General features: G+C 38.2%; 61 protein-coding genes and 1 tRNA gene (2 of these 62 cut by a window edge). 18 read left to right on the plus strand and 44 right to left on the minus strand.

Annotation, left to right across the window (positions count from 1 at the left end; translation table 11 throughout):
* Positions 1-466 carry the final stretch of a malate dehydrogenase (quinone) gene (gene mqo, locus PMI_RS09515; RefSeq protein ID WP_012368161.1) on the plus strand. Its footprint begins 1,031 nt before the window's first position, so 466 of the gene's 1,497 nt are visible here — the last part of the coding sequence; its start codon lies beyond the left edge, outside the window; the stop codon is at positions 464-466.
* Between the two features lie 111 nt (positions 467-577).
* Here the strand turns inward: mqo and PMI_RS09520 are convergent, their stop codons facing one another.
* From PMI_RS09520 to PMI_RS09530, 3 genes are all read right to left on the minus strand, one after another.
* Entirely contained in the window at positions 578-1,501 is a 924-nt protein-coding gene (locus tag PMI_RS09520) for an AEC family transporter (protein ID WP_004243956.1), read from the minus strand.
* 419 nt (positions 1,502-1,920) lie between these two features.
* Positions 1,921-2,499, minus strand: a complete 579-nt coding sequence (locus PMI_RS09525; protein ID WP_012368162.1) for a histidine phosphatase family protein — start codon at positions 2,497-2,499, stop codon at positions 1,921-1,923.
* A gap of 28 nt (positions 2,500-2,527) precedes the next feature.
* Positions 2,528-3,106 carry an NAD(P)H-dependent oxidoreductase gene (locus PMI_RS09530; RefSeq protein ID WP_012368163.1) on the minus strand — a complete coding sequence of 193 codons (579 nt, stop codon included), beginning with the start codon at positions 3,104-3,106 and terminating at the stop codon, positions 2,528-2,530.
* A gap of 1,977 nt (positions 3,107-5,083) precedes the next feature.
* Here PMI_RS09530 and PMI_RS09535 point away from each other — a divergent pair.
* The 4 genes from PMI_RS09535 to PMI_RS09550 all read left to right on the plus strand — a co-directional run bounded on the left by PMI_RS09535 (position 5,084) and on the right by PMI_RS09550 (position 9,604).
* The gene (locus PMI_RS09535) at positions 5,084-6,610 is read left to right on the plus strand and encodes an L-lactate permease (RefSeq protein ID WP_004243961.1); all 1,527 of its coding nucleotides are present in this window, start codon (positions 5,084-5,086) and stop codon (positions 6,608-6,610) included.
* Positions 6,611-6,746: 136 nt separating this feature from the next.
* The gene (locus PMI_RS09540; RefSeq protein ID WP_004250412.1) at positions 6,747-7,466 is read left to right on the plus strand and encodes a (Fe-S)-binding protein; all 720 of its coding nucleotides are present in this window, start codon (positions 6,747-6,749) and stop codon (positions 7,464-7,466) included.
* Positions 7,467-7,476: 10 nt separating this feature from the next.
* On the plus strand, positions 7,477-8,898 hold the full coding sequence (locus tag PMI_RS09545; protein WP_004243964.1) for a LutB/LldF family L-lactate oxidation iron-sulfur protein: 1,422 nt from the start codon (positions 7,477-7,479) through the stop codon (positions 8,896-8,898).
* 1 nt (position 8,899) lies between these two features.
* Positions 8,900-9,604: a LutC/YkgG family protein gene (locus PMI_RS09550; protein ID WP_004250409.1), complete on the plus strand. Its 705-nt coding sequence runs from the start codon at positions 8,900-8,902 to the stop codon at positions 9,602-9,604.
* 106 nt (positions 9,605-9,710) lie between these two features.
* Here PMI_RS09550 and umoC read toward each other — a convergent pair whose 3' ends face one another.
* Positions 9,711-10,124: a flagellar biogenesis regulator UmoC gene (gene umoC, locus PMI_RS09555; RefSeq protein WP_012368164.1), complete on the minus strand. Its 414-nt coding sequence runs from the start codon at positions 10,122-10,124 to the stop codon at positions 9,711-9,713.
* Between the two features lie 456 nt (positions 10,125-10,580).
* Here umoC and PMI_RS09560 point away from each other — a divergent pair, with 456 nt between their 5' ends.
* Together PMI_RS09560 and PMI_RS09565 are read left to right on the plus strand one after the other, a co-directional pair.
* Positions 10,581-10,925, plus strand: coding sequence for a DMT family protein (locus PMI_RS09560; protein WP_004248496.1), 345 nt, complete (start codon positions 10,581-10,583; stop codon positions 10,923-10,925).
* Positions 10,926-11,312: 387 nt separating this feature from the next.
* Positions 11,313-11,696, plus strand: a complete 384-nt coding sequence (locus PMI_RS09565) for a YkgJ family cysteine cluster protein (RefSeq protein WP_004243972.1) — start codon at positions 11,313-11,315, stop codon at positions 11,694-11,696.
* A gap of 467 nt (positions 11,697-12,163) precedes the next feature.
* On the opposite strand, the gene PMI_RS09570 is transcribed toward PMI_RS09565, so the two are convergent.
* The 10 genes from PMI_RS09570 to galE all read right to left on the minus strand — a co-directional run bounded on the left by PMI_RS09570 (position 12,164) and on the right by galE (position 25,347).
* Positions 12,164-12,817, minus strand: a complete 654-nt coding sequence (locus PMI_RS09570; RefSeq protein ID WP_036895441.1) for a DUF1287 domain-containing protein — start codon at positions 12,815-12,817, stop codon at positions 12,164-12,166.
* 124 nt (positions 12,818-12,941) lie between these two features.
* Positions 12,942-14,108, minus strand: coding sequence for an MFS transporter (locus PMI_RS09575; RefSeq protein WP_012368167.1), 1,167 nt, complete (start codon positions 14,106-14,108; stop codon positions 12,942-12,944).
* A gap of 358 nt (positions 14,109-14,466) precedes the next feature.
* On the minus strand, positions 14,467-15,294 hold the full coding sequence (locus PMI_RS09580) for an alpha/beta hydrolase (protein WP_232504887.1): 828 nt from the start codon (positions 15,292-15,294) through the stop codon (positions 14,467-14,469).
* A 110-nt stretch (positions 15,295-15,404) separates the two neighbouring features.
* Complete coding sequence (locus PMI_RS09585) at positions 15,405-17,444, minus strand: IreA family TonB-dependent siderophore receptor (protein WP_004243977.1); 2,040 nt, start codon at positions 17,442-17,444, stop codon at positions 15,405-15,407.
* 237 nt (positions 17,445-17,681) lie between these two features.
* Positions 17,682-19,316, minus strand: a complete 1,635-nt coding sequence (locus tag PMI_RS09590) for a sodium/sugar symporter (protein WP_004243978.1) — start codon at positions 19,314-19,316, stop codon at positions 17,682-17,684.
* 376 nt (positions 19,317-19,692) lie between these two features.
* Positions 19,693-20,703: a substrate-binding domain-containing protein gene (locus PMI_RS09595; RefSeq protein ID WP_004243980.1), complete on the minus strand. Its 1,011-nt coding sequence runs from the start codon at positions 20,701-20,703 to the stop codon at positions 19,693-19,695.
* A gap of 179 nt (positions 20,704-20,882) precedes the next feature.
* Positions 20,883-21,953, minus strand: a complete 1,071-nt coding sequence (galM, locus tag PMI_RS09600; RefSeq protein ID WP_012368169.1) for a galactose-1-epimerase — start codon at positions 21,951-21,953, stop codon at positions 20,883-20,885.
* Positions 21,940-23,112, minus strand: a complete 1,173-nt coding sequence (galK, locus tag PMI_RS09605; RefSeq protein WP_012368170.1) for a galactokinase — start codon at positions 23,110-23,112, stop codon at positions 21,940-21,942. Before galK ends, galM begins: the two co-directional genes overlap by 14 nt.
* A 111-nt stretch (positions 23,113-23,223) precedes the next feature.
* Positions 23,224-24,282, minus strand: a complete 1,059-nt coding sequence (locus PMI_RS09610; protein ID WP_004243985.1) for a UDP-glucose--hexose-1-phosphate uridylyltransferase — start codon at positions 24,280-24,282, stop codon at positions 23,224-23,226.
* A gap of 48 nt (positions 24,283-24,330) precedes the next feature.
* On the minus strand, positions 24,331-25,347 hold the full coding sequence (gene galE, locus PMI_RS09615; protein WP_004248507.1) for a UDP-glucose 4-epimerase GalE: 1,017 nt from the start codon (positions 25,345-25,347) through the stop codon (positions 24,331-24,333).
* A 431-nt stretch (positions 25,348-25,778) separates the two neighbouring features.
* Between galE and ghrB the strand changes: the two genes are divergently transcribed.
* Positions 25,779-26,738 (plus strand): glyoxylate/hydroxypyruvate reductase GhrB, encoded by a 960-nt coding sequence (gene ghrB / locus PMI_RS09620; protein WP_012368171.1) that lies wholly within the window; start codon positions 25,779-25,781, stop codon positions 26,736-26,738.
* 73 nt (positions 26,739-26,811) lie between these two features.
* Here ghrB and PMI_RS09625 read toward each other — a convergent pair whose 3' ends face one another.
* Positions 26,812-27,729 carry a cation diffusion facilitator family transporter gene (locus PMI_RS09625; protein ID WP_004243988.1) on the minus strand — a complete coding sequence of 306 codons (918 nt, stop codon included), beginning with the start codon at positions 27,727-27,729 and terminating at the stop codon, positions 26,812-26,814.
* Positions 27,730-28,269: 540 nt separating this feature from the next.
* Here PMI_RS09625 and PMI_RS09630 point away from each other — a divergent pair.
* Positions 28,270-28,707 (plus strand): universal stress protein, encoded by a 438-nt coding sequence (locus PMI_RS09630; RefSeq protein ID WP_004243989.1) that lies wholly within the window; start codon positions 28,270-28,272, stop codon positions 28,705-28,707.
* A 62-nt stretch (positions 28,708-28,769) separates the two neighbouring features.
* On the opposite strand, the gene eco is transcribed toward PMI_RS09630, so the two are convergent.
* Entirely contained in the window at positions 28,770-29,249 is a 480-nt protein-coding gene (gene eco, locus PMI_RS09635) for a serine protease inhibitor ecotin (protein ID WP_004248511.1), read from the minus strand.
* 264 nt (positions 29,250-29,513) lie between these two features.
* Between eco and PMI_RS09640 the strand changes: the two genes are divergently transcribed.
* Both PMI_RS09640 and PMI_RS09645 read left to right on the plus strand, forming a co-directional pair.
* On the plus strand, positions 29,514-29,729 hold the full coding sequence (locus PMI_RS09640; RefSeq protein WP_004243991.1) for a DUF465 domain-containing protein: 216 nt from the start codon (positions 29,514-29,516) through the stop codon (positions 29,727-29,729).
* A 143-nt stretch (positions 29,730-29,872) separates the two neighbouring features.
* The gene (locus tag PMI_RS09645; protein WP_004248513.1) at positions 29,873-30,112 is read left to right on the plus strand and encodes a YecH family metal-binding protein; all 240 of its coding nucleotides are present in this window, start codon (positions 29,873-29,875) and stop codon (positions 30,110-30,112) included.
* A gap of 112 nt (positions 30,113-30,224) precedes the next feature.
* On the opposite strand, the gene PMI_RS09650 is transcribed toward PMI_RS09645, so the two are convergent.
* The gene (locus PMI_RS09650) at positions 30,225-30,470 is read right to left on the minus strand and encodes a DinI-like family protein (protein ID WP_012368173.1); all 246 of its coding nucleotides are present in this window, start codon (positions 30,468-30,470) and stop codon (positions 30,225-30,227) included.
* A 184-nt stretch (positions 30,471-30,654) separates the two neighbouring features.
* Between PMI_RS09650 and PMI_RS09655 the strand changes: the two genes are divergently transcribed.
* Positions 30,655-31,002, plus strand: coding sequence for a nitrous oxide-stimulated promoter family protein (locus PMI_RS09655; RefSeq protein WP_004248514.1), 348 nt, complete (start codon positions 30,655-30,657; stop codon positions 31,000-31,002).
* Here PMI_RS09655 and PMI_RS09660 read toward each other — a convergent pair.
* Both PMI_RS09660 and PMI_RS09665 read right to left on the minus strand, forming a co-directional pair.
* Positions 30,980-31,540, minus strand: a complete 561-nt coding sequence (locus tag PMI_RS09660) for a GNAT family N-acetyltransferase (RefSeq protein WP_012368174.1) — start codon at positions 31,538-31,540, stop codon at positions 30,980-30,982. The genes PMI_RS09655 and PMI_RS09660 overlap by 23 nt on opposite strands.
* Positions 31,541-31,614: 74 nt before the next feature.
* A complete protein-coding gene (locus PMI_RS09665; protein ID WP_004248516.1) occupies positions 31,615-32,127 on the minus strand; it encodes a bactofilin family protein in 513 nt (170 codons plus the stop codon).
* Positions 32,128-33,388: 1,261 nt separating this feature from the next.
* Here PMI_RS09665 and PMI_RS09670 point away from each other — a divergent pair.
* Together PMI_RS09670 and PMI_RS09675 are read left to right on the plus strand one after the other, a co-directional pair.
* The gene (locus PMI_RS09670; protein WP_004244000.1) at positions 33,389-34,225 is read left to right on the plus strand and encodes a helix-turn-helix domain-containing protein; all 837 of its coding nucleotides are present in this window, start codon (positions 33,389-33,391) and stop codon (positions 34,223-34,225) included.
* 81 nt (positions 34,226-34,306) lie between these two features.
* Positions 34,307-35,152, plus strand: a complete 846-nt coding sequence (locus PMI_RS09675; RefSeq protein ID WP_012368175.1) for a T3SS regulon anti-activator ExsD domain-containing protein — start codon at positions 34,307-34,309, stop codon at positions 35,150-35,152.
* A 57-nt stretch (positions 35,153-35,209) separates the two neighbouring features.
* On the opposite strand, the gene PMI_RS09680 is transcribed toward PMI_RS09675, so the two are convergent.
* Positions 35,210-37,678, minus strand: coding sequence for a sugar transporter (locus tag PMI_RS09680; protein WP_012368176.1), 2,469 nt, complete (start codon positions 37,676-37,678; stop codon positions 35,210-35,212).
* A 5-nt stretch (positions 37,679-37,683) separates the two neighbouring features.
* Positions 37,684-38,136 (minus strand): YuaE family lipoprotein, encoded by a 453-nt coding sequence (locus PMI_RS09685; protein WP_004244003.1) that lies wholly within the window; start codon positions 38,134-38,136, stop codon positions 37,684-37,686.
* Between the two features lie 462 nt (positions 38,137-38,598).
* On the opposite strand from PMI_RS09685, the gene PMI_RS09690 reads away from it, so the two are divergent.
* The 3 genes from PMI_RS09690 (at position 38,599) to PMI_RS09700 (ending at position 40,374) form a co-directional block, all read left to right on the plus strand.
* Positions 38,599-39,147, plus strand: coding sequence for an NADPH-dependent FMN reductase (locus PMI_RS09690; protein WP_004244004.1), 549 nt, complete (start codon positions 38,599-38,601; stop codon positions 39,145-39,147).
* 500 nt (positions 39,148-39,647) lie between these two features.
* Positions 39,648-39,857 carry a hypothetical protein gene (locus PMI_RS09695; protein ID WP_004244005.1) on the plus strand — a complete coding sequence of 70 codons (210 nt, stop codon included), beginning with the start codon at positions 39,648-39,650 and terminating at the stop codon, positions 39,855-39,857.
* Positions 39,858-40,164: 307 nt separating this feature from the next.
* Positions 40,165-40,374 (plus strand): sigma-S stabilization anti-adapter protein IraP, encoded by a 210-nt coding sequence (locus tag PMI_RS09700; protein WP_004244007.1) that lies wholly within the window; start codon positions 40,165-40,167, stop codon positions 40,372-40,374.
* 358 nt (positions 40,375-40,732) lie between these two features.
* On the opposite strand, the gene PMI_RS09705 is transcribed toward PMI_RS09700, so the two are convergent.
* Positions 40,733-40,806: transfer RNA gene (locus PMI_RS09705), tRNA-Gly, on the minus strand.
* Positions 40,807-41,205: 399 nt separating this feature from the next.
* Between PMI_RS09705 and PMI_RS09710 the strand changes: the two genes are divergently transcribed.
* A complete protein-coding gene (locus tag PMI_RS09710) occupies positions 41,206-41,913 on the plus strand; it encodes a hypothetical protein (RefSeq protein WP_012368177.1) in 708 nt (235 codons plus the stop codon).
* A gap of 31 nt (positions 41,914-41,944) precedes the next feature.
* Here PMI_RS09710 and PMI_RS09715 read toward each other — a convergent pair whose 3' ends face one another.
* The 22 genes from PMI_RS09715 to PMI_RS09815 form a co-directional block, all read right to left on the minus strand.
* A complete protein-coding gene (locus PMI_RS09715) occupies positions 41,945-42,163 on the minus strand; it encodes an ogr/Delta-like zinc finger family protein (protein WP_012368178.1) in 219 nt (72 codons plus the stop codon).
* A gap of 52 nt (positions 42,164-42,215) precedes the next feature.
* A complete protein-coding gene (locus PMI_RS09720) occupies positions 42,216-43,313 on the minus strand; it encodes a phage late control D family protein (RefSeq protein ID WP_012368179.1) in 1,098 nt (365 codons plus the stop codon).
* Positions 43,313-43,777, minus strand: coding sequence for a phage tail protein (locus PMI_RS09725; RefSeq protein ID WP_036907694.1), 465 nt, complete (start codon positions 43,775-43,777; stop codon positions 43,313-43,315). The genes PMI_RS09720 and PMI_RS09725 overlap by 1 nt, the downstream gene beginning before the upstream one ends.
* Entirely contained in the window at positions 43,777-46,611 is a 2,835-nt protein-coding gene (locus PMI_RS09730; RefSeq protein WP_012368181.1) for a phage tail tape measure protein, read from the minus strand. The genes PMI_RS09725 and PMI_RS09730 overlap by 1 nt, the downstream gene beginning before the upstream one ends.
* Positions 46,604-46,777 (minus strand): GpE family phage tail protein, encoded by a 174-nt coding sequence (locus tag PMI_RS19820; RefSeq protein ID WP_072070684.1) that lies wholly within the window; start codon positions 46,775-46,777, stop codon positions 46,604-46,606. Before PMI_RS19820 ends, PMI_RS09730 begins: the two co-directional genes overlap by 8 nt.
* Positions 46,738-47,085, minus strand: a complete 348-nt coding sequence (locus tag PMI_RS09735) for a phage tail assembly protein (protein ID WP_012368182.1) — start codon at positions 47,083-47,085, stop codon at positions 46,738-46,740. The genes PMI_RS19820 and PMI_RS09735 overlap by 40 nt, the downstream gene beginning before the upstream one ends.
* 19 nt (positions 47,086-47,104) lie before the next feature.
* Complete coding sequence (locus tag PMI_RS09740; RefSeq protein WP_012368183.1) at positions 47,105-47,620, minus strand: phage major tail tube protein; 516 nt, start codon at positions 47,618-47,620, stop codon at positions 47,105-47,107.
* Positions 47,621-47,623: 3 nt separating this feature from the next.
* Positions 47,624-48,796, minus strand: coding sequence for a phage tail sheath protein (locus PMI_RS09745; protein ID WP_012368184.1), 1,173 nt, complete (start codon positions 48,794-48,796; stop codon positions 47,624-47,626).
* 99 nt (positions 48,797-48,895) lie between these two features.
* The gene (locus PMI_RS09750) at positions 48,896-50,527 is read right to left on the minus strand and encodes a phage tail-collar fiber domain-containing protein (protein WP_012368185.1); all 1,632 of its coding nucleotides are present in this window, start codon (positions 50,525-50,527) and stop codon (positions 48,896-48,898) included.
* Positions 50,517-51,128, minus strand: coding sequence for a phage tail protein I (locus PMI_RS09755; protein ID WP_012368186.1), 612 nt, complete (start codon positions 51,126-51,128; stop codon positions 50,517-50,519). The genes PMI_RS09750 and PMI_RS09755 overlap by 11 nt, the downstream gene beginning before the upstream one ends.
* Positions 51,121-52,029, minus strand: coding sequence for a baseplate assembly protein (locus tag PMI_RS09760; protein ID WP_012368187.1), 909 nt, complete (start codon positions 52,027-52,029; stop codon positions 51,121-51,123). The genes PMI_RS09755 and PMI_RS09760 overlap by 8 nt, the downstream gene beginning before the upstream one ends.
* A gap of 1 nt (position 52,030) precedes the next feature.
* Positions 52,031-52,369, minus strand: coding sequence for a GPW/gp25 family protein (locus PMI_RS09765; protein ID WP_012368188.1), 339 nt, complete (start codon positions 52,367-52,369; stop codon positions 52,031-52,033).
* On the minus strand, positions 52,366-52,992 hold the full coding sequence (locus PMI_RS09770; protein ID WP_012368189.1) for a phage baseplate assembly protein V: 627 nt from the start codon (positions 52,990-52,992) through the stop codon (positions 52,366-52,368). The genes PMI_RS09765 and PMI_RS09770 overlap by 4 nt, the downstream gene beginning before the upstream one ends.
* Positions 52,993-53,057: 65 nt before the next feature.
* On the minus strand, positions 53,058-53,693 hold the full coding sequence (locus PMI_RS09775) for a phage virion morphogenesis protein (protein ID WP_012368190.1): 636 nt from the start codon (positions 53,691-53,693) through the stop codon (positions 53,058-53,060).
* Positions 53,683-54,120 (minus strand): phage tail protein, encoded by a 438-nt coding sequence (locus PMI_RS09780; protein WP_012368191.1) that lies wholly within the window; start codon positions 54,118-54,120, stop codon positions 53,683-53,685. The genes PMI_RS09775 and PMI_RS09780 overlap by 11 nt, the downstream gene beginning before the upstream one ends.
* Positions 54,095-54,598, minus strand: a complete 504-nt coding sequence (locus PMI_RS09785; RefSeq protein ID WP_012368192.1) for a lysis protein — start codon at positions 54,596-54,598, stop codon at positions 54,095-54,097. The genes PMI_RS09780 and PMI_RS09785 overlap by 26 nt, the downstream gene beginning before the upstream one ends.
* Entirely contained in the window at positions 54,595-54,999 is a 405-nt protein-coding gene (locus tag PMI_RS09790; protein WP_012368193.1) for a M15 family metallopeptidase, read from the minus strand. Before PMI_RS09790 ends, PMI_RS09785 begins: the two co-directional genes overlap by 4 nt.
* Positions 54,992-55,306 carry a phage holin family protein gene (locus PMI_RS09795; RefSeq protein WP_012368194.1) on the minus strand — a complete coding sequence of 105 codons (315 nt, stop codon included), beginning with the start codon at positions 55,304-55,306 and terminating at the stop codon, positions 54,992-54,994. The genes PMI_RS09790 and PMI_RS09795 overlap by 8 nt, the downstream gene beginning before the upstream one ends.
* Positions 55,307-55,325: 19 nt before the next feature.
* Complete coding sequence (locus PMI_RS09800; RefSeq protein WP_012368195.1) at positions 55,326-55,532, minus strand: tail protein X; 207 nt, start codon at positions 55,530-55,532, stop codon at positions 55,326-55,328.
* Positions 55,532-55,987, minus strand: a complete 456-nt coding sequence (locus tag PMI_RS09805; protein WP_012368196.1) for a head completion/stabilization protein — start codon at positions 55,985-55,987, stop codon at positions 55,532-55,534. The genes PMI_RS09800 and PMI_RS09805 overlap by 1 nt, the downstream gene beginning before the upstream one ends.
* A gap of 77 nt (positions 55,988-56,064) precedes the next feature.
* Positions 56,065-56,733, minus strand: a complete 669-nt coding sequence (gene gpM / locus PMI_RS09810) for a phage terminase small subunit (protein WP_012368197.1) — start codon at positions 56,731-56,733, stop codon at positions 56,065-56,067.
* Positions 56,733-57,671 carry the 3' portion of a phage major capsid protein, P2 family gene (locus PMI_RS09815; RefSeq protein ID WP_012368198.1) on the minus strand. 207 nt of this gene lie beyond the right edge of the window, so 939 of the gene's 1,146 nt are visible here — the last part of the coding sequence; the start codon falls outside the window, past its right edge; its stop codon occupies positions 56,733-56,735. The genes gpM and PMI_RS09815 overlap by 1 nt, the downstream gene beginning before the upstream one ends.

A 57,671-nucleotide genomic window follows, 5' to 3' on the forward strand; every position in this document is an offset into this window, starting at 1 on the left:
CAATATTGAACCTATGCTAGATGTCGCGAAAGATAACTGGTCATTAACTGAATATTTAATTGGTCAAGTATTACAAACGTCAGCACATCAATTTGAAATGCTTAAACAGTTCTATCCTCAGGCTCAACATGAGGATTGGCAAGAAGCTGTTGCAGGTCAACGAGTGCAGATTATTAAACCCGCAGCTAAACATCATGGCGTATTAGAGTTTGGTACTGAGCTAATTAGTAGCGCAGATAAATCATTTTCAGTGTTATTGGGGGCATCACCTGGCGCTTCTACAGCAGCATTTATTGCCATCAATATCATTAAATCTTGCTTTAAACAGCAACTTGAAAATGAGGGTTGGGAAGATCGTCTTAAAACGATTATTCCAACTTATGGTATTGATCTCAAAATAGATGCCGATGCTTGTCGTAATATTCGTGCATCAACGGCTAAGATATTAAAATTAGAAACACCTTAGTTATATCTTACCGATAAAAATAAAACAGACCGGAAATTAAAGGTCTGTTTTATTTTTTATTTGCATCGTTATTATTAATTACCCTTTTCCAAGTAAATATACTTAGAAAAATTACATCATTTCTACAATAGTGATACCACCAATAATAGAAAGTAATGAACATAGCGTACTTAATAATACAGTGCCCGTTGCCATATCAGCATAGGCCTTATTTGTAATAGCTAAAGCAGGCACCGCTGTTGCAGTAGGCAATACACCAATTAGAAAGACGGCTTTTAATAATTCAGTTTCTAATCCAAGTGCAAATCCCGTTCCTAAAATTAATGCCCCTTGTACAACATTCTTTATTATCACATTAAAAACAATTTCAGTATTAACTTTGAGTTTGAGCCCTGAAATTAATAGTCCTAAGAAAAATAATGCTACACCACCAGATGTTTTCCCTATTTCATTCACTGAGTTTTGTAAAATCTCTGGTAGCTTAACGCCGAAAATAGCTAGCATAGCCCCCAAAATAGGCAGGAAAACTAATGGCTGAGAGATAGCATTAAGCAATGACTGTAAAATGCTTTTTCCTTGTTTGGCACCACTAATGATCATGATAGTAAAAGGTAAAATAATTACCGTGTAGATCAAATTTCCCACCACCATAGCAATCAAACCAGATGAGCCGACTGTTGCCAGTAATACTGGTGGTCCACAATAAGCCATATCAGGAAATGAAACCGATAATGCCTGCATTGCTGAGTTCTTTTTATCATGTTTAAAAAAGAACTTGCCGCCTAAAAAACCAATAAGATAAGAAACAATTAATCCTACCGCGAGAGCTAATAGATAGTCGATATTAAAGAAAACCGACGGAGAAGCTTGGGTTGCCGCTAAAAAGAGTGAAAAAGGCAGAGCAATTTTAACGACAAAATCAGCAAAGGCTTGTGAATACTCTCTTTTAATAAATCCATATTTACCGGAAAGCCAGCCAACTAAAAGCCCTAAGATAATAGGGCCCAGCGCTGCTAAAATGGTTTGTAGTAACATATTACCTCTGGTTGCTTAATATAGTGTCCCCACTTTATTCAATGGCTATAACTGATAACAAAATAGTTATCTATTATATGAATAAAGTAAAAATATTCGTATTATTACCTAGTAATAAAAATTAGAACATTTTAATTATCGGATATATTTAAAATCATTCAAATGATAAATAACAATATTACTTCACAATGATCAACAGGATACTTTATCGAGTAAACTAAACAGGGAAGTAAACCAACACGGCAATTAGGATTTTAAGTATTTTTACTTAAAATAAACCTAACAATGGTAATAAACAGATAATAAAAGAATAGTTTTTGAATAAAAAATAAAATAGGTAGCAATAAATTAAACCATATGGAAATGATTAATCGAGCTTATTTTAATATATATGACAATGCTATATTGCATTTTTCAGCCTAAGGACACTGTTTAGGCACATCATTTAGCTGTTGATGCTGTTGCTCAAAGAGCACTTTTTTCTTATCTGCTTCTTTGATTATTTTTAATATATAGATACTATCAAAATCACCACTTTCCCATTTAGGAATAGCTTTTGGATCACCACCAAATTGCGCCATAATATCCCTTACTACTTTAACTAAATTATCATGCTCCCAAGCAATAAAAATGACTGAATTCTGATATTCTTCACTCAGCAGTTTATTACGTAATGGGTCTATCTCTTTGGCATGGTAATTTAAATGGATTGGCAGTGATGTTTTCACCGCAAGAGGTGTTAAAGTTTGAAGAGAGCGTAATGAATTTCCAAGTTTATTTTGTTTTGGTGCTGCAGCAAATAACGCATCAGGCTGACCAAATTGTGTTATCAATCGATTAGGTAGTGCTAGCGCACGATTTAATCCCTGACAACTTAATTGTCCGCTATCATTATCAGGCTTTTCACCATGACGGATAAATACCAGCGTTTGTTCTGAATAAGCCATAAGATTAAATCCATATAAAATGAGGCTCAAAAAGATAATGATATAGCGCATATAACACTCCTTTTGAGCCGTTTGATTTTTAGCCAAAGATTTTGGTTAGATGTGCTTTATATTCTACAATATCTTTCTCAATATTAGGCTCTTTAATGACGTTGTTGGTCATAAAAGTAGGCAGCTGAGATAAACCAAGAAATTGTTGTGATTTATGAAAAGCAAAATAGACACCATCAACCCCTCGCCCATCAAAGAAATTACCAAATTCATTGAAAGCTTCAATAGGGGCATTCCAAGTCACGGAGATCATATATTGCTTACCTTGCAACAATCCCCCGCTACCATATTGTTTGCTTGGATCATGACGAGTACGTCCATCGTTTTCATATAGTTTGCCGTGACCATAAGTATAGACTTCATCCATATACTTTTTCACTTTCCATGGCATCATCATCCACCAGCCCGGCATCTGATAAATAATAGTATCAGCCCAGATAAATTTCTCTATCTCTTCATTGATATCATAGCCTTCTTCAATTTGTGTTTCTTTTACCTGATGCCCTAATGTCGCCAAATGTGCCAGAGCGATATCATGTAATGTACGGTTTAATTGTCCTGCAGAATGCCCAAATTTTTGTCCACCGTTAATAAGTAGAATATTCATATTTACTCCTAATTTTCTTACTACTAAATATTTAATATGAGCTATTTTAACAGAAAATAAACGGATGCACTTCAGGGCAAAAAATCACCAAAAAGAAACACTACAGTATTAATCACTTTTATCGAAACAGAATAAACCAACAATAAGTTAAAAATGCTAAAAAAGCAGCCATTAATCACTGTGTATTTCAATAAAGTGGATTATTGCTTTTATCGCAAAAGTCTATTGTTTATTGTCTACTTTATTGCCTAAATTGAGTTAATTAACGATAACGCTGGTGGATACTAGTGACTTACTCCTAGTTTATTTATAAATCAAAAAGTATGCTCTTACTGATTGTTGTTTAAGATCCTTGTCAGCATAAACATCTCAATATTGTATGAAATTGCGACTCATAATGAATCGCTTTTTGATTTAATCGCTGTTCAACACTGCTAATCACAATCACCATACAGATGCTTTTTATGAACAACATGGCTATTTTTCACTCTGAGCATAAAATAACCTCAAATGTTAAATCCTAAAACATTGCTAACATAACTTATGAGATTATTTATCAACGATAAAGATTTTTATCAGCTGATCTTGCTTTTTATGGGCGTTATTTTCAATCTCTCGGACTTTGTAAGCGATCGTACTTAACGCGATTTCAAATAAACAAGCGTCAAAGTCTGTAGAAAAAACAAGCAGCAAAAACAGAATAAACCTGATAGTTAAGTGGCAGAAATTTTCGCTACTTACACCCGATAACAAAGAAATAATAATAAGCGGAAAAACAGATAAGTGAGTGAAAATGATATGCTGACAATTTTCTAGTGTATGTATTATTTCCTCTTTGTTAATACCCTAACAATAGTCGTTTTAGTCACAATTAAAAATAGAGAGTAATAATAAGACATCCCTTTTTTTGGTATATATGACGATTTTTTATTAACAAAAAAGCAGATCTCGATCACTATTTTAACTTTAGCTATATTTACTAGCCGTTCAATATTTACAGCATTTTTATCTAATCACTTGTTTAAATATTAATTATCACACTGATTTGTAATACAAATAATTTACCTATTATACTAGTAATATCATAATGTAACATAAAAAAGAACTTCATCACTGATAGTAAAGTGTCAACTAAACAATTTGTATAATATTATCTTTTCTTTATGAATTTTGAATGACTAATATATCTAACATTAATCATATTCTTATTTATTGGAACAAAGTAATATAAAATAAATTAGCGTTTATTTTTTATCATCTTTATTTTCCACAAAAAAATAAATAAAAAATCTTAAAATAAAAAAACTTTTAAAATTAAAAATAAAAAGAATTAATCTCTATATAAATTTAAAAATAAAACATTATTATTTATTAATTATAATGAAAGATAAAATATAAAAAATAATTAATATCAATAATGAATATATTAAATGGTAACGCACTTTGGTTTATAAAACTGATTTTTACAACACAGACAAAAAACATTAGAAAAATTTATGATTTTATAGACATTGAATGAGCTGGATACCAATGAAAAAAGCTAAGTTAGGCTTTAATGTATCGAACAAGTTACCAGTATAAGTAATAAAAAACTCTATTTTTACTATCAAAAATCATCTTGATAACAATAACAATAAATTAATTACATTGATAAAAGTCAAAAAACAAGACAAATACTAACTAGTTAGTAACAAAAATAGATTTTTTTTATATTTGTCACACAATTGATTTTATTCTATTACATCTTTCTAAATTTTTCCTACAATAGCCCACAACCTAACCTGACAATAGTTTAAGTAACGAATGCTTATATTGTTTCTTTAGGTAACTATCTTTTTTTCTTTATGATTTATCGTTTCAGCAAAATAGAAAACCATCAAACTAAGTGCCCTACACAAAACATAAATGACGAATGAATAGGTTTGCCGGTGCAGTGATAAACGATAAAAAATTGCAAACTTAAGGATAAAAATAATTATGTCAGACTATCTATCATTTTTACTGGGAATTGTTCCTTTAGCCGTTCTGATTTTTATGATTTTAAAAATGAAATCGGCCGTTCATCACGCTGTCCTCGTTTCGCTAATTATCACTGTGGCTCTCGCTATTTTTCATTGGAATAACACCCTTCAATTTGCCTCTGTATCTGTACTTTATGGTGCGGTAAAGGGGTTATGGCCGATTATCATCGTTATTCTGGCGGCTATTTACAGCTATAACCTAATGCTAAAAACAGGGGGAATGGAGGTATTAAAAGACGTATTAGCGGGGATCAGCGATGATAAACGCGTACAAGTTTTACTTATCTCTTGGTGTTTTGGCGGTTTTTTAGAAGCAGTTGCAGGTTATGGTACAGCAGTTGCTATTCCTATCGGTATTTTAATCGCACTAGGTTTTGATCCCTTTAAAGCAGCCGTCGCTTCACTAGTCGCAAATACGGTACCTACCGCATTTGGTGCCGTTGGTATTCCAGTGTCTATTTTGGCACAAAATACCGGCCTTGATGTATTGGTGTTAAGTAAAACCATTATTATCCAACTTGGTTTATTCAATATTCTATTACCTTTTGTCATTGTTGCTATTGCTGGTGGTGGTATTAAAGCCATTAAAGGTGTCGGCTTTATTACTTTAATGTGTGGGATCAGCACCTTAATCCCTCAATATATTGTCGCAGCTAATTTAGGTGCGGAATTACCTGCCTTTGCAGGAAGCCTAGTCAGTCTGATTGTGGTTATTTTCTTGGCTAAACGCATGAAAACAGGCCATGATAAAAGTAAACAGCCAACAAAACACTCAGCTAAAGAGCTATTAGTCGCTAGCTCTATCTATCTGTTTACTTTTATTTTTATCTTAGCCTGCTCTCCGCTATTCCCTACAATCCAAACCGCAGTAGGAACTATTGCAACTAAAATTCCTTTTGTATTAAGTGATACTCAAACTGAATATCAAACTATTGCTTGGTTAAGTACGCCTGGGGTATTGATTATTTTAGCGAGTTTTGTTGGTGGCACTATTCAAGGTGCAAGCCTTTCAACGCTCTTTTCTGTATTAGTAAAAACCACAATTCAATTAAAGAACTCCATTATTGCCATTATGGCTATTGTTGCGATGGCAACGGTAATGGATTTCAGTGGCATGATTGGTAGCATTGCGGAAACATTAGTTAACTTTACTGGCGCTGGATTTATCTTTATTGCCCCAGTCATTGGTGCACTAGGAACGTTTGTAACCGGAAGCGATACAAACTCTAACGTACTATTTGGCAAGCTTCAAACCAGTGCAGCGGCAAAACTCCATGTTGATCCCTTTATTCTCGCAGCGGCTAATACCTCTGGGGCGACTGGCGGTAAGATGATTTCACCACAAAGCATCGCGATCGCCGTTTCGGCGACCAAAATGGATGGGCAAAGCAGTGCCATTATGCGAGAAACATTAAAATATTGTATTGCCTATATCATCATCCTAGGTGCCAAAATCGGCATTATTTATCACCTAATGAATTAACTATACAAGATAAGTGGTGGCTTATCTTGGCTATCACCTATCGCTTTGACATAACGAAAATAAAGAAAAATAACCAATAAGAATTTTATCTTAAATAAAAATGACAACATCTGAGCGATGTTTTGGAGTTCGGTGAATGAAAGTTAATTTTTATGCAACCTGTCTTGGTGATGTGCTAAAAGCAGATTCGGCACGAGATACCGTATTATTGCTCGAAAAATTAGGTTGCGAAGTATTATTTCAAGAGCGCCAGGGTTGCTGTGGTCAGCCAGCACTTAATAGCGGTTATGTTAATGATGCAAAACCCGCAATGAAATCATTAATTGAGACATTAGAAGTTAATGATTATCCGATTATTTCCCCTGCAGGCTCATGCACTTATGCGATTAAAGGCTATCCCAGCTATCTTGCCGATGAGCCTCAATGGGCGCAGCGAGCCCAAGGTGTGGCCGATCGTTTAATTGATCTTACCAGCTTTATCGTCAACACCTTAGGTGTGGTTGATGTTGGCGCCCGCCTTGCGGGTAAAGCGGTTTATCATCCCTCTTGTAGTTTAACGCGAAAGTTAGGGGTTGTTAGTGAACCTTTAACCTTATTAAAACATGTTGAAGGACTCGAAATGTTACCTTTCGCCAATTCAGAAACTTGTTGTGGTTTTGGCGGCACCTTCTCAGTAAAAATGTCAGAAATTTCCGGTGAAATGGTCACTGAAAAAGTAAAACATATCATGGAAGTCAGCCCTGATTACGTCATTGGTGCAGATACCAGTTGTTTAATTAATATTCAAGGCCGTTTAAGTCGTGAAAAGCGTCCTGTCAAAGTGCTGCATATTGCACAAGTTTTAATGAGTCAATAAGGGGGCTGCAATGTCTATTAAAACCAGTAATATCGATTTTAGACCACGCTTAGCGCATGAAATGAATGATACCATTATGCGTAACGCCGTTGTTATGGCACAAGAGCGCATTGGAGCCAATCGCCAAATAATGGTAAAAGAGTTAGGTGATTGGGAAGCGTGGCGTGATCGTGCAGAACAAATCCGTAACCATGTTCTTGAAAACTTAGACGCTTATCTTTATCAATTATCAGAAAAAGTGACTGAAAATGGCGGTCATGTCTATTTTGCCAAAACAGCAGAAGATGCGACACGCTATATTTGTAACGTTGCCAAACAGAAAAATGCCAAGAAAATCGTCAAATCAAAATCGATGGTAACCGAAGAAATCGGTATGAACAAAGCCTTACAAAATGAAGGTATTGAGATTATCGAAACCGACCTTGGTGAATATATTCTGCAACTGGATAACGATCCCCCTTCTCATATTGTTGTGCCGGCGATCCATAAAGATCGCTACCAAATACGTAAAGTACTAAATGAAAAACTAGGTTATCAAGGTAGTGAAACCCCTGAAGATATGACCCTTTTTATCAGGCAACGTATTCGACAAGATTTTCTTTCTGCTGATATTGGAGTCACAGGTTGTAACTTTGCGGTTGCAGAAACGGGCTCTGTCTGTTTAGTAACTAACGAAGGTAATGCACGGATGACGACCACATTACCTAAAACCCATATTGCCGTTATGGGGATGGAACGTGTTGCGCCTACTTTTGAAGAAGTCGATCCACTGATCACGATGTTATGTCGTAGTGCGGTTGGCTCACGCCTAACCAGTTATAACACTTGGGTAACTGGACCTCGTGAAGCGGGTAATGTTGATGGCCCTGAAGAATTTCATTTAGTGATTGTCGATAATGGTCGCTCTGAAATTTTAGGCTCACAATTTAAAGATATTCTACGCTGTATCCGTTGTGGAGCCTGTCTAAACACCTGTCCTGCTTATCGTAATATCGGTGGTCATGCTTATGGCTCTATTTATCCCGGCCCTATCGGTGCGGTTATTTCGCCACTCTTAGGAGGCTATAAAGATTTTCATGACTTACCTTACGCCTGCTCATTATGCAATGCATGTAATGTGGTCTGTCCGGTCAAAATCCCTTTAGCACAATTGATCCTTAAACATCGTCGAGTCATGGCGGAAAGTGGTTTAACACCAAAAGCTGAGCGTCGTGTAACCGGTATGTTTAATTACATTAATGCGCACCCCACGCTTTGGAAAGTTGGCATGAATGTAGGGGCTAAGATGGCGGGCTTGATGATCAAAAATGGCTCAACTCCAATCAAGATAAGTGTACTCAATGATTGGATGGCATCACGTGATCTCCCAAAACCCGATGGTTATAGTTTCCGTAGTTGGTTTAAGCGCCACAAAGCAGAAGGAAAAAAATAATATGTTAAACGAACAAAATCGTGCTGAGTTTCTGCAAACTATTGCTCAAAAATTAGGACGTGAGGTGACGCATACGCCAAAACCACAAGATCCCCCTATTAATAATTTAGCTAAAACACGCTTAACAAATTTAACCCAAGATGAATTATGCAAAGAATTTACTGATTTTGCACAAACCCAGCAAGTAAGATGCGTTATCACTAAACCAGAACAAGTGATAAATAGCTTAATAGCGCTTTGTGAAAGCTATGATTGTCAAGGTTCAGTGATAATAAGTGGTGATGAGCGCTTAAATGCACTTGGTGTAACACAAGCTATTAGTGAAAAATATGAAACTTATATTTGGGATCCTAAACTCGGTCATGAAAATATTATTCATGCTGAGCGCTCTCAAATAGGGATTGTCTTTGCGGAAGCGGGATTAACAGAATCTGGCGGGATTGTGCTGTTTTCTTCTCCGGAAAAAGGGCGTTCTGTCAGCCTGTTACCTGAAACCTCGATTGTTATTTTACGCAAAAGTGACATTTTACCGCGAGTGGCTCAACTTGCAGAGCGTTTACACAAAATGGCACAAGATGGGATCAGAATGCCTTCATGTATCAATTTAATTGGTGGTGCAAGCTCAACGGCTGATATTGAATTAATCAAAGTATGGGGAGTTCATGGTCCAGTTCATGCCGCTTATCTTATTATTGAAGATTGTTAGTTTAAACGAAACAATATAAAAACGATAACCAAATAACTTAACGTCATGGTCAACGGATTGACCCAAATACAAAACACCTTTTATACAGGTGTTTTGTATTTATGGCTTAATTAGTGAGTAATAATTTAGCTCGCCATTGATTTAATTTTATTTCACAAGCCAGCAGTACTTCATCAGCACCATTGCCCCCCATCATTAAAGCAGATTGACGTTGGCATTCACTACTTCTAAAAAGAATAAACTGCTCTTGTGAACTGACTAATGCATCAATAGCACTTTTAGCCGCGATAGAGTCACTATCTTCAAGGTCGCCTTTGCTTTTATTATAGATAACATTCAACTGCTCTTCAGATAATCTTAGTTCATCTAATAGACAAGCTTTAATGGTTGTTTGGCTTGCATCTGTTGACAACTCATAACATTTGGTCAGGGGATCGTGATTTACTTGAGCAAAGGAGGAAAAAGAGATCAAACTCATTGTGAGTAAACTGTAAGAAATTAAAAGCGTACCTATCTTCACGTTGGCTCCCAATAATAAATTTTTTACTAAATTTGACTGTCAAATATAAGGTATTAAAGAATTAACACCACATCTATTAGTGCGAAAACACAAATTTAGGATATGTCGCATTAAGTGTAGAAAATAAATCTTAATAAGAAGTAAAACTATAATTAATAAGTCTTTAAATCTATCTATTTTATTAGTATTTTTTATAAAAAAAGTGTTTTAATAATAATCTTAGTAAGCGTTATATTTATCTATTGAGAGGATAATATACAAAACATCAGGTTTAGTGTTTTTTTCTCGATTTAAGTCAATTTTTTTTGATCCTCCGAAGTTCTATTTTTAGCAATAGAAGCAAAAAAATAGACTTTTTTTACTTGATGTCAATAGCCAAACAAAGCGTTTTGCAGTAATCTCATCGCTGATTTTTTGCTACTTTCACCCTTTAAAACCTCTGGTGGTATGACAAATATGTTGTATAAATTTACCCCCATTATTCTGCTGATAATTTCCAATATCTTTATGACTTTTGCTTGGTATGGCCATTTAAAGTACGGTAACAAGCCGTTAATTATAGTGATCTTACTCAGTTGGTTAATCGCTTTTGTTGAATACTGTTTTGCAGTTCCTGCAAACCGTATCGGCCACAACTATTACAGCGCAGCCGAATTAAAAACCATTCAAGAAGTCATCACACTAACCATTTTTGCTGTTTTTTCGGTGACTTATTTAGGTGAAAGTTTCACACTTAACCACTTTATCGGTTTTATTTTAATTGGTGCGGGTGCGCTATTTATTTTTAAGGGGCCATTTTAAAGAATAAAAAATAGCTGCTGATAAAATAAATGAAAATTTTCAAAACCTCATTTCGAAATGAGGTTTTTTGTTTTGTAGAGCCTCGTATCAGTCGAACAAAAAACAATCAAAATAATTGATTGCTATTATTAAGTACTAACCAGTAATTCATAGCAAGATTAAGTTATATCATTCAATAAATTACCACATCCCATATTATGCACTGCATTAGTAGAAATTTGACTACAAAAAGCAAATATTGCTCTTGAAAAAATATTTTCATTCAGCGCATAATAGCTAGCTAAGAGAGGCATTGTTTCTCTTTCTTTCTTTGTTGCTTCTCTTAAGTGAAAACGATTTTCAAAAACTTCTTATATTACTTTAAGGTCAGATAAAACGGTATCTGGTATGAGCAAACATTCTAACGATTTTATTTATATGCAGGATAATCCCTGTATGCATTGTGGTGCATGTTGCGCCTATTTTAGAGTCTCTTTCTATTGGGCTGAAATGAAAAGTGGTGGTGGTGTTGTTCCTGACGAATTTACCGAACCCTTAACCCCTTTTCTATCATGTATGAAAGGAACTAATGAGAAACAACCACGCTGTGAAAAATTGATTGGTGAAGTTGGTGAATGCGTGAGTTGTGCAATTTATGAACAGAGACCATCCCCTTGCCGTGAGTTTGAACAATCTTGGGCTAATGGCGTAAAAAATGAAGCTTGCGATCGGGCAAGAGCCGCTTTTGGGCTTCCTCCTCTTCCTAATATTTCTCTACCGCATTCTGCGTAGAACATCAGAGGGGCTAGCCCCTCCTGAGTCTCTTTGATCACAATTTTGCACTTCTTTGCACAAAATAAAGAATTTTCACTAAAAATAGCATTATAAAATAATAGGTTAGTTTGACTTTATTTATAAATCATCTAGTATAGAGAGTAATCAATTAATAACGTGTATTTAGTGAGGTTTTTTATTTAAAAATAGCAATAAATTAGGAGGTCACTATGATCAGTAGCTCATTTTTCATTCTTTTCCTTTCCCTTATTTGTTCCGTTGCCGTTGTCAGTATGTTACTCGGTGGCTTAGAGGACTAATTATGAATATTTCTGATGAAAATATTCTCCCCCAGAAATAGACGCCCATACCAAAATAATTATTTTTAGTATGGGCGTCTATTAATATTATATTAATTAACTTTCTTTTTATTTTGCTATTACTCGTTATTAGTAAATATTTTTATATTCTATTTAAATCTAATTTTAATAACTGTAATGACCGGTTATTTTCCACGAAAATAAAACATCTTCAGCGACTTGTCCAAAACCAATATTATGCATCACTAAATAGCGCTGATTATCACTGCTTTTCTTGTCTATGACGAGACCAATATGAGGACGTCCATTATCTAAGCGCCAGCTAACAATATCACCAGGCAAGTAGTCTGACGCCTCTTTGCTAATAGGTTTCACCTTTCCCTTGCGCGAGAAAAAAACTTCCAAATTGGGTACTCTGCGGTGATCAATATTAGTATCAGGTCGACTAAGTCCCCAGATACGTTTACTTGGGTAAAGTGCAAAATTGGCTTTGATATCTTCATGTAACAATTTTTGTAAATCAATGCCAATTCCTCGGTAACTACGAATAATCACATCACTACACACCCCATAATGAGCAGGCACATCACCATTAGGATAATTAATTTTACGGTAGGCTGGATCATAAATAACGGCTCTAGGTAGATCCGTTGCATAAGCCACCAGCTGTTTATTTTGTGTCGGTGTTATCGCTTGGGAAACAGAAATGGGTAAGATAATCAGAGAGATAAAGCTAAATATGAATATTTTCAAAGAATTATTTCCATGTTGTATCAATCGATGATAATTAAAATCATCTTTATTTAATGACTTTATCATTTGCTAAATAGTGGGGTAAAAATATGAGAAGGATCTTAATTAACCATGACGCATCAATAAAAAAAACCGAGTTACTCTTAAAAGCAACTCGGTTGATATCAAAGAATGAAAGTGTTTAACGCAATTAGTTAAGCACAATATGGCTTTTGCGTCGTAAACTGGCAAATAACATATATACAGCTGTCACTAATAACACGACAAAGAAAAAGTTCATAATGCCGTTACTTGCTTGTGACATAAACATACCAGCGCCTAATGGCCCCATTGCTGAACCCACGCTGTAACTTAATAGCATCACCTGAGTAATTGCCACAATATAGCTCGCATTAACATGATCACAAGCTAATGTGATAGCAATAGGATAAAGTGCAAAAGATGACATTCCTAATAAAGCTAATGCAATAATTAACACCACATAGTCATTAGACAGATAAGTCATGCCCATCGCAAATACCCCAACTAAGCACATCATGGCTAATAATAGGGTTTTACTCATCATCACCGACAATTTGCTAATAATAGGCTGAACAACCATACCACCTAAAATAATTGCTGCCATCAACACCCCAATTTGGTCGGTGTTAAATTGCCCTTGATTTAAAGCCAATGGCATCATGCCATAAATACTCCCCATCACAACGCCAGAAACCATACAGCCTACTAAAGAAGCTTTATTCAGCCGGCTAATCTGTTTAAGTGACAAACTTTTATGCTCGTGGCATTGGGGTTGTCCTTGTTTAAAAAACAAAGGAGGTAACACTGCAATTAATAGCAATGCCAATACCGCAATAAAAGGAATTGCCCCTTGCGTACCAATGGCACCAATAGCAAGCTGACCTAATGTTGTGCCACCATAAAGTGATGTCATATAAAAGCCCAAGCGTTTAGCTCGCTCTTTAGGATTATCACCAATTAATAACCATGATTCGACTACAACAAAGATACCCGCAACCGCCATACCACCGAAAAAGCGAGATACTAGCCATACCGATAAATAAGGTAACAGTGGCAAAATACTCACGGTGAATGCTAACAACAATAAAAACAGCACAAAAGAGAGCCTATGCCCTATTTTTGCAATAATAGGTTCGATCATCACTGAACCTATGAGTAATCCAATAAAGTAAATGCTTGCTAACCAGCTAGCATAAAAAGTATCAATACCAAAACTATCCATAGATAGTGGAATTAAACTCATTAAATAGCCTGATGCGATAGCAAATACCGTTAAACCCGCGACAGGTACTAATGTACTGTCACCTTTGCGTACCAAAGTAGTGTTCTGTTTCACTACCCTCGTCTCCACAATCAAAACGGTTAATCATGCGCTGTTTTCTCGAAGCCAGACATTGGCACTCCTTTCATCTAGAAAAGATGAAAGCAATAGTGATGAAAACAGTGGGTGGCGTCCCTAAGTTAGGGGTGCGTGAATATAGCTCGTTACTAAAAATAAATAAAATTATAAAATCTAATGCTAGCGAGTAATTTTATTTATCCTATCCGTTATTATCGTCCTTTCACGGTAAAAAAGTAGTCCTTGACGCAAATTATTTTTTAAAATTGAGAATAATCTATAGTCTTTGTGATAACAGCGCACAGAGCAGAATAGCGGCTATTTTATTAAATAAAACAGCCGTTAATAACAACGCTTATTCTGTACTTTGTTCTAAAGCGGTTTTGATTGCATCAGGGATTGAACTGCCATGTCCTTTCCCCGTAAAGAGGTAAAATTGGCATGTTTTGCCGGCATCAGTAAGATAATCACAGAGTTGTCGAGGAGTAAGCCAGCTACTACGCGTTTGATAGCGCAAGCGTTGCTCTTCGCTCATTTGAGAAAAATCAGGGGTTTCTTCTAATTCACCTAATGTAATTGTCACCGCAACATTATTGGGGATCTGTTGCCATTTATCTTGAGTGATCCACTCACCTTTTCCCCACCAAAGAGATGTGCTAGCGGCAATATAGCGTTGAAAAGCGTCTGGATGATTAAATAATACATATAGCGTAAACACGCCACCAAAGGAGTGTCCAAACAGTGATTGCTCAGTAATAGTGATGTTTTCTTGTGCCGTCTGTGCTAGTACATAGGGTTTTAATTGGCTTACCATAAACTGATAAAACTGTTCAACATTACCGCCTTTGGCAAAGGCTTCGCCATGTACTCTTGGGGTATAGTCGTGAGTTCTTTCCGCTATAAAATAGGCCTTTTCACCTACATAGCCTAGGCTTGCAATAACAGGCAATGGCTTTTTCGCTTGCGCTAGTGCTTCATTCACAATAAGTGGAAATTGTGCATTTCCATCAACACTATACAGCACTGTTGTCTTAGGCGTATTTTTGGGGATCGCAAGAAAAAAGCGATACTGCTTTCCTTGATGCTCAACCTCTTTTTCCATAATGTGATAATAGGTTGATACTTGTGGTGTGAGTTGAGGAACTTGTTGATTAGGTCTTGCTTGCACAATAGAAGATAACATTATCATTCCACATAACATTAGTATTCTCATCAATCAGATACTCTGTAAGTTATTATCAAATGATGGCAGTAAGCCCCATAATAAATGAGGCTTACCTTTATTGAGATAGATTAAAAACTATATTTGATATTTGCCCAATAACGACGGCCTTCATCAACGACCCAGTTCCCCCCTTTATCGTTGACCGCAGGACCCGTTTCATCAGTAATATTCAATACGGCTAAATTTAGCATGGTATTTTTATTAAAGTTATAGGTCATTCCTAAATCAAAGGTTGTATAACCACTACGATAACGAGCGCCAGTATAACCATTTCGTTGAGCCGCCCAAATTTGCTTACCAGTATAGGCAGTATTGGCATAGAAACTGGTAGCTTCATCGTATTGCCAATCAACACGCGCATTGGCGCTATGTTTTGGTGTCATATCCAATGGATAACCTTTTAATGATTCACCAGAGCCTAATTTTTCGTCATCACTTTTACGCTTAGAGTTGATATAAGTGTAATTAGCACTTACTCGCCAATTATCAGCGACAGGGAATGCAACCGCGGTTTCAATCCCTTTAATATTAGCTTTACCCACATTATCATATTGGTACAGTTTTAATCCGGTAATAGGATCGATTTCACCCGTATCGTAGTTGGTAAGCTTATCTTTAAATTCTGTATTAAAGAAGGTCACATTGGCGGTAAAACCATCACCATTGTCATAACCAACACCAATTTCTTGGCTAACCGAAGTTTCAGGTTTTAAGTCACGATTACCATACATAATCGCTCGCCCTTTTTCCGTTGATGTACCATATTGAGGGCTAATTTCTCGTAAACTCGGGGCTTTAAAGGCCTTAGCAATCCCTCCTTTGATGGTAAATTCGTCGGTTAAATGGTAAACCGCGTATGCTCTTGGGTTCCAGTGCTTACCATAGTATTCATGATCATCAAGACGTATTCCCCCAGTTAGGGCTAAATTATCTGTGACACTAAATTCATCTTCTAAAAATAACGCTTTTTGATCAGCGGTGATCGTAGATTGTTTGACCTCTTTACCACCGACTGAAGATTCGTCTTTTAAACGTGCATATTGGTATTGACCACCAAAAGTCATCACATTATCAGGAAGGAATGCGGTAAATTTAGCATCGAAAACAGTATTAGTGATTTCAGGGCGGCGATCTTCATAATATTTGTAGCTATTTCCTGTCGCTTTATCTACACCTTCCGTCTTTTGAACACGCTTGGTTTGCTCTTGATAAACACTTAACTCAGAGTGCAAAATATCAAACTGATTTTTATAAGTTAATGCCCAATGGTTACGGTCATTATTCGTTTCTAACATTTTGTTTTTATCAAGACGTCCACCACGATTGGTAAATTCGCTCATCGATTTACCCGGTGTTGTCGTGCGTTGTAGCGAATTGCGCCCAGCTTCTAATAAAATGGTTTGGTTATCTGTAGGAGTAAAGGCTAATTTGGCCGTAATATTTTTATTATCGTTACGCCCTTGCCCATACGTAATTTTATCTTCTGCACGTAAGTAGCTACTACCATAAAGTTGTAAACCTAATTTATCTTCAATTAATGGGCCTGAAAGATAAAAATCACCATTGATAGAATCTCCCGCGTCACGGTTATGTTGCAATGTTCCCCCCATGGAAACTGCACCATGCCACTCTTTAGTAACAGGCTTAGTAATAATATTAATCACACCGCCCATCGCATCTGAGCCATAAAGTGATGACATTGGCCCACGTATTACCTCGATCCGTTCAATGGCATCCGCAGGAGGAATAAATCCACCTTCATATCCACCACTCCCATTAGGGCGTGATTCACGACTATTTTGACGTCTGCCATCAACCAAAATCAGTGTGTATTCTCCGGGTAAGCCACGAATAGTAATTTCTTGTTTATTTGCATTACCATTCACACTGACGCCTTCAACCCCTTTTACGGCATCAGCAAGATCGTGTATCGGTTTTTTCTCTAATTGTTCTTTGTTGATTACCGTAATGCTAGCGGGTGCATCTGTTTGTTGCTGTGCAAACCCTGAGGCTGATACAACTAATCGTTCTACTTTATCTTCTTGTGCATGTAGTGAATAAGAAGTCATTAAAATACAGGCTGTTAAAGCACTTATTTTAAATTTCATAACAAATCCCTGAAGTCAAATAATGGTTATAGTAATGAGAATGATTAATATTATCTTAATCAATTGACTGTGAGAATAATTTTCTTTTGCAATTTAGTGATATTTTTTAATCTGCATCAAAGCAATTTAGAGCAACAAAGATAAGAAGATTTGAATAGGCATTGAAGTGACAAAAAAAGCAGAGCTATTGGCTCTGCTTTTTTTTGTAATACATTGATAAATAAAATTAATTACTAATTACCAAAATACAGCATAAAGCACACAGAGGATGATCATAATGATATAAGAAGCAATATTGAACCCACTTTGGGTTTTAAATGTTGCATCAGTTAATACAATCGCCCCTACGCTATCATCACTTTTCGTTGAGGTTAAGCTGACCAAACCAATAACAACCGCGGTGAAAATAAAGGTATACATCATTTGGTCAAGGAATGGCATTCCTAGTGGCATTAATTTTAGGAATAAAGCAAAAGGAATTGAGAGTACAACCCCTATAATTGCCCCTTTGGCATTAGTTTTCTTCCAAAATAGTCCTAACAAGAATACAGCTAAGATACCAGGACTCACTAAACCTGTGTACTCTTGGATATATTGGAATGCCTGATCAATGCCCCCTAACAGTGGCGCAATAAAGCAAGCAATAATCAATGCAATCACCGCACTAATACGTCCCACATTAACTAAGCGGGTTTCTGAGGATTTTGGCCCAATATATTCTTTATAAATATCCATCGTGAAAATAGTCGCGATAGAGTTAAGCATGGAAGCTAAAGAAGAAACGATAGCTGCTGCCAGTGCTGCAAACACAACCCCTTTAGCCCCAATAGGTAAGAATTGTGTTAACCAAGGATAGGCTTTATCCGCTTGCGCTAAGGTTGGGATATGCTCCTGTGCCATTGTTCCTAATCCTGCCATCAGCGTAGGATCGGTTGTGATAACAAAAGCTGCGATCCCCGGCACAACAACTAAAATAGGCACAATCAGTTTTAAGAAAGCGGCAAACACTAAACCTTTTTGCGCTTCATTAATAGATTTAGCAGCTAAAGCACGCTGAATAATGTATTGGTTAAAGCCCCAGTAATAGAGGTTAGCAACCCATAGCCCACCGATTAGCACAGCAATTCCTGGCAAATTCATAAATTGTGGGTTTTCTTTTGCTAAGATCATTTTAAAGTGATCTGGCGCGGCGGCTGTCATCTTACTTAAGCCTTCCATTATTCCTCCATCACCACCGATATAGCTAACAGCAAGTACGGTCGTGAAAAGTCCACCGAGGATCAGGAAGAAAACTTGTACAACATCCGTCCATGCAACCGCTGAAAGTCCACCGTAAAGCGAGTAGATAACCGCAAATAGTGCCAGACCAATAATGGCATACATCATCGGCACACCAAGAATGGTTTCTAACGCCAATGATCCTAAATACAATACAGATGTTAAGTTAACGAAAATAAAGAGTGCTAACCAGAATACGGCGAGGATCGTCTTTAAATTACGACTTTTAAAACGATTCTCAACAAATTCAGGAATGGTATAAATGCCTTTTTCAATAAAAATAGGTAAAAAGTATTTAGCAACAATGATTAACGTCAATGCTGCCATCCATTCATAAGATGCAATAGCAAGACCTATCGAAAATCCTGAGCCAGACATACCAATGAATTGCTCAGCTGAGATATTAGCAGCAATAAGAGAAGAACCAATCGCCCACCAAGGCAGTGTTTTACCCGCGAGGAAGTAATCCTTTGTTCCTTTTTTAGCTCCATCTTTTGAACGAGAAACCCATAATCCAAGGCTAATAATAATGATGACATAGAGGGCAAAGATTGCATAATCTATTGTGCTTAATCCAACACCTTCTGTATGCATAATATTTTCCTTTCAGACCCATAGAGAGAAGAGAATATTAATGTAAACGTTTCCACTTGCTTTTTCCGTTACTCCGTTCACAATTTTATCGCCTATGTTAAAAATCGGATCGATAAAGCACATAACAAACGATTACCTTAACTAATAAATCAACAAAATTCGCTGATTTCACTTTATGCTCTTTTAATTGAGAAAAAAGTCATCGCTAAAAATAAACAAAATAGAGAGAGTTTGATAACGGTTACAATAAATAACCAGATAATAATAAGAATATTTTTAAGCGATAAAACAGATAAAAAAGGCGCTTAAACAAACTGTTATAAACTTCTGAGCCTATTATCAGAAGTTTGTAACATGTTTAAAGTATAATGGATGATTAAGAAAGGTGGCTTAAATTATAAACGGAGTTGCGCTGAACCAGAGTGGGTGAGTAAATACGCTGCTTTTGGGTTAGGACTTCCCCTTGAGAAAGCTTTAACGCTAATGTTGCTGCTTGCTCTGCCATCATATGTATCGGATAACGCACCGTTGTTAGCCGAGGATGAATATAACGAGCAATAAGTACATCATCAAAGCCAATCACTGAAATTTTTTCAGGAACAGGGATCTCATTTTCATCAAGCACCGATAATGCCCCTGCAGCCATAAAGTCGTTATAGGTGACCACTGCTGTAAAATCTATCGACTTGGTTAATAGACGCATCATCGCTTGCTCTCCCCCTTCGCCTTCTGGCTCGCCATATTCAACATAGCTTTCAGGCAAACTAATATTATAAGCCGCTAAAGCAGCTTTATATCCCGCAAGCCTTTGGCTGGTATCTTCAATATGGTGAGTGGATGAGATATAGGCGATTTGAGTATGGCCTTGGCGAATAAGGTGTTCGGTAGCAATCCATGCCCCTTTATAGTTATCTAAGGCGACACAACGTTCCGCAATTTCTGGGATAAAACGGTTAATTAATACCATGCTATTAACTTCATTGGCATAAGCTAACAACTCTTCATCAGAAAGTGCCTTAGAGTGGATCACTAAACCATCACAACGGCTGTTGATCAAGAGTTCAATAGATTGGCGTTCATCTTGCGCATCATGGTAACCATTACACACCAGAATATGTTTTCCCGCTTTTCTGGCGATATTATCGACCGCTTTGACCAAGGTCCCAAAAAAGGGATCGGATACGTCATGCACCAAAACACCTAATGTTTGGGTACTTTGACTGACCAGCGCTCGCGCAGCAGCATTGGGGCGATAACCTAATTTTTGCATTGCCGAATTGACAATCTCTATCGATGCTCGGCTCGCTTTTGGTGAGTTATTAATGACCCGAGATACCGTAGCAACAGAAACACCCGCTTCTTTTGCCACATCCTTGATAGTTGCCATATCCACCTCATAAATAACTCTTATTCTGCATTAAAAACCTTGTGTCATTAATCGATGGCTAAGAAAAAGAGTAAGTTATAAAACAAGTGGCATGATTATCAGTGAAGATAAGAAATTTAAAAAGTAAAATGATCAAATAAACAGTAAAAAAGGAAAGCGTTTACACTTTCCTTTATCTATTACTGATAAAATTTATATATTGTTTGGCTATGCCACGGAGTATTTGCAGCTAAAATACCTTGGTTCTCACCCCATTCAGGATGATTCGGCCCATCAGGAAAATATTGTGTCTCTAAAGCCAGCCCCGAATAATTACCATAACGACGAGTTTTTCCTTTACTCTGTGCCAAAAAATTTCCTGTATAAAACTGTATAGAAGGCATGGTAGTAAAAACATCCATTTTAAGCTCACCTTCAGGGGCAATAACTGTGGCAATCGATGCTTTATCTGCTATTTTTTGTTTGTCTAAAATAAACGCATGATCATAGCCATTAGCGGCTTTTTGACATTCATCTCGCATAAAATCGATGCCAATACGTTTTAATTGACGAAAATCGAACCCCGTCCCAGTCACATCGACAATTTCCCCTGTAGGAATATTACCCGCGCCATTTTTTAAGTAGTGAGAAGCGTGGATAACTAAATCATGTTCAAGAGCCGTTCGCTGAGTATGCTCCCCAGCTAAATTAAAATAGGCATGATTAGTTAAACTCAGCGCTGTCGTTTTATCACTAATAGCCTGATAATTGATATGAACTTCATTATCATCCGTTAATGTATATGTCACACTGGCTTCGACGGTACCGGGAAATCCTTGTTCGCCATCTGCGGATAGCAAGCTTAAAGTGACCGACTGTGTGGATTGCGCCACAATAGTCCAGCGACGATGGCTAAAATTTTGTTTACCACCATGTAGCGTATTGTTGCCTTCATTAGCAACAAGGCGATACTCAGTTCCGGCGATGGTGAATTTAGCCCCTGCAATACGATTAGCAAAACGCCCTACCGTTGCGCCAAAATAGGCCGTTTGCTGTTGATGGGCTTTCATATCTGCAGATCCTAAAAGCACATCGCGACGATAGCCATTAACAGGGACAATACAACTTAACCATGTCGCACCAATATCCATAATGGAGATAGACATACCAAAACGGTTTGTCAAAATCACGACTTGAGCAGGCAAACCATCAAAAGCGGCTTGTGTGGTCATCTGTTCAGGCTTAAAAAAACGGTTTTCATTTAATGCCATTAGTTATCTCCAGATAGCCCGCCCCTTGGCTTGCAGAGCAGACATAAATAGTTTCTTTTAAACCTGTTTGTTTTTTATATTGGGCTTCAACCGCTTGTGTCACTTTTGCGACTAAATCAGGAGTCACCAGCGCCACCACACAGCCGCCAAAACCTCCGCCAGTCATTCTAACGCCACCTTGCGAACCAATCACTGATTTAACAATTTCTACCAGTGTATCCACTTCGTTAACGGTTATTTCAAAGTCATCACGCATAGAGATATGTGATTGTGCCATCAATTCACTAAGTTTAGTAAGATCGCCTTGTTTTAACGCCTCAGCCGCTTGTAAAGTACGCTCATTTTCGGTGATCACATGACGAGCACGTCGATATACTTTATCATTCATCAGTGCCTTTTTCGCTTGCAATTGCGCTAAGGTCGCATCTCGTAATGCAGTAACATTTAATATTTTTGCCGCTTCCTCACACTGTTGACGACGCGTATTATATTCGCTATCGACTAACCCTCTTTTTTTATTTGAGTTAATGATCATCACTACCGCACTTTCTGGCATTTTTACCGCCGTAGTGGCTAATGAACGACAATCAATTAATAGTGCATGGCTCTCTTCACCACATGCAGAAATAAGCTGATCCATAATACCGCAATTGCATCCAACAAATTGGTTTTCTGCTTTTTGACCGTTAAGGGCAATTTCTTTTTGACTAATAGGAAGTTGATAAAGTGTTTTTACTGTTTGTCCTATAGCAACTTCTAATGCAGCTGAAGAGCTTAAGCCAGCCCCTTGAGGCACATTACCTGTAATGGCAATATCCATACCCTGAAATACATATTTGGCTTGTTGTAAAAAATGAATAACGCCACGAATATAGTTAGCCCACATTTTATTAGGTAAAAACTCAATGGGATGTTCGAGAGAGAATTGATCTTGCGCATTCTGATAATCAACCGCAATCACACGAATAAGATTATCATCTCGTTTGGCGGCAGCAACTACCATTTGATAATCAATGGCACAAGGAAGAACAAAACCATCGTTATAATCAGTATGCTCACCAATCAGATTAACTCTGCCTGGAGCTTGAATAAAATGTGTTGGGGCATAACCAAAAATAGAGGTAAAAGAATGAGTCACATTATTAATCAGTGCCTGCATAATAAATCCTTAACTTAAAATTAAGTAATAACAACCTGTTACATCAATATAATAGTGATGCATCCTAGGCTAGGTAGTGATTTAAAAAGCGTCCGCCATCAACCCGTTAAGCTAATTTTCTTGCTCTTTATAATGGATATCGCTTACTTGGCGTAAATTATAAGCAGCTTGCTCTGGCGTTAAGTCGCGTTGCGATTCAGCCAACATTTCATAACCCACCATAAATTTACGTACTGTCGCAGAGCGTAATAACGGCGGATAATACAGGGCATGTAATTGCCAATGCTCAATGCTTTCGCCCTCTTTAAAAGAAGGTGCAAAATGCCATCCCATTGAATAAGGAAATGAACAATGAAATAGATTATCGTAGCGACTGGTTAATTTTTTTATTGCCAAGGCTAAATCATCACGTTGTTCAGCCGTTAATTCACTCATTCTGCGAATATGACTTTTTGGTAATAGCATGGTTTCATAAGGCCATGATGCCCAATAAGGCACGACAGCTAACCAGTATTTAGTTTCAACCACGGTTCGACTACCGTCTTCAGATTCAGCTTTAACATAATCCATTAATAGATTACGGCCATATTGATTAAAATAGTCTTTTAATTGGCTATCTTTGCGTGCTAATTCATTAGGTAAAAAATCACTCGCCCATATTTGCCCATGAGGATGAGGTTGAGAGCACCCCATTGTTTCACCTTTGTTTTCAAATACTTGTACCCATAGATACTCTTTACTTAGCGCTTCTATTTGGTTATCCCAAGTATCAATGATTTTACGTAGGCTACTAATAGGTAATTCGGGAATAGTTTTACTATGATCGGGGGAAAAACAAACAACACGACTGATCCCTCTCACTGCTTGAGTCTGGAAGAGTGGATTATCGGATACTTCAACACTATATTGGTCTGTCAATAATGCAGAGTGATCGTTATTAAAAACATAAGTGCCTGTGTAATCAGGATTTTTATCACCCGAAACTCGGGTATTCCCTGGGCACAGATAACAATGTGGATCATAAGAGGGAAGTGTCGCTATCTGAGGTTTTTCATCTTTGCCATTCCATGGTCGTTTTGCTCTATGGGGTGAAACTAATATCCACTGCCCGGTCAAAGGGTTATAACGACGATGAGGATGCTCAACGGGATCAAAAATCAGTTTTGACATAATCTTCTCTCTTATTTATTAAAGATTATCTGATAGCGTTTTTATGATCTATTTCAGATAACCGTTAGGATTTTGTGATTGCCAACGCCAAGCATCGGCTGCCATATCATCAATAGAGCGAATGGCTTTCCAGTGTAAGTCTTTTTCTGCTTTGGCAGGACTTGACCAACATTGTGCGATATCTCCCGGGCGACGTGGCTGAATTTCATAAGGGATTGCTTTACCACTGGCTTTACGAAATGCTTCAATCATTTCAATCACACTGGTGCCATTCCCTGTGCCTAGGTTATAGATATGTAACCCTGCTTTTTCTCCTAACGCATTTAAGGCGGCAATATGACCATCAGCTAAATCCATAACATGGATATAGTCACGTACACCAGTACCGTCTTTTGTTGGGTAATCATCACCAAATACCGCGACTTTTTCACGACGACCTATCGCAACTTGCGAGATATAAGGCGTTAAATTATTAGGAATACCCTTAGGATCTTCCCCCATAGTGCCAGATGGATGAGCACCTACTGGATTGAAGTAGCGCAGTAAACTGATAGACCAACTCTCATCTGCAATATAGAGATCAGACAAAATACGCTCGACCATATATTTACTGGTGCCATAAGGATTGGTAGTGCCACCAACAGGTGACTCTTCAGTAATAGGCACAGTTTGAGGATCACCATAAACCGTGGCTGATGAGCTGAAAATAATACTTTTTACGCCCGCATCACGCATACAACGAACTAATACCAAAGTACCGTTAACATTGTTGTCATAGTATTCGATGGGCTTTTCAACAGATTCACCTACCGCTTTTAATCCAGCGAAATGGATCACTGATTGAATAGAGTGCTGAGTAAAAATTGTGGCCAGTCGTTTTTCGTCACGAATATCCCCCTGATAAAACAGTGGGCGTTTTCCTGTTAATGCTTCAATTCGGTTAAGTACCTCTTCATTTGCATTACTGAGGTTATCCAAAATAATAGGCGTCATGCCTGCTTCTAACATTTGCACGCATGTATGACTACCGATATATCCCATTCCACCCGTAACTAAAATTTCCACATTCACCTCTTTTGATTTATTTCAAATGAAAAGCGTCAAGCGGTTTTGTTGATTGCCTCAGAGTTTAACAAGTTCAACAAACTAATTTCGTGATCAAACCGACATTTAGTGTAAACGTTTACACGCTTTTCTTATTCCTTAACTATTTAATAAAAACGACCTAATATAACCGTATTACAGCAAATTATTGTTAATAATCGTTATATAGTTATTTTAGAGAGAACTGCCCTCTTCACCATAAAAGTAAACGATTACATTATACTGAATACTTTAATTATATGATAAAACTGATATTAATTGGTTTTTATCATACCTTATTAACATCCACGCTAATATGCTTTACAGTGAAATTAAGAGTAGCCTCAATAGATGAATTGAAGAGAAGAGAGTGTGATTTATATCTATTAGTTAATACCAATTAGGAGAACGCTATGAAACCCGTTGTAATACTTTATCAACCGCTTCCAGAAAAACTGCAACAAAAATTATCTGCCGTTGCTGAGGTAAAACAGTTTAACGCGCTCTCTCTCAATTGTGCCGATTTTAAAGCCACCCTCGCTCATGCTGAAGGATTGTTAGGTGCAGGCGGTAATATCGATAAACACTTTATTGAAAAAGCGCCAAAACTAAAAGCCGTATCAACGATTTCTGTCGGTTATGATAATGTGGATGTTGCCGCGCTCACTGAACGTCATATCAAATTGATGCATACACCTACGGTATTAACTGATACTGTCGCTGATACAATGATGGCGCTTGTTCTTGCCGTCTCTCGTCGTATTCCTGAACTAGCTGATAATATAAAACAAGGTTTATGGGTAAAAAGTATTACGCCGGATTGGTATGGTACTGATGTTCACCATAAAACCATGGGGATTATTGGTATGGGGCGTATCGGTAAAGCATTAGCACAACGCGCCCACTTCGGTTTTGATATGGATATTATTTACCATTCTCGTACTGAATATAACGATGTTAACCAGCATTTTAATGCTAAATTTTGTTCCCTAGAGATGCTTTTACAACAAGCTGATTTTGTCTGCATTACTTTACCGCTAACGCCAGAAACTCATCATCTGTTAAGCGCAAAACAGTTTGCATTAATGAAAGCTGACGCCTATCTAATTAATGCCGGACGCGGTGCCGTGGTTGATGAAAAAGCATTAATTAACGCATTAGAGCAGCGACAAATAGCTGGAGCCGGATTAGATGTGTTTGAGCAAGAGCCACTGCCAACCTCTTCACCACTTTTAACCATGAAAAATGTTGTCGCCTTACCCCATATTGGCTCTGCGACTAAAGAGACTCGCTATGCAATGGCTGAATGTGCCGTTGACAATCTGATTGCTGCATTAACCGATAATGTAAAAGAAAACTGTGTTAATTTTTAATTAAGCAAAGAATAAAAAAAAAGGTAATAAATACAATTTATTACCTTTAAACTATCAAATAGTTAACGCTAAATTAAGCAGGATCGACGTGTATCATCACACTTAAAATCTGTGCATGCTGTTTAAGTACTCTATCATGGGCATTGACCACAATATCATGACTTTGATTGACCGTTAATTCGCCTTTAATTTCTAAATGGACATCAACTAATAAATAATCACCTGCACGACGGGTTTTTAAATCATGTACCCCTTGTACTCCTGGTGTGGTGATTAATGTATTGGTGATCTGTTCAAGTGTTTCTTCATCAGCACCTCTATCCATGAGATCTTGCAAAGCTTGATAGGTAAAACGCCATCCCATACGGCCAACAAATAGCCCGACAATAAGTGCTGCTAGTGGGTCAAAGAATTTAAATCCAGCAAGGCTACCAATGATCCCTATTGCAACCACTAAAGAAGAGGCGGCATCTGAGCGCGCATGCCAAGCATTTGCCACTAACATACTAGAATCGACTTTTTTGGCTACAGCTAACATATAACGAAATAACCCTTCTTTAGCCGCTAATGCCAATAAAGCCACATAAAGCGCGATGCTATGAACATCAGGAATGATTGAAGGATCTAACATTTTATGGATAGCAGAAAATATCATTCCCAAACCAACAATCAATAAAATCGTCCCTAACACTAATGAAGCGGCATTCTCATAGCGAAAATGTCCATAAGGATGATCGGCATCGGGTTGCTTTTGACTGCCTTTATTCGCAATTAACACCACGAAGTCAGCAATTAAATCAGACAGTGAATGAATACCATCAGCAATTAAGCCTTGGGAATGTGAGAAGAAACCAATTGTGATTTGAAATATGGATAAAAAGATATTAACAAAAACACTGACCAATGTGCTTTTCTTGGCCGCTTTGAATTTGTCAGATTGTGTTTTCTCAGCCATATTCAACTCAATATCATCAATGTGATTATGTGTCATAATAATAATCTTATTCTGTATAAATAGCCTACCCTATTTGTTTATAACGAATAGAGTTCCATAGGTTATTTCAGGTTCCATAACTCATTGGTGAGGATAAAGGACGACTCTGAATAACAATCCTGTTTAGGGACTAAGATTGCTGTCCAAACATCATATTGAGATGCTATTAACGGTTAATATGCCATACTTTATTGATTAAGTCTCTAAAAAATTACCAATAAAATCCTATAGATACAGAACAATAATATAATTGATAATCATTCTTTTGTGCATTTTCCTCTAGATAGCTAATTAAAATACTTTTATTTTAAATATCATCTTATTTAACTCATTCCTGTCAATAAGTTAAGATTGATATAGTTTTATTCTGCCTTTTTAGCTTTTTATTTTAAAAGCACTAATTATTACTATAATATAAATAATTAAGTGATAGAATAATCATTCTCACTCTTATTTAGAACGTAGATCACAGCTATATTTTTTATATTCAGTGATAATAGAGTTATATTTTAAAACTAACGTTAAGTGAGGTTTGTAATGTACAAAAAAATTCTAGTTCCTATCGATATTCTAGAAGATGAGCTTTCTCAGGAACTGATCACTCACATTGAACAAATTGCTCAAGTTGGCAAACCCGAGATCCACTTCCTCACCGTTATTCCAAATGCAGAACTTTTCTTCGGTATTGAGTTTGCCGCTATTCCTGAAAAATTTAAAGACTCTTCAGAGCGCACTCGCCTCGCTTTTATTGCTCTGCAAGATATGATCAAAGATACGAAAATTCCCGATGAGCAAATTGTTTGCAATGTCGGTGTTGGTAATGCAAAAGATGAAATTTTAGAGTATGCACGTCAAATCGATGCAGATTTAATTGCTATTGCTTCACATCGTCCTAATGTTTCTTCCTACTTATTAGGCTCAACAGCATCATCTATTGTTCGCCATGCAAAAATGTCGGTATTAGTGATCCGTTAGTTGTAAAAAAAGCCCTTTGAAAACAAAGGGCTTTCCACTCAATAATAATTAAAGATCAATCATTATTTCTTTGTTGAATCTTTAACTTCGTCAGAAGTAGACCACACACGATATTTCACATCTACATCTTTTGGTGCATAGACAACAATAGGTAATTTGCTGTTATAGCGGATAAATGCCGCTTGCCCCATATTAGCTTGAACAAAGGCGGGTTTTTTAGTGTTATCAAGACAACCCATCATCGTAGACATTGGGCCATTTAAGTCGCTTACGATATAGTAATCATAACCCCAACCTTCGAGATCTTTTTTATCTAACTCAGCACCAAACCATTGACGATTACAATCAACCATCATCTCTTTACCCACGATCAACTCAACTTGGTAATTGCCTTCGTTTTCTTTTTGTTCTAACTCAATAACATGACGAATTTGATTTTCCTTTGCTTTAGGATAAGGAGCGACTTTTTCTAAACTATCAACCGCTTGTGCGCAAGCAGACAAAGACATCGCTGCAACCAAAGATAAAATTACTTTATTCATCATTTTCTCCATATTCACAGCGCCAAATCGCTGTTAACAAATTTTGCTTAGATATTTTTATTAGTAATCATCTTAATACTAGCATTTTATAATATAGATGCTAACACTTTAGCAGATCTCTCTCTGAGAGGATTATTCTGATAATTTTTTAAAGAACTCATTCTTTTATTGATGAAATGTAAATTTGTGATGCACTAACGTGCAGATCAGCTATCTATGATTATACTGAAATAGAGATCGCAATTTCTTTCATTAGGAGGTTATATGTTCTCAGAAAGACAATCACTGGTTTCTCAGTTAAAAAATACCCATCCTCGTTTCCAAGCTCTCTATGATAAACACCATCGACTTGATCAAGAAATTGCTAAATTAGAAGGACCTAATGGCGCAGGCTACAATGATGAAGTTGCAAAACTAAAAAAAGAAAAACTCTATCTAAAAGATGAAATGCAAAAAATACTTCAACAAGCTGAGAAATAAACCGTTCTTACTACGGCGCAAATATTATTTATCAGCGACCTGAAGCGATGACCTTTTGTCATCGCTTTTTTATGATTAAAAACAAAGTTTCCCTCCTAAAAAGATGCATAATAAATACATCTTATATAATTAAGGGCTAACAAATGGCATCTATACATGGTCATGAAGTATTACATATGATCCTTTCATCAAAAGTGGCGTTTACGCAAAGATCACTTATCGAGGCAATTCATCAACGTTTTGGGGAAGAAGCGCGCTTTCATACCTGTTCTGCTGAGAATATGACAGCGGCCGAATTAGTGGCATTTTTAGAAAAAAAAGGAAAATTTATTGCTGCTGATGGCGGTTTTACTACCAGTGAAAACAAAATTTGTCGCCATTAGTAATATCAATAAGTAGATTGCCAGTAAGCAACATGTTTGGCATGTTGTTAACTATCTATCTAATCAATAAAAGTAAGATGCTCTGGCAATCTCTGTTTAACTTAATTGGTCGTTAATCATCATTCGTTTGGAGCCAACTATCATCTTCCCAAACACTTTGAATTAACTCCATAATATGCTCATGCTTAGCTTCATCTTTTACGCCCGTGACTTGGATCGTATTCATGCTACTAAAAGCGATACGAAACTGCATATCAGGATAAATAGGAATAATTTTTTTTCTTAGTTCATGTTCTAACAGCGGAAATAGTGAGTCAGTGACATTAGATTGTTTGTTAAATAAAATTTCCACACGCATTATTTTCACCATACCAAGGCAAATAAACTGTATATAAATACAGTATTATATAATCAAAAAAAAGAAAAGTATTTTTGCAAAATTTTTTCTTTTTTTGCCTTAAAAATAGCCAATTAATTTATCATCCCAGTCATGCGTTATGATAAAATGCATTTTAAATGCAACAATAAGAAGTGAGAGTACCATGTCAGGTAAAAGAATTAATCGAGAGAAGCAAACCATCCAAAAAATGGTTGCTCTGTATGAACGAGCGCATCCTAATACCGACCCCGAGTATTATCAGCAATTAGTGACATATGCTTATAAAAGACTAGATAAATGTCGCTATGGTGAGGAAAAACCCGCCTGCAAACAATGCCCAATTCACTGCTATCAGCCAGTAAAAAGAGCAGCAATGAAACAAGTCATGCGTTGGGCGGGGCCTCGAATGCTAATTTATCATCCCTATTTAGCAATTAGGCATCTTATTGATGATAAGAAACCCGTTCCTGCATTACCGGCTAAAAAATCTAAACGTTTATCGGGAAAATAAAGTCTGCTTTTTTTAATCGGTATAATACATGTTGTGCTAAAGGGTGTGTTTTATCTAGAGATGGATGCATAAAATATTCAGACTTCTTCATACCGAGTTTTTTCATCACCCCTTCTGAGGGTAAATTGGTCACGGCGGTAAATGCCACCACTTCTTCCAGTTTCAACTGTTCAAAAGCATATTTTAATACTGTTAAGGCCGCCTCATAAGTGTACCCTTTACGCCAATGAGATTGTGCAATACGCCAACCTATTTCAACACACGGATTAAAAGGCAAAGGGGCATTAGGAATATTTAATCCAACAAAGCCAATAAGCTCTTGAGTCTCTTTTAATTCAACGGCCCAAAGTCCCCAACCATTTTGCTGAATAAATTTATCACGCAATGTATCAACCATTGCATCGCTTTCTGCGCGGGTAAGTGGTGAAGGGAAATAACGCATCACCGATGCTGAGGCGTTAATATGTAAAAAAAATGGCGCTTTATCACTTTCACGCCATTCTCGTAAACGTAATCGAGGAGTAGCCAATTCCATCATTATTCTCATTCTAATTAGTTAGGATAATAATGATAAAATAAAACAGATCATAAGTAATAAAAAGAGAATCGCTTTTATTTTTTATTTTCTTTTAGTTTACTTTCTGCAGTTACAGACTCTTTATTGGTATTAACTGTACCTTCTTTAATAGATACAACACGTTGCTGTGCAACGGCTTTAGCTTGGTGTTCAACCTGTTCAGATTGTCCAGTAAAGACACCGCCACGTTTAATTGACATACTGCCACAACGACTAGTGCCACGTAGTTCACCATGCTCTAGAATATCAAGATTGTTTGCGGCACAAATACCTTTAACAAAACCATCAATAATGATGTCTGGCGCCGTTAATTCCCCTTCAACTTGGCCCGCATGCATAACACGGATCACGCCATCTTTTACATTGATATTCCCTGAAATTTTACCCCAAATTTGAATATCACCATCAACGTTAATATCACCTTGAAATACAGTGCCTTTAGCAATAATGGTATACAATTTTTGCTCCGGCATAGGCTTTTTTTCTTCTGCCATAACTGGAGCAATAGGCTCCGCGGCTTTTGGTGTTTCTGTTTTTCGACTAAACATTGCCGTTTTTTTTAACCTCAAAGTTATAGAGTAAATAATAATGCTAAAAATTAGGATAAGGGTGATCAAAAGCTCACCAGCTATTTGATATCGCCAAAAAGCCATTAATGCACATGACCAAATAATCCATATTATGCTAAATATAATATCCCGCTGTGTTCGCTTATTATCCATAATTAGCTATATCTGAACCTCCCTGATAATAAATACACCAGCTCTACTTATTATTTTAATAAATAATTATTCAAGTCGATGGCGATAATAACGCCATATATCATCCCCAATTTTGGGCTTTGCTTTTTAGGGAAAAGGTCGATTTATAAGTAGATAAAAAAGAGATAACAATTAATTTTTTGCTAATTTATGAATAAGATGCACACTTTCCCATCCTATAATGATGATAATTTATAACACGAATTAACATATAGCTAATCGCATCTATTGATAACAACTTGATTATTCAAAAATCTTCAACAAATGGAGGAGAGCTAACAAAACAACAATAAAACCATCACAGATAAAATATGAGACATTAGTCACAAAAATAAACTACCGTCTATTTTTAAGACTAATTTCTTGATACATTACTGGCCATTTTTATGATAGACGTTAATTTTTATGTTTTCATAATGTTAAAACTATATAAAGACGAAAAAATATACTTGGGGAAAATTTATAGCAAGTTTATTTGCTTCTTTGCCATACTAAAAAAGATAATAATATATAGTGAAAATAACCTATAAAAATTACATTTTATTTTTTTTATCAAATAAATTCATTGCAAAAAACACTCATTTAATATACAAAATAAAAACATACACACAAAAATTTATTAACAACTCATATTAAACAACTTTATAGTGTTTAAAAAACACCCTTATTATGCTTTACAGTGTAAATTTTAAAATGAAATATAACTAATTGTTATTTATAGAATAAATAACTCTATTTCATTATCTGTCAATATATTATTACAAAATTCTACTAAATTTTGTCGCATTCTTTTCATTAAATGACTAGCTTAATTAAATTGTTTTTGCAATCTATAAAAAATGACATTAAATTAAACAAATGATTTATCTTAAATTAGAAATGGCAACTTCAATGTCTAATATCTAAAAAAAAACCACATCATAATAAAGAAAACATTCTATTTTTTATTTTTAATACTCTTTAAATAATAAAGAAGCTACTACTTTATATTCTTTTTATTTATTGGTATTAAATACAGTGATACTTATATAATAATTTTGGGCGAAAAATGAATACAATACAATGTGGTGAAAACACTAAACAAGATTGCGTTATTCAAAAACTCTCTTATTTTTATCCGCAATATCAAATATTAGAAAATAACCAAAAAGCTTTATACATAATCAGAAATAATGCGCTGGTATTACAAAACTGCACAAATACAATAACTATTAACAAAGATCAGATTATTTTCTTACAACAAGGAAATTATACCATAAAAACGCTAGGCAATGAGCCTTGTGAAACAATTTATATTCCTCTTTCTGATGATTTCTTAAGAAATTTCATGTCAAAAAATAGTGATATTCTCAGTAATATCGATAGAGAGGAAAATTTCTCATCGGCTTTTATCTGTTTTGAAGATTCACCTCTGATCCATTTTTGTAGTAATGGTTTTGATTATCTTTCTTCACAAAATTGTCCAGATACTTTTACTCAATTACGTATTGAAGAAATGCTCATTCTATTACTTTCTTCCGAACAAGGTGCCAATCTTATGGCGTTACTACGCCAATTAAGTCATAGGCAAGTTGATCGCTTGAAAATATTTATGGAAAAAAACCATCTAAAAAATTGGAAGCTAAAACAGTTTGCTCGCGAGTTTGGTATGGGTCTCACCACATTTAAAGAGTTATTTAATCATGTTTATGGAACATCGCCAAGAACATGGATATGCGAAAGAAGAATTATTTACGCACATCAATTATTATTAACAACAGAAATGAGTATTGTCGATATTTCTATGGAATCAGGATTCTCTAGCCAATCTTACTTTACACAAAGCTATCATCGACGTTTTAATATGACACCGAGTAAAGCGAGACATCTTAAATTAAAATTATAAAAAATCCGACCTATTATCATAATATCATCGTTCAATTCATCGCTAGAATATGCAAAATTTGTTCTGATGAGTGAAACTATTGTGATAAAGCGACAAACTAATACTAGCAAATACCAATATTATCGTTATTTTAATTTGCTAAAAAAAATGATGGCAGATGAAAATAAGAAAACTGTTGATAATTTATTTAATCTTCAGTTTTCTTTACTTATTACAAATAATGATATAAATGAGAAACAAATTAAAATATTATCTCGTTTATTATGCCGTGAAGCTGTAGACAGTTTATTGCAATCCACATGGTTTTTACGCAAAAAACATTGCTCAGTGCCATTAACTAAAGAAAATATTAATGCCGTAGTAAATTTGGCTGATAAATACCAATCTAATATATCAGATATTAATTGGAACGCTTTAAATGCAAAAATCAACATTGCTGATCATGCACGTTTTATTCAAGCTATCATAAAACCTATTTTTATTTGGTGGGTTGAACATATAACACCGCATATATTTACACTTTATGAGATAAAAAAAGAGCTCGAATATCAAATTAATCAATGTGAAAACATTAAATTATTTGAAGAAAAGGAACCATCAAATATAGCCTCTTCTTTTTTATCTTTAGAAGATATAAAAACAAAATTAGAAGCTGATAAAGCACGGTTCGTCGTGATAGATGATTTGTTGAAAAAGGATATTAAATTAGTTATAGAAGCTTGGGAAAAAGAGCCGGTATTCAATAAAAAAATAAATAATACATTAGAGTACTTACAAAATACACAACCGCATTCTGAGTTATTACAACCATTATGGGATATTTTAATCACTATTCCACAACACCCTGAAAATTGTAAAAAACTAAAACACTGGCTAGTAGAACACTCTTTATGTTTAATTAATGATGAATTTATGTGGCATGTATAAAATATCAGCTCTTCATTATTTATAGAAGAGCTGACAACGGTAATTTATTAAAGGGTGCTATTTGATAGCTAAAATTTCAATTGTCACTATAGACATCGATTCTGGAGGTACTTGCCCTGGGATACCATCTTTCCCATACCCGCCATCAGGTTTAATATAAATTTTAGCTTTGCCATTTAAGCCTGCTTTAGCAACAAAAGTATTAAGAGGCAGTGGAAGTTGACGGTATGGTAAAATTAACGGCTTAGCTTTGTCATAATTAAGTGTTACTGTACCATCGGTTAATTGTTCATGCATAGCGAAAACAACTGTTTTACCTGCAATTGAATCCACAGGTTTCCCTTGTTTTAGGATTTTAAAGTAAGTGTTATCATCGTATTGCACATAGTTCTGTTTTTGTATTTCCGACAGAATTGATTTATTTCGTTGGGCATTATCTTTACCGATAATTGAATAGGCATATGCAAGCTGACTTGCAATAATCTGCCCTTCTCCCATAGCTTTATCCAATTGCTGTTTTAATGTTTTATTCTCTTTTTGAACACTCGCACTTTCGCTATTTATTTTTTTAATTTCACTCTCTTTTTCTTTTAGTTGCTCACTTAATTTTAATTCTTTTTCTTCAAGTGTTTTCGTTAGCGCACGCTGAGCTTCAAGCTGCTTAGAGACTTCATTAAACTCTTTTTGAGAATTCGCTAAAACACTTTCTTGTTGCTTAAATTGAGCCGTCGATTCTACTTGCTGCTGTTTTAATGAAGCAATTAGTTGGTTACTTTCAGAATTTTGTTTTGCTAACTGATCTTTAGCTTGTGTTAATTGTGTCGTTAATTTATCAGTAAGCGATTGTTTTTCTGCTAGTTGTTTCTCTAATTGAGCATAAGCGTTATCGTTCGCTATTTTGCTCTCTTTAAGTTGCCCAATGGTGGTATTGTTCTCTTTAAATTGGGTATCCAATGCTTGATACTTATTGGCAAGATCTGCCTGAGCTTTCTCTAATTTAGCGATTACACCATTTTTTTCTGAAATCAAAGCATCAAAAGCTTTCTCACCCGTAGATAAACTTTTTTTCAGCTCAGCTAATTCATTAACCTTATTTTGTAACTCAAGCTTCAACGCTGGGATCTGTGTTAATTGATCATCTGCTTGTGCTTTTTGTTGTTGAAGAGTCACTAACGAATGATTTAACTGTTGTTGCTCTTGGTTTATTTTTTTTATGTGATCGTTAAGTTGAGCTATCTGTTGGCGTTGGGTATCAATTAACTGATTATTCTTAGCTAGAGTAGCTTCAAAAGAGGCTTTGTTTTTAGCTAATTGATTTTCTAAAGATTGGCGCACTGCTGATAAATTAGTTAAAGAATTTTGTAGTACCTCAATCTCTTTTTTAGCACTGTTATTTGTTAATAACCGTTGAGCCTGCCCATATTGTGATTGTAGCTGCTGTTTTTGTTGCTCAAGTTGAGCAACATGGGTAGTCAATTGATTTAATTTTTGTGCCTGAATATCAAAATCTTCTTGCTGTTTAGTTAATACTTTATTTTTTTCTGTCGCATCAAACAGCAACTGATCTTTTTCAGCTAATTGTGCAAGCAACGTATCCTGCTCTTTTTTAGACTGTGCTAATTCATTTTGTAACTTAGCCACAGACTGTTTTAGGCTATCATCATTAAGTAAATTATTCGCTACAGCCAGTTTATCTTGCGTTTTTGCCAATTCCGCTGTTAATTGTTGAACTTTTTCTTCTGCGGTTTGCAGTTTAGTTAAACTTTCAGTTAATAACGCGGCTTGTTCAGTAAATTTCTGATACAGACGTTGATATTTTTCGCGAGTATTTGCTAAACGATTTAATAGCTCTTTATTAAAGAGAGGTTGCTTATGGTCAAGCAAAGAACGTTTAAATTGATATAAAAAATGAAAAGGTATTTCAGTCACTGAATACACTGTATTTGGAATGAAATCTAATAAAGTATTATCAGTAGACTGATATGGCTGCCCTGGATAACGCTTACGCGTATAAAGCATTAGAGGATTATAGACCACGGATTTACTTTGATAATACCGATTCAAGTCCTCAGGGGTAAATTGCGGTTTAATCGGTACAAACGAAAGCAGTGGTGTTAAATAATGAGTGTAATCACTGTTTATTTTGTTGGTATTTGTAGATACCACAGAGCATTGTTCAGACAAAGTCACCTGAGGTACAGAGGGAGTCGCCACTACTGACCAATGCTCATTGCCTACCACGGTTTGATGTTCATTCCGTACAACAGGCTGTTTAGGCTGAATTTTTTGTTGTGGTTTTTGTGGTGGCTTTTCCTTTAATGTCACAGTGGAACGCACCGTTCCACTACGCTGATCGGGAGTAGATGAAGATGAAATTGTTGCAGAGGGTTCAGGCTTAATATCAACGGGCTGTTGTGCTTCTAAATAACGGTCAAAATCTTCAATGACAAAATTAAACTCATTATTAGCAAAAGACAGCGCCGGAAACATCATAAAAGCGAGACAAGCACTCTGCTTTAATTTCATAGTAATTATTCACCTAATTTCTTCAGTGTCGAATTCACAGACATAACCGAAAGATAGCGCACTTTAGCACATAGTACTTCGGTCTTAGATTCGATACTCATTTTTAATAATGCTAAGCTATCTTTACTAGCGGTATTTTCAACACTACGGTATAACGCATTAATTTCACTGATTTCCTTAAATTCATCCACCATAGATTTATACTCTGCTGGTGAAAATGTTTTTAAAGAATCAAGTTGCTTGATACATGCTGTTTGTGATGCCAGTTTTTGCTCCCCTACGTTCATCTGTTGATAATTATTATCAGCAGGTGAAGTTACCGTGGATTGCACCTGTGTTGGCACCACCTCCACAGGTTGGCTATCACCAGATAAAATGCTACATCCCGATAGTGTGAGAACAGTAACTGCCATAGACAGAGCTAAAACATTGTTTTTATTTTTCAATAAGGACATCATTTTTCCTTAATTCCGATCAGTCTAAATAAGAGCGTATGTAGTATCGCATTTTAAGCTATCTTATTATAATTTTCTATTGTCTATTGCGTACTAAGTCAATAACCTAGCGCATAAATGACAATAACGGCTCCTATCCTTTCATTTCATTATTTTTTCTTACAACATTGCATCCGTCACATTAAAATCATCATTAAATGAGTATCGGTATTTTTAATTGGAAAAATGTTGTCGTGTTAGAAGCAGTTATTTCTACACAATGAAGATAATAGCAGATAATCAGAAAAATAATAACATCTAATTTTATCATTTAATTACCTTTATAAGGTGTAAAATAATACTCTTTTAATGTGTTATAATTACTTTTATTTTGTTGCTGTTTTCTATTATCAGGATAAAATCAAAATATGAATATCAAAATAGTAATTGATATTCATTGTTATCCTTCAATATAGGAGAGTTAAGATGAGTCATTTTAACATTGGTGTTGTAGTCGGAAGCTTAAGAAAAGATTCCTATAATAAACAAACAGCAAAAGCATTAACCTCGCTATTTCCTCAAGAATTTACTTTTCAGTTCCTTGATATCGGTACTCTTCCTCTCTACAACCAAGATGATGACGACAAAACACCTGAAGCCGTTGTCGAGTTTAAGCAACAAATTAAGCAATGCCAAGGCATTATCTTCGTAACACCTGAATATAACCGCTCAATCCCTGGTGTGCTAAAAAATGCGTTAGATCAAGCCTCTCGCCCTTATGGTACTAATGCATGGGATAGTATTCCTGCTGGGATCATCGGTGTTTCAATCGGTAATATTAGTACTGCTATTGCACAACAGCACCTGCGTAATTCATTAGCATTTTTAAATATGCCAACCTTAAATCAACCAGAATGTTTTTTAAAATGGTATGATGGAATGGTAGAAAACGGTCAGTTTTCTGAAAAAACAGCAGGTTTTATGCAAAACTGGGTTAATAGCTATATTAACTTTGTAAAACATAATCAAAAATAGCTTAAAAATAGTCCTAAATAGATTTCACAGAGTGTAGTTTATAATAATTACACTCTGTTTTATTTTAAAGAGAGGGAAAGTAAAACTAACTTGCTAACCAATCGATAAAAATATAATTAACTATTAATTAGCAATATTTAAATAGCACCTCCTAATAATAACTAACTTTATTATAGCAAGTAACCCATGTATAAAAATGACATTTAATAATCTATTTAAAATAGTAAGTGGTAGGTATTTTTAGTCTATTAGTTAGCGCAATTTAAAAACCAATCAATAAAATCATTATGTTATTCTTTCTATCTAGCTCATAAAAACTAATAAATTAGATATTACTTTAGTTACCAAAACAAGGGGAAATAATTATTATCACTCATTTTACACATCTTGCTCCTATTAAACATATTGTGCGTTATATCTCTCAATAATCTCTTTCTATAATTGTGATATATAAAAAAATTACTTATATTAATAATCCATTAGATACTGACAGGTAAATCATGGATAACAACTTAAGAGAAATCGAATGCGAGCTCGCTGCTTTAAAAATAGTCACTAAATCTCTACTTTGTGCATTAAATGATAAGCAACGACGCGATATGTTAGGCAATATATCTTTAGTTATTGAAGATACTTCAAGCAGATATCCACATCACAATGAAGTTATAAATCTTACTGAGCAATATGTGAAAAAACTTATCCAAGCATAGACTCATTATATGATTTTAATGGTTTCCCCACCAATTTAACATCATAGGATGCACAATATTGCATCCTATGCTCTTCTTTTTACTAAAATAACGTTCACTCTTTTCTATTACTTAAGTCAAATATAACCTCTTACACTCTATCTTTATCCTCCAGTGATTAAGTTAATAAAATAGATCACTTTAGATAAAGCGCATCTGTAAAAGCGTTCTTTCTGTACTAATACATTTTTTACTTGGATTTACTTAAATAATTAATTAATATGCAAAATTATCGCATTGCTATCGTAATAGTTCCTCGGAAGAATATATGGAAAAAAAATTAGTTAACATAGAACATGAAGTTGCGGCATTAAAAGTGATTTTAAAATCACTATTACTTACATTAACAAATAAACAAAAGGAATCTGTTATATATGATATAAACAAAACCATTAGAAATGCTTATGCTGAACATCCACAATACCAAGACATAATAGAAAAAACCGAACAATACATAAAAAAGATACTCCAAAAATAGTTGTGATTTACATCACTATCAGTAAATAGCTATAACTATTTATATTGTTATTCATTATTTTTAGCTTTATATCTATAAATGCTGAGTTATTTTAATATGACATCATCAATGATTGATTGAGTTATAATATATGGCTATTATTTGCCATGTTATAAAAAAAACAACAACACAAAGAATTATTAAATTTATTAATAAATTACATACAGTTAAAATATAAAATCTATCAATGCAATATTTTTAGGTATTTGCTATCTATTTCTTGCTGATTTATCTATTTAATAAAATTCGCCAAATCCTGGATCACAGATAACCATATATTCAGAAAATGAAAATTGATAGACTTCAGGTGAGTTAAGTTTGGAGCGGGCGAAGGGAATCGAACCCTCGTATAGAGCTTGGGAAGCTCTCGTTCTACCATTGAACTACGCCCGCAGTAGATTTTCTGATTATACTCCAGCAAATTTTAACGGCAATCCCCTGCCTATTTAAATGGTTATCAAATAGACAATGTAGAGTGTAATCCCTTGAAATTTAGATATAAAAAAGCCATCTTGCGATGGCTATGAAATAGCTTTTATTGCATTGAAATAAATGGATTTATTTCTCATCGCGTCCACATATCGACCACACTAAATCATGCCCGGAAATTATCCGGGCATTTCATCAAATATCTAACATCTGTTGTCAATGCTTATTAAAATGTGGTTCTACTCATTCAATCAATGGAGGCTTTGAAATAAACTTATTTTAGGGACTTTACTTACCACAGTTCGTATCTCATCATTAGAAATTCTTAAGATTCTTCTGTTTATCGTTAGATAAGGAAAAAACATGGAATTTCTATTCATTGTATCTATTTTTTTATTTTTAATATCTGTCGTTTGCATAACTCTAGGCATGATAAAACCTAGCATCATCAAGTTAAAAAACCGCAAACAATCATTTATTGCTTTTCTTATTACCTTCGTCTTATCAATCATTGGGGTTCTTAATTTCGCTCCCGATACCCCTAACAACCAAATCACCGAAACACAAGAAACAATAACCGATTCTTTTGTATGTAGTAATAAAAATGCAATTTACCCTTCAATTTCTGCCATGATAGAAGATTTTAACGACTATCCATCAGATATGAATGGCTTTGAGCTTATTAGCGAAAACCCATTAAAAATTAGATTATCCGCTTTTGCTTTAGATAATGATTTTAGTGATGTTAAAGATAATTTAGCTAAACGAGCTCTTGTTTATGGCATATTCCGTACATTTATTAACACAAACAATGATAGTATCACTATCGTTTCTAATTTAGTTGATTACAACAATAGTTATAAAAAGCTAAAAGATAGTCCAGAATACACAGCTACAATTACCAAAGATCAAGCTCTAAAAATTACCCAGAAATATATTCCAATCAATTCATTGAATGACTTAATTGATGAAAACTGCTCATTCACAAAACAGTTTAATGAATTACGTTATGACGATAGCGGTAAAAAAGGTTTTGATAAATTCTTTAATGAATTAACGGCAAATAAATAAAACAACGCCCGGAATACTCCGGGCATTTTCCTCAAATCGCTAATGCCTGTTGGCAACACTTATCTACATGCGGCTCTACCCGTTCAATCAACTGAGGCTTTGAAATAAACCGCGTTACGGTTTCATGACTCACGAACGTCGCACCACAATTGATATTCTGGCACTGGTTATAACGTTCTTTGGTATCGGAAGATATTTGTTGACTACTACGGGTATGGGCGGCATGACCACAAACAGGACAAATCATCATAAACGGGTTACCTCTTTATGATGTGGAAATTACCTGTAATTATACACAGGCACTATTCCTTATCCATATCTATCTCACTGCTTTTAACTTCTAATTCTAACGAGGTGGTAAATCCGCTATTGTTCAAGGAATGACTCACCGTGACCAACGTCCAATAGGCCTCATCAATCTCAGGCTTAAATCCGCTAACCTTTACAGGTAATTCAGGAAAGAGATCCGCACGCCCTTTCGCAAGGGTAATACTAAAAGAGGCAACACCTCGCTGTATTTTTTCCCACGCGGCTTTCGCGGCACGTTCAGCATTGGTTTTACTCGCATAAGTATGAGACAACACCATCACATTACCTTCTTCACCGACAAGGTACTCCCCTTGTTTCTCCTCTTCTTTTTTCGGTTTATTGGTAGTGGGTTTTCTACGGCGAATTTGTGACTGTGTTTTTTCTTGCGGTTTACGGGTATTTAAATAATTGGCCGTCACACCAGTGTAAGCGCCCCTATCCACTAATGAAAAACGGTGTCCATCACCCACACTTCGGGTAATTTGTACTAGCGGTAATGCTTGACCACTGGCGGTGGTATTGCCCCCCTGCACCATAAACAGCAAATTGCCGTTTTTAACACAGGCGGTGGCACCGTTTAATTGCCCTAAGCGGGTTAAAAAACTGCCGTCTGACTCATTGGTCTGATCGATATGTTCAATTTTCACCGTATCAAGACCAGGATCAACCACCGCCGCGACATTATTGCGCCCTGCAATCGTTCTGACGATATCGCCTAATGTTTTTTGATGATACGACATTTCACGGCGCACATTCAGCGTTGCCCTAAAATCCGCACTACGGGCGCGCAATGTCATTTTATCGGGTACACCTGAATGCTCTATCTCATCAACCGTAAACGAGCCTTTATGAATAAGTCTTTCCCCCTGCCAACCGAGATGTAAAGTTAATACCTCACCGCGTTTTGGCATCATTAATGCGCCATCAGAATCATCTAACTCAATATCAAGCTGGTCAGCTTCAAAGCCCCGATTGTCCGTTAATGAAAGCGAAATTAATCGCCCTTGAATTTTGGCACTGATATCTTCATCACCAGCAATTAACACAAAGGCCGGTATGCTACTTTTACCGGTGATCATTTCTGGCAACATTATGATAAAACTCCTTTCATCGCTTCACCGGCACCATTGGCCATCATGCCTAATTGGTCGCTTAAATCTCCCAACATCTGACTGATAGAGTCATCCACCCGTTTTAATGTCAACGAGAAATCAATTTTTCTAGCGGCTCCATCTTGGAAAAATTCGGTGTGGGTGCGTTGTAAATCGGTGATCACAAACATACCGTGAATGGTGCCCGTACCATCAATAAACGACCACGCTTTACCGCTATCTGCCATTAACTCCAACGCTAACAATGAAACTTTACCACCCGTTAATGAGGGATAAAGCGCCCCTGATAAGGTGATCACATCGGTATCAGGGCCAATAAACTGTTGTGCCGGTCGGCGTGCGACACGTTGAGTAAAACCATGTCGCCACGTTTGTTGTTTTTGTAGGGATTGATAAGGTACGGTGCGTAACTCAAACACAAATACCCCAAGTGCTGCCATCATTACCACACCTCACTGTCTTGATAACGGCTATTTAATCGTGCTTGTTTTTCACGCTCACGGCGCTCAATTTCCGCGATAACAAGCTGGGCAATATCTTGCGCGGATTGGTTTGGTTGAGGATGAATATTAATTTCATAATGTGCCGGCGCGCCTTGATAACGTTGTTGTTGAATATTCACATTAGCCGGAGCAGGACGATAGTTTTCAACGGGCAAACTGTGTGGGTGCAACGGGGCATTTTGTGCCTGTAACGAAAAGGCGCTACCTAACGATAATGCGGCAGCCGCTAACATCGCAGTGTGTTTACGACTGGTGATATTCGCAGGGCCTTCGACAATTTCAGGGCCATTTTCTCCCGCAATACCAAATTTACCACGCGGGATATAACCGCCGGAATCATACATACCGGCAAAGTTGCTGTTGTACGAATCTAACGCAGACTGCATTTTCGGATCATTACTTTTCATAAACTCAGGGGTGAGTGCTTCTTTAGCGGCGGTTGCCAATTCCCCAATGCTATTTTTAAAGTCCGTCCATTTGTTTTTGATCCCCTGAATAATGGCATCAATCAGGTCACTACCAAACTGCAAAAATTTAGCCGGTAACGCTTTGGTGTCTTCGACAATCTCATTCCATTTTGTTGATATCGTGGTTTTTATCGTTTCCCACGTTTCTTGTACAGACTTAACAATATTATTCCAACCGTTTTTAAGTGTTGTTTTAATTCCCTCCCAAACATCTGAAATTTTAGTTTTTATCATCGTCCATGTTGTTTGGGTGTAGCTGACTATCGAATCCCAATGTTTAATAATGAGCCCAAGCGGTGTCCAATTAAAGAATATATACTTGATGGCCTCCCATGCACTCTTAATAGTATCTTTTAGCGCTTGCCATGCGATAGCAGTATATTTTTTAACGGTATCCCATACCTTGTAAACGTAGGGGCCAATGGTGTCCCAGTTTTTATAAATCAGATAAACAGCAGCCGCAATAGCGGCAATAACCAATAAAATAGGGTTAGCTAATATGGCTTTACCCAATCCTAAAAATGCACTACCTAATAATTTTATCGGTTTTAATAACAGTGTGAGGGCGTTACCGCCTTTAATGCCTAAAATTGACAAGCTTAATTTCGCGGCGGCTAATGGCCCTAACATTGCCGCAATGGATAACGAGAGAATACCCAGCGTGGTAATAATGCCCGCTATCGCTAAACCGATCATCGTCAGCGTCTTAGCCAATTCAGGGTTTTCTTTCATCCACACACCGACTTTAGAAATCACACGGGTAATACTTTGTGATATCTGGCGTAATGGGCTATCAATGCCGTCAAAAATTTGAATACCTAAATCTTCCCATGCGGATTGCAGGTTTTTCATATCTCCGCTTAAGTTATCCGTCATGGTGCCCGCGACTTTTTGCGCTTCACCTTTAGCTTGTTTTAAGTCAGCAACAAGAGTTTGCAACTCCCCTTTACCCGCTTGTTCGGCCAGTACCGATAACGCCGAAAAAGCTTCTTCACCCGCAATATGTTTAAAGAACCCCGCCCGTTGCGCATTACCCATCTTAGCGGTTTTCTTATCCAACTCAGCTAATAACTCAGGAAAGTCGCGTAAGTTCCCTTTAGCATCACGGGTTTTAATACCGAGTTCTTCTAATGCTTTGGCGGCCATTTTCGGCGGTTCAGCAAGACGCCCTAAGATAGCGCGTAATGAAGTACCCGCCATTGAGCCTTGAATACCCGCATCCCCTAACTTCCCCGTTGCGGCGGCTGCCGTTTCTAAATCAACCCCTAACCCTGACGCAACCGGAGCAACGTATTTCATGGTGTCGCCCAGCATGGTTAAACTGGTATTTGAACGAGTAAAGGCCCCGACCAACACATCACTCACTCGCCCCATTTGGTCAGAATCGAGCTTAAAGCCGGTTAAAATATTGGAGCCGATATCTGCCGTGGTACCTAAATCAATATCACCTGCTAATGACATTGCCAATGTTCCGGGCATAGCATTTTTAATTTGCTCAGGCTTAAAACCCGCCATTGCGTAGAATGCCTGACCTTGCGCCACTTGGTTGGCGGTAAATGCCGTGGTTGCACCTAGCTCTCGCGCTTGTTCACGCAACATCTTAAATTCATCGGAGTTTTTATCTAAGCGCGTTAATGCCTGCACCTTTGACATCCCGACATTAAACTCGTACCCCGGCATTAAGGTTTGTTTCGCGGAATACAACATACCCGCACCGGTTGCCGTCATGGTGGCACCAGTGCCCGCCATTTTATTTCGTACATCGAGCGTCTTTTGATACTGCGATTTAGCCGCTACCATGCGCCGCTCTTGTTCAGCACTGCGCCTTAATTGGTTTTCTTGCCGGCGGAGCTGTTGCGTAGTGCGTTCAATATCACCATTCAGTCGCCGTTGCGCTTGACCGAGTTGGTTTGTTGAAATGCCATTAGCTTGTAATGCTGAGCGCTGTCGCTGTACCGACTGCTGTAACTGCTCATACTTAGTTTTGAGCTGCCCCGCTTCCCGTTGCGCTTTTTTAAACGCCTCTAACTGTTTTTTTGTGGGATTTTCACTGTTGGCAATTTCTTTGGCGAGAGTGGCAACACGTTGTGTGGCGGATTGGTACGCTTGCTGTGTGGAGGTTAACTGCTGTTTAATCTTGCGAAAGCCGTCAATTTGTGAGGCTTGCTGATTAAGGGTTTTTAATGAGTCACGCGACTGGCGTACAGCGGACGCCAGTCGTTTATTACTTTCTTGCGCACTGCGAAACGGTGCGGTTAATTTATCAACCGCACTCAGTACAACTTGTAATTTTAAGTTATTACTCATCCTGTTGTCCGCTACGTTTCGCCGCTTGATAGCGCCATGACAATAATTCTGAAAGGCTCATTTTGCCGGTGTCTGCCGGTGACCAATGAAAAATGACGGCAATATCTGCCGCCAGTTCATCGGTGGTTAATTCGCTTGGGAATCGGGCATAACCGACTTCGGTAATAAAAAATTGACCACCTGCACACTTAGGTTTACCAAGTCGCCCGCGGCTAAAGACAGCACATCGTTTTTGGTTAGCGTTGGCATAGTGATGCGCGGTAGCACCTGCATCATGCTATCAACATCCATATCCATTAAAGGCTGTAAACGCACACCGCGTAATGCGCCTGAATTGGGTTTAAGCACGGTCACTTTGTCGATTTTGGTTTCACCACGCATAATCGGTTGTTCTAATGTCACTGTGGCTTGGTCACCATTGACAACAACCCATTCAATTTGCCCTTGGTTTTGTTCTTCGATTGGCTTTTTCATGTTCTCTTTCCGAATTTAATTAAAGCCCTAGCGCGTCACGCTGTGCTTGTAACAGGTCTTTACCGTCCACTTTTTCCACCATATTGACGATATCAATTTCAATGATTTCTTGGCCGTCCATCACTAACTTGTAGTAAGTGGGTTTTACGGTAACTTTGGTTTGTGTGTTGTCGCCTGATTTCCAGTTACCCGGATCGATTTCGCTATAACGGCCACGCAGAACCACCTCTACAGCAAGCACTTCCCCCGTATCATCACGCTGATAAGCACCACAAAAACGCAGTTGTACGGCATCAATGGTTGAGGCACCCCATTGGCGGTAAACGTCGATATCAGCACCACCGAGAGTAAACTCACTATCAAGCGCGCCGTCATCAAGACCCATATCAATTTGCACCGAACCATTCATACCGCCCCCGCGATAGGCTTCTAACTTTCGGGTGATTTTGGGTAATGTGAGTTCTTCCGCAACGCCCACATAATTGGTGCCATTCATAAATAAATTAAAATTCTTTAGCTTGCGTGGTAACGCCATGATTTACCCCTTAATTTTGTTACCGAAGTCCATCAGGTATTTATCGGTAATACGCTGACGTAACATCAGATTTTCCATTGGTGGCACGGGTGTATAGTCATAATCCAGTGTGAGTTTGCCGTCTTTGAGTGCTTCTTTGCTATTTGATGTTGGGTCATACCAACATTCACCGCCTAACAAGTAGCCCTGACTGACCAGTGAACGTAATTTTGCATTGATGGTTTCAACGATATCCCGCGCTAAAGATGGCGTTAACGGTTTATCAATTGCCCACATCTGCCCTTCCGCCATGGTGTCAGCGAGGACTTGCGCGCTACGGGTATAAGATTCAAAGGCAAACAGCGGATCATCCGAACAGGTACGCGAACCCCAAAAACGAAAACCATCACGACGAATAAGCGTAGTCACCCCTTTTTCATTCAGTAAGCCGGCATCTGTCGCGGGATCTTGTAAATCCCAATAGATATCTTTAGAAATGCCCGTGACACCGTTAACGGTGATATTTGATAGGGTTTTATGCCAACCGATATCATTGTCTAACTTGGCACGCAGACCTAACGCACGCGCCGTGGCGTAAGCGGTTGATTCGCTGTTGGTGGTGCTATCCCATGAGGTAAAATCAGGAAAAATGACCATTAATTCACGCTGACCAAAGTTGTCACGGTACTTGATTGCTTCGCTGATATTTTTACAGTCGTAAGCAGACACATAACCAAAGGCGCGGAGCTTTTGACAAATCACCGCAATCTCATTGGCAACCGCTAACGTGTCATGACCGGGCACACCAATAATACGAGGTTTAATGCCGTGTTGGGCTTGTGATGCTAACAGTGCTTGTAACCCTGTTTTTAGCCCTTCTTCGGTAGTACCACCGATAATATTAGTGGTGGTTTCTGCCTCTTCTTCACCTTGTGCAACACGTACTACAATAGTGATGGGTTTAGCCTGATCTGCAATCGCTTTTAACGTGCTGGCTAAAGTACCGGTTTTCCCTGCTTTACCGATACCCTGTGATACATCGGTCAATAAGACGGGCTTGTTTAAAGGAAAGGCTTTTTCGTCCGCATCATCAGCGGTGCAAACTACGCCAACAATAGCGGTGCTGATAGTGCGAATGGGGCGGGTGCCTTCGTTAATTTCAATAACGCGCACACCGTGATGATAATCTTGTGCCATGCTCACGGACTCCTATAACTGTGTCCGTGTAGCATGAAAAATTAGCGATTAAATTGCACGAAAGCGGGATTGTTTGAGGAGCTGTACAAGTGAATAATATCAGTCTAATACATAGACACCTCTAGCACTACCATAAGTACTATCAGTCATTTTCAGCTTTTTCCCATCACTTGATACTTGAAGTTCCCAGAAGGCAGCAGCATGGACTGATACTGCAAATTTTATATTTGGTATAGGAGGGACTAAAAATCCTACATATGCTTCATTCGTGTATCTCTGGATAAATACATATTTACCTAAAATATTTTCACTTAACGTTATCTCAACAACCGCGGATTCACCATTAAAATCCCCTACCTTTCGCCATTGGCGCTCAGTGCCTTTCCTATCATATCGATTATCTCCCTGTGCTTGTGTTAATGCCCCAACATCACCCGCCGTTAAACGAATATCAGCACTTAGTGACTTACCATTTACTTTACGCGTGTTAGGTACCCGCCCATTGGCATTATTGTTAGCATTGTTTGCGGCAGTCTTTGCCTCATTCACTTGTGCCGGTGTTGCAGCACCCACATCACCCGCAGTTAAACTAATATCAGCACTTAATGGTTTGCCATTCACTTTACGCGTGTTAGGCACTCGCCCATTAGCATTAGTGTTGGCATTATTTGCGGCAGTTTGTGCTGTGTTAGCTTTACTCACTGCATCGTTAGCGGTTTTCTGTGCGGCATCCGCTTTGCTCACTCCACTGTTTGCTGTGGCCTGTGCATTAGATGCGGCGGTCTTGGCTTCATTCACTTGTGCCGGCGTTGCAGCACCTACATCACCGGCAGTTAAACTAATATCAGCGCTTAATGGTTTGTTGTTAATTTTACGGGTGCTAGGTACACGACCATTAGCATTAGTATTGGCATTATTTGCGGCAGTTTGCGCGGCGTTAGCTTTGCTTACTGCATCGTTAGCGGTTTTCTGTGCGGTATCTGCTTTGCTCACACCACTGTTTGCTGTGGCCTGTGCATTAGATGCGGCTGTCTTGGCTTCATTCACCTGTGCCGGTGTTGCAGCACCTACATCACTCGCCGTTAAGGTAATATCGGTACTCAGTGGTTTATTATTAACTTTACGGGTACTAGGTACGCGGCTATTGGCGTTTGTGTTAGCGGCATCCGCTGATTTTTGTACCTTACTTAATCCCGTGCTTAATTCGGCTTTGGTAGCATAAAGCTTAGCGACTTCCGCTAATGTCTGTTTTGATGCACTTTCAATCGCATCATTGACAAACTCACGGGTCGCCAATATCACCGAGGGGTCAACCTTCAACTCGACTGACTCGGTATGACTAACGGTTAATATCATGCGGATAGTCTGCGTTCGTCCGCTTCCCTCTTGTAATTGTGGCTTATAGGTTTCAGGGCAATTACCCACGGCAACTAAACTGCCTTCATCATCAAATAAACCAATCTCACGTATCCAGTAACCGCCCTCATTTTCAGGGATCACTTGTTCAGCAATTATCTGACTGTCGTTTTTTGGATCAACAAATAAGGTATTTAATCCCGCGCGACGTTTTTCGCCTACGAGTTTAGTTTGTTGTGTATCGGGTGTGGGCAACATTCCGCCACCGTCACCCACGGCCATTTGGGTAATTTTTAAGGTGGTGCCTAGTGCCGTGGCTTTTGCCAATTTATTGGCACCAATCACCGTTAATAAGGCAAAAAACTTAGCGCTCATGTGCGACCTCAACTTTATCAATAATGTGTACTCCGACCGCCGTTAATGGCGCACCAGACACGGTAATTTCTTCTGCAAAATAGGGGTAAACCGTTAACTCATCACCGCTAAAGGTGGCGGCAGAAAGGTAAAATTCACCTTGCGAATCAAGGTTGATAGATAACCCTAAGAGATGCCGACTAACAGGGCGTGCATCGGCAATCAAACGCTCCAATTCGTCATAAATCTCTTGGCTAATACCGTTTTCCTGCACGCCCACATCAAGGCGAAATGTGCCCGGCGGATCGTCGGTTTGCCACCACTCAGTGACTTTGATGATGTAACCGAGTGGCTCAACCACACGCTTAAGTGCGCCAATGGTACCCTTGTGGCGATGAATAAACATCGAATCCCGTACTACTTGACGCTTAACAGGCTCCGACCAATTTTCATCCCATCGATCTACTGACCAAGCCCATGCCAGATATGGCAATAACTCAATGGGGCATGTGCTGGCGTTCCATAATTGGCGTAAAGGCACGGGCAAGGTTTGCAAGGATTGACAGGCAATGGCGGCGGCTTTTTCTAATGGGCTACTGCCTGACGGTAATAAACTATTCATCCGAGCCACCAATGGTTAAGGTGCTTTGTGTGCAATACGAAGCTTGTGTTTTATCAAGCACTACATCTTTAGTGGGTTGTTTTAACTCCACACGTTGCACACCTTCCACATGCAATGCGGCATAAATCGCTGACAGACGAATATCACGCCCTAAGCGGTGTTGCTCTGTGATGTATTGCGTCAGACGTTGATTTGCTTCTTTGCGTATCGGCTCCGACTCAGGCCCCGGAAATAAAAACAACGTGGCATCAATTTGATAAGGGATAATTTGGGCGGATTGCACTTTGATGCGATCAGCAACTGGTCGCACATCTTCATCGTTTAACGCGTGCTCAACAATGCGCAGTAATTCTTCCGATGCGGTGCCGTCACCCTCACGAGATAACACCGAGATAGTGACATTTGCCGGCGTTGGGCTGATCACGGACACATCGGACACTCGACCATCGGCACTACGGGCATGAAATTCATAACTACCCACCGGCCCCGCAACACTTAGCCCCTCAAACGCGGCGGGAATGCGTAAACGCAAATCATCGTCAGACTCTAAAATCGCCGGTGTAGGCGGAATAGTGTTGTTATTGGCAGGGCGTAACACTAAACGCGATAAATTATAATTCGCCGCTAACTGATCTAAATCCGCCCCTTTTGCATACGCCACCATCACCGCGCGGGCAGACTCATTGATACGCTGGCGCAATAACAACTCACGATAGACGTTTTCTTCTAACAACTTGGTCAGTGGTTCAGACTCTAACGATAACGTGTTAGCAATCGCATCACGTAAATGCGGTGGCATCGCAGCAATCAATGCCGTTTTGCGTTCGCGTAATAATTGTTCTGCATCTAACGACTCAATCACATCGGGCGGTGTTAATTGGCTTAAGTTAATCGTAGGCATGTTATGTCACCGGTAGAGAGAAATTAATCGGTTGTTGGTTATGGGCGTAATAGCCGGTGATATCGACAATCACCTGTTCGTGTTGGCTATGAATATCAATGGCCGTCATCACAATACGTGGCTCCCAACGATAAACTGCGGTGTAACACGCTGACATTAATTGCAATCGCATCTTGGCGTTAACTGGGCCATCAATTAAATCGGCCAGCAAACTACCATATTCACGGCGCATCAATCGGCTACCAATGGGGGTATTAAAAATATCTTTAATAGACTGGCGAACGTGCTCAATATCGGTAATATGTTCACCGGTTTGTGCATTCATGCCGAGATAGTTCATTGCGGTTGCCCCGTATTACCATCACCGGTACGCACACCACTGTGGGTATGGGTTGAAACCACCACGCCATTAGAGGACATTTTCCCACCAACATGGGTAATATCACCGGTCATAGTGCCGCCTTTTTGCACCGTCAGTGATCCCGTAGTTAAGTTGTTGGTACAAATAACGGTAGGGGTATCTAAGGTGATTTTGCTTGTCGCGACACACGTAATGTCAGGTGACGTGACTTTGACCGACTCGCGGGCTTCAATCACGGCAGTTTTAATTCCCGTAACGGTTAGCGCCCCTGTTGCCGGCTCATATTCAATTACTGCCCCGTCTTTATACTCATGACGATGCGCGGTTAATGAGGTTGACGGCTCTGAAAAATCATCACTAAATATCGCCGGCAACACAAACGAGGTAGTTAAATCGCCACCGATTGATAGCAATAACACTTGTTCGCCAACATTGGGCGCCCACCATGAGCGCGAGTTACCAGCACGTGCAGTCAGCCACGGGCGCCAGTCGGTTTCATTGTCGCCCGTTTTAACTCGACACCCTTTTTCCGCACTGACATCAATCACAACGCCAGTACGGATCAAGTTTTGTATTTTTCGGATAAGCTCTGCGATATTCATACCCGCAATGTGCAACGGGAAATAAAAAAACGCACGGGATTGGGATTGTTTCAAAGACAGGACAATTAACGGGAAAGAAATTCCAGTAATTGATTTTCAATATGTTTGATATCCGCCGGTGAAAAGCCTAATAGCTTTCTTTCAGGATATTGAATTTCTAATGACTTACCTCGCACACGCTCTTTTAAACCGTAATGATGCACGGCAGCAATGCCCGCGACTTGCGGAGCAAAAGAAAGCGTGACACCTTTATCATTGGCCGACATACGCAAATAACGGGCAGTGGCTAAACGCTTAAACATGCGAGTCTGTTTATTGGGCTTTGCGGTGCTGATTTTGTCTTTTTTCACCTCAATAAAACGCAAAATATCGCGCTTATAAAAACTACGTTCGGCTTTCTTTTCCAAGTCGTAACCGGTGATCACCTCACCTTTTTTTGTTTTGCGTAATCGCCAATTTTTTAAACTGCGAGCCTGTCCTTTCCAGACAAATTTCATTCCTCGCAACACGGTAACCGTTGATGCTTTACGTTTGGTGAATGCGGTTCCATCGGGATTTTTTTGCGCGCGAATACGTTGCAAATTGCTTTTGCGTAAATCACGGGCAATTTCACGGGCTAATTTTTTACGTTCATTGGGTGACGCTTTTGCCAACATAGCGGCTAATGCTTGGGTTAACGGGCTGAAATCATCAGCGTTCATGAGCCACACTCTCCCAACTCTCAAACGGATCAGCCGGCTCTTCAATGGCACCAACAACCAATTTATCCGCTTGCACATTAACGAGGACACGCTCAGTCAACTTTAAATCAATGCTAATACTGGCGGTCTGGTTGCTATCAATAAAGGCATCAAAGGTAAAATGACTTTGGCGTTTATCGGGATTAAGGAAAATATCAGGTTGATGTTGTTCAATCCAACCAATGATCACCGCCATTAACACATCTTGGTCACCTGGATAATCATCAATAATAATATTGAGATTGTATTGATACTCATAAGATTGACTGCTTGCACCCGTTGCCACAATCGCCCCGCCGTCAATAAAGGTGTAGAGCCTATCGGGGTTATCCCCTAAATAGCTTACCTTTTTAATTAATGCATCACGCAGGTTTGCAGGCTTTTTCATGGTTTAACTCATTGATGTATTGCAATAATCGGTTTATATAATCAATCAAATATTCTGTTTGTGCCTTATTCTCCGCCATCATTTCGAGGAGACGTAAATAATCTTGTTGAGCTGTTTCGGTAAGTCGTGCGGAGGTTGCATTACCCATGCCGGCGGTGGCGGTGGTGTGATTATCGGGGTTGGGGCAATCGGCTTTGATGTACACCCGTTTAGTATTATTGCGCAACTCATCATTAAGCCGGCTAATATCATTTTTTGCATCGGTTAACGCCTTTGTGTGTTGTTTATCCAATTCTGATAAGCGGGCAAGTTCTTCCTGATAATGTTCAATGGCGTCTTGATGACTGATAACACTTTTCTTAAGGGCGAGATTATCACCCTTAAGCTGGCTATTCTCAGTGAGCAAAGCATCAAACTTAAATATCAGTAGCAAGCCCATCACACCCGCCACAATAATCAGCAGTACGTTCCTTTTCATCGTGGGATCTCAATATGAGGATAATCAGGAAAGCGGGTTTCAACGGGTAAACTGGGATCACTTTTCCAGTTTTTACCAAAACGTAATGTTACCCCTTCTTCATCTGCCGCTTGCTTAAATGCCATTAAAACCGGCTCAAAAAAATGCGGGTGCCATTCCATCCCTGGTTTAATCGCAGAAGGCAAAATATCAATGGCATCGCCTGTTAAATGACGGCTGTTTAATGTTTTTGAAACGCCTTTTTTCACATTTTCTTTTTGCTTTTTAAGTGTGCGAACACCTTCAATCACTGCAAAGTCCGCCGTAGAAATGTCTAACGCACGATAAGCAATTTTCACTAATAGCGGATTAACGCCACTAAGATTATTTTTACTGCGCTGGCTAAAGATAAATTTATTCACCAGAGACCTTCCTTAAGAATCTTTTTTCTAACGCACTGACCAATGCAGCACCAGACCAGCCCGCCATACCGGCAATAGCGCCGGCAATTTCAGGTTGCCACTGGTAATAACTTGCACCGAATAAAATCAATGCCCCTGAAAACATAGAGACAACAATTTGTGCAAATAAGATGGCAAAGCGGAACGGTTCCCCTTTCACTATTTTATTGGCATAACTGGCAATACCACCAAAAACCGCCATACCGGCAATTAATAAGGCAGTAAACCAATTCATATTATTTGGATCTTTATAGGGCATCTTCTTCATACCTTCCCCCTTAAAGGGGTTAATCCCAAAGTTGTAAAATCGGTGTGGTGCTGTGTTGTTGAGGCGTATCCGGTAACTCAATCGCGGTGCCGGTGGGTAATATTGCCCCTAATTCAACCAGCCCCGGATTGGCTTCTAATACTTGTTCAATCATGCCGGATGACTGACCAAAGTAACGCCAACAAATATCATCGACGGTATCCCCTTGTTGGGTATAAATCCGCATCAGATAAGCTCCACCGTGTTATGGGTTTCCCCTTTGATACGTTGTAACGCCCACTTGCCATCACGCCACACTTCATCAATAGCCGGCGTCATGGTGTCGGCTTTTTTATTACCTTGTGCGGTAGTATCAATATCGCGATAACGTTCGATTAAACTGGCCTTTGCAAAACAGAACACCGCTCGCTGATATAAAATCATCAATTCACTTTCACCGTTAATCTGTTCGGCAGGCACCTCTTTTAATGTTTTCGCAGCTTGACCAATACGCCACTGATACAATTCACGATTCACTTCAATCATGGCGTTCAATAACGTGCTTTTCAGCCGTTCCGGTGTCACAGTGCCATCGACGCGAGTTTGCAATTGAAAATCACGAGTTTGAATATCAGGGAAAAAGCCATTGTTTTTAATGGTTTCGTCTTTTTGTGACACAGGGTTAGCAGAAACATAATCCATAAGAAAACCTTAAAATAGGTGGGCGGTGGACGAAAGAAAGCAAATTGCTTTTTCCGTGCCGCCCTGACGTGGTGTCACTATGCTTTTTCAGCGTCACGCTGGGCTTTAAGCACTTTATCGAGTTGTTTTAATTCGGTTTTCACACCGATATTCATGTTTAACTCTAAGGCTCGACTTAATACGCAGTAGCTTTCTTGTGGGCGATTATTATCGCGTAGCACTAACCCTAAGATTTTGTAGAGTTTTGCCCTTACTTCATCAGGCATATCTTCATCATCGGTCAAAGCACGTGTACGCTCTAATGTTGCCAATGAAACCGGTGATTTCACGGCATACGCTCGCATGGCAGAATCGGCGATTTCTTCGGCAATCACGGTGCCCGTGGTGCGGTTCACACCGGGGATCACTAAACGGTTAGCTAATGCGTAAACGGCAATATCTAACGCCCCCTCATAATCCCCCGCATCAATTTTCCACAGCAAAATCGTCATTAAGACATCATCTTGCACACCGCTACCACCGGACAATGCCCCATCAACCCACGGCTGATAATTGGCTAATATCTTGCGCTTATAAGCTTCTTTGCGTTCGCGTGACTGAAAATGTTTTAGCTCTTTTTTATCTGTCGCAAGACGTAACAGCATCATGTGATAGCCCTGTGTATTGCGGCTAACATGCCCACCCAATTGGCTGGACTGTTGCGCGCTAAGGCTCATGCGGTGTTTTTCCCACGGAGATAATGCCATTATTTCGCCTTTTTATTTTCAGTTGGTGTTTCTTCTGTTACTGCTTTGTCGTCTTTGACGACTTCATTTTCAGAAGCTCCCCCCTCTTTTTTTGTTTCTGGCTGTGTCTCTTTTACATCTTCAAAAACAATATTTTCGACCAGTGCCACACCGCGAAAATCTTCAACCACAAAATCTTCATTCACTGACTCGTAGTTTTCGATGCGATCGCGTTTTGGGTTATCTAACACTTGACGACGACGAGAATCCGCAAGGAAATAAATCGACAAGTTATCAAGGCGAGTGATAAAAAATGCATTGCCAGGAAAGAACGGCGCACGTACAGCAGGCAAACCGCCGATACGTTTCTGGCTGATAATGGTATCTGCCGCCAGTTTTTCACTGTTATCTTGGTCTTTATTAACCAGTGGAAAATATTTATCTGCTAATAATTTACGGCCACAAATCACAACAAGACCGGTATCGTCCTGATATTCAGGATCAATCGCAGTATCGACCGTATCTTGCACTAATGCATCAAGATTTTGATAAGCTTGCCCTTTACCGACCAGAATAGGCTGGGCTGTGGTTGCGCCGTCTTTCGTTTCACTGCCCATCACATGCTCTGGTGCACGCTCACGGACTTTTTGTAACCAGCCTGAATTCACATCTTGCAGTAAGGGGTATTTTGTCCGATCAGAATTATCGGCGCGGTGCGTACCATTAAAACCAATCATAATGCGGTCTAATGCCTGACGGCGAATAATCGCATCGCGGATACGGGTTTGAAAGTCGGTAAACTTCGCCCACATATCAATTTTGGCGTAATCAAGGTGGGTGTCGTAATTGGTTTTCTGGCAATGATAGCTATTTTTGGTCAGCTTAATCGGATCACTTGTTTCGCGCTCTTTTGCTGTTGTATCGGTAGTGCCTGCGATAGTTGAGCCGATACCTAAACC

Origin of the sequence: Proteus mirabilis HI4320 (genome assembly GCF_000069965.1) — a bacterium.
GTDB classification, from domain to species: domain Bacteria; phylum Pseudomonadota; class Gammaproteobacteria; order Enterobacterales; family Enterobacteriaceae; genus Proteus; species Proteus mirabilis.

Coding starts and splice junctions, on each gene's coding strand:
- PMI_RS09525 (WP_012368162.1), bottom strand. CDS start 2,499: ATGCGCTATATCATTATCTTTTTGAGCCTCATTTTATATGGATTTAAT.
- PMI_RS09590 (WP_004243978.1), bottom strand. CDS start 19,316: ATGCATACAGAAGGTGTTGGATTAAGCACAATAGATTATGCAATCTTT.
- PMI_RS09740 (WP_012368183.1), bottom strand. CDS start 47,620: ATGGCGTTACCACGCAAGCTAAAGAATTTTAATTTATTTATGAATGGC.
- PMI_RS09625 (WP_004243988.1), bottom strand. CDS start 27,729: ATGACACATAATCACATTGATGATATTGAGTTGAATATGGCTGAGAAA.
- PMI_RS09550 (WP_004250409.1), top strand. CDS start 8,900: ATGTTAAACGAACAAAATCGTGCTGAGTTTCTGCAAACTATTGCTCAA.
- PMI_RS09745 (WP_012368184.1), bottom strand. CDS start 48,796: ATGGCACAAGATTATCATCACGGTGTGCGCGTTATTGAAATTAACGAA.
- PMI_RS09665 (WP_004248516.1), bottom strand. CDS start 32,127: ATGTTTAGTCGAAAAACAGAAACACCAAAAGCCGCGGAGCCTATTGCT.
- PMI_RS09680 (WP_012368176.1), bottom strand. CDS start 37,678: ATGAAATTAAAGCAGAGTGCTTGTCTCGCTTTTATGATGTTTCCGGCG.
- PMI_RS09750 (WP_012368185.1), bottom strand. CDS start 50,527: ATGAGCGCTAAGTTTTTTGCCTTATTAACGGTGATTGGTGCCAATAAA.
- PMI_RS09650 (WP_012368173.1), bottom strand. CDS start 30,470: ATGCGTGTGGAAATTTTATTTAACAAACAATCTAATGTCACTGACTCA.
- PMI_RS09540 (WP_004250412.1), top strand. CDS start 6,747: ATGAAAGTTAATTTTTATGCAACCTGTCTTGGTGATGTGCTAAAAGCA.
- PMI_RS09560 (WP_004248496.1), top strand. CDS start 10,581: ATGTTGTATAAATTTACCCCCATTATTCTGCTGATAATTTCCAATATC.
- PMI_RS09725 (WP_036907694.1), bottom strand. CDS start 43,777: ATGATGGCAGCACTTGGGGTATTTGTGTTTGAGTTACGCACCGTACCT.
- PMI_RS09565 (WP_004243972.1), top strand. CDS start 11,313: ATGAGCAAACATTCTAACGATTTTATTTATATGCAGGATAATCCCTGT.
- PMI_RS09580 (WP_232504887.1), bottom strand. CDS start 15,294: ATGTTATCTTCTATTGTGCAAGCAAGACCTAATCAACAAGTTCCTCAA.
- PMI_RS09655 (WP_004248514.1), top strand. CDS start 30,655: ATGTCAGGTAAAAGAATTAATCGAGAGAAGCAAACCATCCAAAAAATG.
- PMI_RS09660 (WP_012368174.1), bottom strand. CDS start 31,540: ATGATGGAATTGGCTACTCCTCGATTACGTTTACGAGAATGGCGTGAA.
- PMI_RS09685 (WP_004244003.1), bottom strand. CDS start 38,136: ATGATGTCCTTATTGAAAAATAAAAACAATGTTTTAGCTCTGTCTATG.
- PMI_RS09780 (WP_012368191.1), bottom strand. CDS start 54,120: ATGAAAAAGCCTGCAAACCTGCGTGATGCATTAATTAAAAAGGTAAGC.
- PMI_RS09690 (WP_004244004.1), top strand. CDS start 38,599: ATGAGTCATTTTAACATTGGTGTTGTAGTCGGAAGCTTAAGAAAAGAT.
- PMI_RS09570 (WP_036895441.1), bottom strand. CDS start 12,817: ATGATAAAGTCATTAAATAAAGATGATTTTAATTATCATCGATTGATA.
- PMI_RS09775 (WP_012368190.1), bottom strand. CDS start 53,693: ATGAACGCTGATGATTTCAGCCCGTTAACCCAAGCATTAGCCGCTATG.
- PMI_RS09695 (WP_004244005.1), top strand. CDS start 39,648: ATGGATAACAACTTAAGAGAAATCGAATGCGAGCTCGCTGCTTTAAAA.
- PMI_RS09595 (WP_004243980.1), bottom strand. CDS start 20,703: ATGGCAACTATCAAGGATGTGGCAAAAGAAGCGGGTGTTTCTGTTGCT.
- PMI_RS09720 (WP_012368179.1), bottom strand. CDS start 43,313: ATGTTGCCAGAAATGATCACCGGTAAAAGTAGCATACCGGCCTTTGTG.
- PMI_RS09700 (WP_004244007.1), top strand. CDS start 40,165: ATGGAAAAAAAATTAGTTAACATAGAACATGAAGTTGCGGCATTAAAA.
- PMI_RS09640 (WP_004243991.1), top strand. CDS start 29,514: ATGTTCTCAGAAAGACAATCACTGGTTTCTCAGTTAAAAAATACCCAT.
- PMI_RS09735 (WP_012368182.1), bottom strand. CDS start 47,085: ATGAAAAAGCCAATCGAAGAACAAAACCAAGGGCAAATTGAATGGGTT.
- PMI_RS09710 (WP_012368177.1), top strand. CDS start 41,206: ATGGAATTTCTATTCATTGTATCTATTTTTTTATTTTTAATATCTGTC.
- PMI_RS09610 (WP_004243985.1), bottom strand. CDS start 24,282: ATGTCAAAACTGATTTTTGATCCCGTTGAGCATCCTCATCGTCGTTAT.
- PMI_RS09585 (WP_004243977.1), bottom strand. CDS start 17,444: ATGAAATTTAAAATAAGTGCTTTAACAGCCTGTATTTTAATGACTTCT.
- PMI_RS09545 (WP_004243964.1), top strand. CDS start 7,477: ATGTCTATTAAAACCAGTAATATCGATTTTAGACCACGCTTAGCGCAT.
- galM (WP_012368169.1), bottom strand. CDS start 21,953: ATGGCATTAAATGAAAACCGTTTTTTTAAGCCTGAACAGATGACCACA.
- PMI_RS09805 (WP_012368196.1), bottom strand. CDS start 55,987: ATGGATTATGTTTCTGCTAACCCTGTGTCACAAAAAGACGAAACCATT.
- PMI_RS09535 (WP_004243961.1), top strand. CDS start 5,084: ATGTCAGACTATCTATCATTTTTACTGGGAATTGTTCCTTTAGCCGTT.
- PMI_RS09770 (WP_012368189.1), bottom strand. CDS start 52,992: ATGAATATCGCAGAGCTTATCCGAAAAATACAAAACTTGATCCGTACT.
- PMI_RS09800 (WP_012368195.1), bottom strand. CDS start 55,532: ATGCGGATTTATACCCAACAAGGGGATACCGTCGATGATATTTGTTGG.
- PMI_RS09670 (WP_004244000.1), top strand. CDS start 33,389: ATGAATACAATACAATGTGGTGAAAACACTAAACAAGATTGCGTTATT.
- PMI_RS09730 (WP_012368181.1), bottom strand. CDS start 46,611: ATGAGTAATAACTTAAAATTACAAGTTGTACTGAGTGCGGTTGATAAA.
- PMI_RS09630 (WP_004243989.1), top strand. CDS start 28,270: ATGTACAAAAAAATTCTAGTTCCTATCGATATTCTAGAAGATGAGCTT.
- PMI_RS09760 (WP_012368187.1), bottom strand. CDS start 52,029: ATGCCTACGATTAACTTAAGCCAATTAACACCGCCCGATGTGATTGAG.
- ghrB (WP_012368171.1), top strand. CDS start 25,779: ATGAAACCCGTTGTAATACTTTATCAACCGCTTCCAGAAAAACTGCAA.
- PMI_RS09530 (WP_012368163.1), bottom strand. CDS start 3,106: ATGAATATTCTACTTATTAACGGTGGACAAAAATTTGGGCATTCTGCA.
- PMI_RS09765 (WP_012368188.1), bottom strand. CDS start 52,369: ATGAACTATCTCGGCATGAATGCACAAACCGGTGAACATATTACCGAT.
- PMI_RS09785 (WP_012368192.1), bottom strand. CDS start 54,598: ATGAAAAGGAACGTACTGCTGATTATTGTGGCGGGTGTGATGGGCTTG.
- eco (WP_004248511.1), bottom strand. CDS start 29,249: ATGAATAAAGTAATTTTATCTTTGGTTGCAGCGATGTCTTTGTCTGCT.
- PMI_RS09715 (WP_012368178.1), bottom strand. CDS start 42,163: ATGATGATTTGTCCTGTTTGTGGTCATGCCGCCCATACCCGTAGTAGT.
- galK (WP_012368170.1), bottom strand. CDS start 23,112: ATGCAGGCACTGATTAATAATGTGACTCATTCTTTTACCTCTATTTTT.
- PMI_RS09795 (WP_012368194.1), bottom strand. CDS start 55,306: ATGAAGAAGATGCCCTATAAAGATCCAAATAATATGAATTGGTTTACT.
- gpM (WP_012368197.1), bottom strand. CDS start 56,733: ATGGCATTATCTCCGTGGGAAAAACACCGCATGAGCCTTAGCGCGCAA.
- PMI_RS09755 (WP_012368186.1), bottom strand. CDS start 51,128: ATGAATAGTTTATTACCGTCAGGCAGTAGCCCATTAGAAAAAGCCGCC.
- PMI_RS09520 (WP_004243956.1), bottom strand. CDS start 1,501: ATGTTACTACAAACCATTTTAGCAGCGCTGGGCCCTATTATCTTAGGG.
- PMI_RS09645 (WP_004248513.1), top strand. CDS start 29,873: ATGGCATCTATACATGGTCATGAAGTATTACATATGATCCTTTCATCA.